This is a genomic window from Bacillus sp. ISL-78 (assembly GCF_018613455.1).
Taxonomy (GTDB): domain Bacteria; phylum Bacillota; class Bacilli; order Bacillales; family DSM-1321; genus Peribacillus; species Peribacillus frigoritolerans.
The window spans coordinates 115,344-173,014 of sequence record NZ_JAGGQC010000022.1 but is presented as its reverse complement, the minus strand read 5'-3'; the positions used below and the strand labels follow the sequence as shown (position 1 = coordinate 173,014).

Below are 57,671 nucleotides of genomic sequence, written 5' to 3'. Positions count from 1 at the left end.
AACGTCCGCTTACGTGGATATTCCGCGTATCGTTCGTGATACGATTAAAGGAATTGGTTACACACGTGCGAAATACGGTTTCGATGCTGAAACTTGTGCCGTTTTGAGTTCCATTGATGAGCAGTCTGCAGATATCGCAGCTGGTGTCGATAAAGCATTGGAAGCTCGTGAAGGAAACATGTCAGATGAAGAAATCGATGCAATCGGTGCAGGGGACCAAGGTCTTATGTTCGGATTCGCTTGTAATGAAACAGAAGAGCTTATGCCGCTTCCGATTTCATTGGCGCATAAACTTTCATTCCGCCTGGCTCAAGTTCGTAAAGACGAAACTCTTGCTTACTTACGCCCTGATGGTAAAACACAGGTAACCGTGGAATATGATGAGAATAACCGTCCTGTACGTGTAGATACAATCGTCATCTCTACACAGCATGATGCAGAAATTACGCTTGAACAAATTCAAGCCGATCTAAAAGAACATGTAATCAAAGCTGTCGTTCCAGCCGAGTTGATCGATGCAGATACTAAGTACTTCATCAACCCGACTGGCCGTTTCGTAATCGGCGGACCTCAAGGGGATGCTGGTCTTACTGGACGTAAAATCATCGTTGATACTTACGGCGGATACGCTCGTCACGGCGGCGGTGCATTCTCTGGTAAAGATGCTACTAAAGTTGACCGTTCTGCTGCATACGCGGCACGTTACGTTGCGAAAAACATCGTGGCAGCCGGCCTTGCCGACAAAGCGGAAGTTCAATTGGCATACGCAATTGGTGTGGCAGAGCCTGTATCGATCTCCATTGATACGTTCGGAACTGGTACAGTTAGCGAAGAAGTCCTTGTTGACCTAGTTCGCGCAAACTTCGACCTTCGTCCAGCTGGCATCATCAAAATGCTTGACCTTCGTCGCCCGATCTACAAACAAACAGCTGCATACGGACACTTCGGCCGTACAGATGTCGATCTTCCATGGGAACGCACGGACAAAGCAGAAACATTAAAAGCACAAGCGTAAATCATATAAAAAAGGTGTCCCGCAATTAGCGGGACACCTTTTTTTTGTGGATTAATTTTGCCGTCAGCGGGAATAATTCAAGAAATCGCAAAGGCAACTTTAAGGTCGATACTCGTGAATAATGAGCGTTTACTCGTGAGATAGGAGCAAATACTCGTGAATAATGAGCGTTTACTCGTGAGATAGGAGCAAATACTCGTGAGTTAGAGCGTTTTACTCGTAAGTTGGTGCGATACTCATGAATAATGAGCGTTTACTCGTGAGTTAGGAGCAAATACTCGTGAATTAGAGCGTTTTACTCGTAAGTTGGTGCGATACTCATGAATAATGAGCGTTTACTCGTGAGTTAGGAGTGAATACTCGTGAGTTTCAGCGATTTACTCGTGAAATTGGTGCAAATACTCGTGAATTAGAGCGTTTTACTCGTAAGTTGGTGCGATACTCTTGAATAATGAGCGTTTACTCGTGAGTTAGGAGTGAATACTCGTGAGTTTCAGCGATTTACTCGTGAATTTGAAGCAAATACTCGTGAATTAGAGTGTTTTACTCGTAAATTGGTGCGATACTCATGAATAATGAGCGTTTACTCGTGAGTTAGGAGCAAATACTCGTGAGTTTCAGCGATTTACTCGTGAATTTGATTCAAATACTCGTGAATTAGAGCGTTTTACTCGTAAATTGGTGCGATATTCATGAATAATGAGCGTTTACTCGTGAAATTGGTGCAAATACTCGTGAATTAGAGCGATTTACTCGTAAGTTGGTGCGATACTCATGAATAATGAGCGTTTACTCGTGAGTTAGGAGTGAATACTCGTAATTTTCAGTTAAGTGCTTGTGCATTACTTTATTCGTTCCGCCGTTTTATAGTATTGGCCTTTTTCGGCGTATTCGCGTACGATGCGTTCCATATCCTGACGATCTTCTTCGTTGATTTCGCGGATGACTTTAGCTGGCCGTCCGAATGCCAACATGTTCGGTGGAATGACTTTGCCTTGGGGAACGAGACTGCCGGCACCGATGAAAGCCCCTTCGCCGATTTCGGCTTCATCCAGTACAATCGATCCCATGCCGATTAAAGCTCCTTTGCGGATTTTACAGCTATGTAATATGACCTGATGGCCAATGGTTACTTCATCCTCGATGATCAATGGATTATTTGGGCTTTGGTGCAGGACGCTGTTATCCTGTATACTGACTTTTTTTCCGATGATGGTTGGGGATACATCACCGCGAATGACGGAATTGAACCAGATTGATGTTTCGTCGCCAATTTTGACATCACCTGTGACGACAGCATTTTCAGCAATATAAGCGCTTTCAGCAATTTCAGGTTCTTTGCCTTTATACGGATAAATAATCATTTTCAATCATTTCCTTTCCGAAGTGAATGTTTTTATGTATTATTTTAATATACCGTATGCAAATACACTTGGCTATTTATAATAGCAATGTACAACTTGTTAGATTTCTTTTTTGTCGAAAATCACGAATATGGTTATAATTTATATATATTATTTCAACTATCATGGATCGTACACAACAAGTGAAAAGTGAAAGGGGGATTTCGAATGTGGAAATGGGAGACAGAAGGAGACGCAAAGGGCGTCATTGTCATCATTCATGGGGCAATGGAACATCACGGACGTTATAAGTGGGTAACACAAATGTGGCTTTCAGCTGGATACCATGTCGTCATGGGCGACCTTCCTGGGCAGGGGATGACTACTCGCGCCTACCGGGGACATATCGATTCCTTTGATGAGTATTTGGACGAAGTGAAAAGCTGGATAGAAGAGGCTTATGAATATTCGTTGCCGGTCTTTTTACTTGGACACAGCATGGGCGGTTTGATTTCGATACGCCTTCTTCAGGAAGAGGAATGGGACATTGCAGGGGTGATTCTTTCTTCACCTTGCTTGGGCCTCGTGACGAAGCCGCGGAAGTTCCTTACAATGCTCTCGCATGGTTTGAACATCGTTATGCCTCAGTTCAGGGTGGATTCCGGATTGACACCTGAAATGGCGACGAGAAGTGCGGAAATTCGTGAATCCGATAGAAACGATACATTATATATCACAAAGGTTTCGGTTCGCTGGTATCGCGAGCTTGCACAGGCTATGAAGGATGCTTTTGAAGAGATTCCTGAATTTCAGGATGTGCCGCTTTTGGTGATGCAGGGCGGAGATGACCGAATCGTGAACAAGAAGGCGGTTCGTGAGTGGTTCAATTATAATTTGGCCAGTGAAAAGCAATATAAGGAATGGCCGAAGCTTTATCATGAAATCTTCAATGAACCAGAGCGTGATGATGTATTTCAATATGCGCTGAGTTTTGTTGTAAACCGTTTAAAGATATTAGGGTATGTCGTTTGATCCGTACATACGATAAATGAAAAACTGCCGAGGTTAGCCTTCGGCAGTTTTTTTGGATTAAGCAATTCGTTCGACTTGATGACCGGTGCCCAGAAAGTAACCGGGTACATAAATTGGTTCAAATGAGTAAGTTCCTTTTTGTTTGATAATGCAGTGGATGGAGATGAATGGATTTGAAGGTCAAGTCATTGGCGAATAGGTCCAAAAGCGTCGCTTTCATATTCATGATCGCTTCATGGTTTTGGGTGGAAATCGGTTTTTTGTTCTTCTGTCAACGAGTTGGCGAGCTGATAACATCCCCGTATTGATCACTTGAATCCCTTTTGACTTTTTCAGTCAATATATTCGTCAGTAATGAAGTAGGCAAATGTTCCATTATCTGCACCTCTTATCTATTTTCTATCATTGTAATCATTATAAAAATTCAAAAATTTTGGTAATTCTGCTGCCTGAGCTGGGATTGAAAAGTCAGACTGTAGACAAACTCGATGGAAATCAAGTTGGTCTACAGTTTTTATGAGGTTTTGTAAAATCTCGAACTTCGATTTCCACTCGAGGCACTCGCTTTTCGCGGGCGGTCCGGGAGACTCCTGCGGGTCTCCCCTGGACGTGCTTTCTCTGCTGGAGTTTTATACACCCGCCCTAATCAAAATTTAGATAAAACCCCTTTTGTCTACAAATGAACACCGTTCTTATCGAACGGTGTCAAAAGTGATCATCTCTTTTCAATCGCGATAATGAATGGCGGATTGTTTGCTTGGTTGATGAACCCGTATCTCAGGATATGGGCTTTCTGTTGAGGGAAGTTCTCTACATAATCCATCAATGCATCCCTTTCAGCCGATCCTCCTGGATGACCATGGTATATGACAAGGATGATGATGCCTTCCGGCGCCAGCAGTTCGAACAGCTGTTCAATGGCTGATATCGTTGTCTCGGCTTGGGTGATGATTGATTTGTCTCCTCCAGGAAGATAGCCGAGGTTGAAGATGGCACCTGTGACCTTTCCGGAATGTTCTTTGCCGATATATTTGCTTAAAAGTTCATGCCCGGAGTGAATGAGTGTACAGCGCTCTTGTAAATTCTCGGCGTTCAGTTTTGCCGTTGTGGCTTCGATCGCTTCTTTCTGAATATCAAAACTATAGACATGTCCGTCTGCACCTGTAAGCCCTGCAAGAAAGACGGTATCAAAGCCGTTGCCCATCGTGCCATCTATGGTTATATCCCCGGGGCGAACCGCTTTTTCCAGGAGAATCCTGGCGAATGGCAAAATTCGATCTAGCTTCATGATGATTGTACCTCCGTGTGATGATTTTTCCCCTGCCAGCTGTTGCGGCGTTTCAGTTCGGCGTCAATGGCATTCAGGACATCCCATTTATTGACGCTCCACATTGGACCGATCATCAAATCGATCGGACCGTCACCCGTAATGCGGTGAACGATCATTTCTGGAGGGATTATTTCCAGCTGGTCACATACAAGGCTGACATAATCGTCACGGTCAAGAAACTCGAGCAGGCCTTTTTCATATTGCTTGACCATCGGTGTCCCTTTTAATAGATGAAGTAAATGGATCTTTATCCCCTGCACATCGAGTTTGGCGACTTCACGGGCTGTTTCCATCATCATGCCGTAATCTTCCTGGGGCAGGCCATTGATGATATGGGAGCAGACGCGGATGCCATGTTTGCGCAGTTTATCGACGCCTTCTTTGTAGCAATCGAAGTCATGGGCGCGGTTGATCATCATTGCGGTCTTTTCATGGACCGTCTGGAGACCCAGCTCGACCCAAAGGTAAGTGCGTTCGTTCAATTCCGCTAAATACTCGACTACATCATCTGGAAGGCAATCCGGGCGTGTCGCGATGGAGAGTCCGACGACACCTTCCTGGGTCAATACACTTTCATATTTTTCGCGAAGCTCTGCCACGGGTGCATGCGTATTCGTGAATGCTTGGAAATAGGCCATATATTTCCCATCTTTCCATTTATGGTGCATCCGTTCGCTGATTTTCTTAAACTGGACGTCGAGGGGTTCAACCCTGCTGCCAGCGAAGTCACCAGAGCCTGAGGCGCTGCAAAAGGTACAGCCGCCATGTGCGACGGTGCCATCACGGTTCGGACAGTCAAAACCGCCATCCAGGGCAACTTTAAAGACCTTATGTCCAAAATGTTCTCTCAGGTGGTAATTCCATGTATGATATCGTTTGTTGTCCGTTGCATATATAAACGGGTTTGCTTGATTCAAATCAGCAACCTCCTAAATAAAATAAGCGCAACATATATTATACAACATTCTCGCAGCTAGGTCTTTTTTTGCAAAATAAGCGTATACTGTATACTTGAAGGCTAAATATTTTGCTGCTATTCCCAGTTTATCTTTGAATGACTATATCCAATCGGGAGCTGATGGACATGACCGGTCAAGTTGAAGAAGCGATCAAACAAATGAAAAAGAAATTAGCCGAAAATAATCAGGTGATCGAAGTAAATGAAGATGGGTTCACATACAAAGCCACTTGTACCTTCAATTCACCTGCTTCGGATGAACAAATTCATTCCTTTGAAAAGGAAACCGGACTGCTTCTGCCTGAGGATTATAAGGAGTTTTTAAAAATAACCAATGGATGCCGTCTGTTTGATAATGTGGAATCAGGCGGGGAAAACGATTTATACAGCCTGGATGATATTATTAATTACACATATGAAAATTCCTACGAGGGATGCTATAAAGTGGCTTGCATTTATCAAGATAATATTGTGATCGATGGGGAAGCCGTCGCCAAAGGCGATAAGGAGTATTTAATGGTAAAAGGCCATATCGATGATTTTGAAGAAGGCGAGAAGCTCCATATGGGCTTTGCCGAATGGATCGAGCAGTTCATTTCCCATCAAGGTGAGAAGTTTTGGGATAAAGGTTGATTGCCCAAAAAAAAATGATAATCCTCCCGTTATTTGCTCAAACTAGAAAAGATGATTCCGAATCATCCAAATGAGATGCGAAGGAGAGGGTTTGAAATGGCAACCAGACAATCCGTCGATCATTTTTTAGAGCAATGTGAAGGTGCTCTCCATTTTGCAGAGTTTGAATTTAACGAGGCCTCACGGCAGGAGCATTATGATGATGAACAATTTCAAAATTCGCAAAGGTATATCGAAGAGGCTTTGACGGATATGGAACGATTGTATGCCAGTTCGAATGACCAGCAACGGGAAATGCTTTCGCGGATGAAGCAGCAGTTGAACCAATTGAGGAATGAAATGGTTTTACTTCGACATTAAATGGAAACAGGGGAGCTATGAATGAATAGCTCCCTTTTTTGCACGAATTTTCCTGAATTCGCATATATAATGAAAAACCTGTCGATAATGTTTATGTACGGCTATTGCAATTATCGGTGAAATTGACTAGAATGAAATAAAATCAATATTCTCATAAAGACTATGATGAGGAATAGTAGCGGTTTAAACCAGTAAAGAGAGTTGACGGATGGTGCAAGTCAACCTGGGACGGTCGCGAACTCGCCTTGGAGTCCCGGGTGTGAATGAATAAGTAATGCCTGGCGTTTTAATCCATGTTACGGATGTTTTAAGCTGGGCGGATTTTAGCTATCGCCAATGTGGGTGGTACCGCGGGAAGATATACATAATCCTCTCGTCCCTATTTTGGGATGAGGGGTTTTTTATTGTTTTTTAAACGGAAATTAGGAGGAAATCATATGAGTTTTGACCATAGAAGCATAGAAACGAAATGGCAAAAGTATTGGGAAGGCAATAAGACATTCAAAACGGGTGAAGAAAGCGGCAAACGCAAATTCTACGCGCTGGATATGTTCCCATATCCTTCAGGGGCCGGTCTTCATGTGGGGCACCCGGAAGGTTATACGGCAAGCGACATCCTGGCACGGATGAAACGGGCACAGGGGTATAATGTATTGCATCCGATCGGCTGGGACGCCTTTGGACTTCCGGCAGAGCAATATGCGATCGATACGGGAAATGATCCAGCTGAATTCACGGAGCACAACATCAACACGTTCCGCCGCCAAATTAAAGCCCTTGGTTTTTCTTATGACTGGGATCGTGAAATAAACACGACAGATCCCGACTATTACAAATGGACGCAATGGATTTTCTTGAAGTTATATGAAAAGGGCCTTGCCTATATTGATGAAGTGGCCGTTAACTGGTGTCCGGCACTTGGCACGGTATTGGCGAATGAAGAAGTCATCGATGGGAAAAGTGAGCGCGGAGGCCATCCTGTTGAGCGCCGCCCAATGAAACAGTGGATGCTTCGCATCACGGCGTATGCAGATCGTTTAATCGACGATCTGAATGATGTGGATTGGCCGGAAAACATCAAGGATATGCAGCGTAACTGGATTGGCCGTTCCGAGGGAGCGGAGGTTACATTCAATATCGATGGCTTTGATGAAACATTCACGGTGTTCACGACTCGTCCGGATACGTTATTCGGTGCAACATATGCCGTATTGGCACCTGAACATCCGTTTGTCGATAAAATTACGACGGCTGATCAAAGGTCGGCAGTTGAAGCCTATTTGGATGAAGTGAAACATAAAAGCGACTTGGAAAGAACAGACTTGGCAAAGGATAAATCAGGCGTGTTCACGGGGGCTTATGCGATCAACCCGGTAAACGGCGAAAAAATGCCGATCTGGATTGCAGATTACGTGTTGATCAGCTACGGAACAGGAGCAATCATGGCCGTTCCTGCCCATGATGAGCGTGATTATGAATTTGCAGTCAAGTTCGAATTGCCGATCAAGGAAGTCGTAGCTGGCGGAGACGTGACAAGTGAAGCATATACAGGCGATGGGCTTCATGTGAATTCGGAATTCCTTGATGGGCTGAATAAGGAAGAAGCCATTTCGACAATGATCAAATGGCTGGAAGAAAAAGAAATCGGCACGAAGAAAATAACATACCGACTTCGTGACTGGTTATTCAGCCGTCAGCGTTACTGGGGTGAACCGATTCCAATCATCCATTGGGAAGACGGCACGATGTCTCCAGTGAAGGAAGAAGAACTTCCATTGATTTTACCGAAAACTACGGACATCAAGCCTTCGGGTACAGGCGAATCACCACTTGCGAACATTTCGGAATGGGTGAATGTAACGGATGAAAACGGACGAAAAGGACGCCGTGAGACGAACACGATGCCACAGTGGGCAGGAAGCAGCTGGTACTTCCTTCGTTATATCGATCCGGATAACAAAGAAGCACTTGCAGATCCTGAAAAATTAAAAGAATGGATGCCGGTCGACATTTATATTGGCGGCGCCGAGCATGCGGTGCTGCACTTGCTTTACGCTCGTTTCTGGCATAAATTCCTGTATGATATCGGTGTCGTGCCAACGAAGGAACCGTTCCAAAACCTATTTAACCAAGGAATGATCCTTGGTGAGAATAATGAAAAAATGAGTAAATCCAAAGGGAACGTCGTGAACCCGGATGATATCGTGGAAAGCCATGGTGCCGACACGCTTCGCATGTACGAAATGTTCATGGGGCCATTGGATGCTTCGATTGCCTGGTCCACAAACGGGTTGGACGGTTCTCGCAGATTCCTTGACCGTATCTGGCGTTTATTGGTCAACGATGACGGGACGATCACAGATAAGATGACAGAGACGGATGACACGGGCAAGCTCGAAAAAGTCTATCATCAAACGGTTAAAAAAGTGACCGAGAACTATGAGGAATTGAAATTCAATACGGCGATTTCACAATTGATGGTATTCATTAATGATGCTTATAAAGTGGATTCGCTTCCTAAGGTGTATATAGAAGGCTTCATAAAGCTGCTTGCACCAGTTGCACCGCACATCGCCGAGGAGCTTTGGTCTAAACTGGGCCATTCCGAGAGCATCACATACGGAACATGGCCGGCTTTCGACGAAGCGAAGTTAGTGGATAACGAAGTCGAAATCGTCATCCAAATCAACGGAAAAGTCAAAGCTAAATTAATGGTGCCGACTGACACAACGAGAGAAAAACTGGAAGAAATCGCGATGGGTGATGATTCCATCAAAGAACAAATCGATGGGAAAACCATACGTAAAGTGATTGCCGTACCAGGCAAATTAGTCAATATCGTCGCAAACTAAATAAAAATGATTGGAAGCTGTCCCGCATATTTTTACTGCTGGGACAGCTTTTTTTCGTGGCATTGGCTGACCATAGGAATTAGGTCATGTTAGGATTCTCACCGATTTAACTTTATTGGCGATCAATCTGCCAAATGGACATCTACTATCGTCATGAGAGGACATCGGAACGTAAATATCTTGCTTAATTGGTTCATGCGAATCATTTTTCAGCTCTATCGCCAAATAAATCAAGCATTTGACATAAAAAAGGGAAAAAACTAGTTGATAAAATTTTACAGTGTGATAGTTTGGTATAGTACTGAATTTTTTAACCAATTATTGGAGGGAAAACCGTGAAATTTAAGAATGTGAGTCGAATTACGGCATGTGCATTAATTTTTGCACTGATTTTCAGCTTGATGGTTCCACTGAATTCTCAAGCAGCAGCTGCAGCACCCATTGAAAATGTAAAAACGATTAAAAATGGGGACACCTTGGACGGAAAGTTTGAAAAACCGGATGTTCAATGGTACCAAATCAGTCCCACAACAGAAGAAGTACAAAAGTTCTCCCATATTGAGTTCGAAGTCAATTCGGACAAAATCTTGAATATCTCCGTATATCAAGATAAAGAAAAAGCAGAAAAAGATCAGAGCAATTATATGGTCTCTTCTTATCCTGATGAAAAAGCTGTAGTCGATTTCCCATATGCATGGGAAGGCACATATTATGTTAAAGTTGAATATTTCGGCGATACGGATGATGAAGGAAATCCCATCCCGGATGCGGAAAATGTAGCTGAATACTCCATCAATGCGCATTCAGTAACATTGCCGCCATCTGCGGGGGACGAAGGGGAGGAGCTTGAATCTTGCCCGGTTGAAGTGAGTGTAAACGATAAGAAAACGGGAGAATCCATGTTGAATACACTCCGCGTGTTTAGAGATGAAGTTCTCATGAAGTCGTCTGAGGGACGCAGCCTGTCTTCTTTATACTATAAGGCTTCGCCATTCCTTGCCTATCATCTGGCTAGCAATAAAAAAGCGAGGGATGCCGCGTATAAATATTTAGTCGAGATTAAACCGCTTTTTGATGACATTAATGAAAACGGAGCAAGCAGCACCGAAGACATTGACAAAGATCAGCAAAAAGCGATTAAAGAATTATTCACTATGGCTGCAGATGCAGCACCGGCTGGATTGAAAAAGGATATGGACAGCCTGGCAAAGAAAATCGATCTTGATAATCTTTTAGGTGAGGATATCGTCGATATCGCAAGCAAAGCGGGAATTGAACTTCCAGCATCGAAGAATATAAAGAACAAATATATCGTCAAACTTAAACCTGGGAAATCATTAAGCACTGTCCTAAAAGGAAAAGGATATGGAACATTATCGGCACCTAAGCAACAAGAGGTTCTGTATGATGATATGTATGTTGTCGAGTTAAAGAACCAAGCTAAAATGAGCACAGCAGCTCTATCCGGTATCGAAAAACTTCCGGAAGTGGAATATATCGAACCGGTAAAAACGTACAAAGCACTTTCTGCCGACATTCAGTCACCGTATCAATGGTCTTTAGCTAACGCCGGCGGGGAAGAAGGCATAAAGGGAGCGGACATCGATAACGAAAAACTGCAGAACCTTATTAAGAAACGTAATTTAAAAGATACATTGGTAGCGGTCATCGACACAGGAGTCGATGATTCACTGGCAGATCTACAGGGTGTCGTTAAAATGGAGTCAGGTAAGAACTTCATCGATAAGAAAGAAAAGGCAATCGATGACAATGGCCATGGCACACATGTATCCGGAATCATCGCTGCCAAAGCGGATAATGGATATTCCATGCAAGGAATCAATCCAGCAGCTAAAATCATGCCTGTGAAGGTCTTGGACTCTTCAGGATATGGAGACAATGAGAAAATTGCACTAGGCATTAAATATGCCGTGGATCATGGTGCAAAGGTCATAAACCTTAGCTTGGGCGGAGAATATAGCAGGACAATTGAATATGCCTTGAAACATGCCGCTGCCAAGAATGTAATGGTTATCGTAGCAAGCGGTAATGATGGGATGGAAGGTCTTTCTTATCCTGCATCATCAAAATACGCCATATCCGTCGGTGCAACCAATGCCCTGGATTTAGTATCCGATTATTCCAATTATGGATCGAAGTTGGACATGGTCGCTCCGGGGACAGCCATCCCGAGCCTTGTGCCTAATGGGAATGTTACCTACATGGATGGTACATCAATGGCAGCTCCTCATGTTGCGGCAGCTACAGCCTTATTATTATCCGGAAACCCTGGGTTGAAAGTGAATGAAGTAAGGGAAATCCTTCATGAGACATCGGAATATGTCGCTTTTGAAGAAGAAGATAATATAGACCCGTATGAGGACTATGAACCGGAGGATGGAGAAATCATCATACCGGAAGAAGAACTTCCTGTTGGAAAAGATTTAGTCTCTGGATACGGAAGGTTGAATGCGTACAGTGCACTTAGTGCAGTGGATTTACAAGCTAGAGTCAATCTTGTGATGGATACGCAAACAAAACTAACTGGTTCAGCTAAAAAGGGTTCAGTGATCGAAGTGAAAAGCGGAAGCAAAACGCTCGGTAAAGGAACGGCGGCAGCTAACGGAATGTTCACCGTTACGATTCCGGTCCAAAAAGCTGAGCAGCAGCTTACTGTGAATATCTCTGATTCTTCCAAACTAGCAGTATCTTCAATCAAAGTATTCGTGAATAAGGGTGCAACCCCTAACAAGCCAACTGTCAAAGCTTTAAGTGACAAAGATACGTATGTTACGGGTCAATCGCAAGCGGACATGAAAATCACGATCAAAAATAGCGCGAAAAAAGTGATTGGTTCAGGTAACACGGACAGCAAAGGGAATTTCAAAGTGAAAATCAGCAAGCAAAAGGCTGGCAATAAACTTTCAGTCACAGCTACAGACTTAGCAAAACGTGAAAGCAAGGCGGCAACCGTGACTGTTCTCGATAAAACAGCTCCGGATGCACCGAAAGTGAATGAAGTAAGCGACAGCGCCACCAAAGTAACAGGTAAAGCGGAAATCGGTTCAACCGTTACCGTGAAGCACAGCAATAAAAACATCGGAACGGCAAAAGCTGATAGTAAGGGGAACTTCTCCATTAAGATCAGCAAGAAAAAAGCAGGCTCCGCATTATATGTCTCAGCAAAAGACAAAGCGGGCAATACAGGAAAAGCAGCAAAAGTAATCGTTAAAGATAAAACCGCTCCAGGAGCACCAAAGGTGAACGAAGTAAACGATAAAGCAACAAAAGTAACAGGTAAAGCGGAAATCGGTTCAACCGTTACCGTGAAGCACAGCAATAAAAACATCGGAACGGCAAAAGCTGATAGTAAGGGGAACTTCTCCATCAAAATCAGCAAGAAAAAAGCAGGCTCGGCATTATATGTCTCAGCAAAAGACAAAGCGGGCAATACAGGAAAAGCAGCAAAAGTAACCGTAAAGAAAGCTAAATAGCAACAAGGGGAGGCCGTTTAACTTACATGTTAAACGGCCTTTTTTATGAGAAGCCCTTGCCGGTGGAAAGTACTTCAAGGGGAGTTTGATGAGAAAAGTTTCAAATGTATTCAGGATATCGGTATTCCTGGTAGTGATTACACTACTTTTAGGAACAATCGCACGAATAAGGGTGATTTGGTATTGGAGAGAAATAATGAGGATAGTGAGTAATTTAAGGGGATTTAATACTAGTTTAATTGAGTGATAAGTTTGCCCAAATTCAAATTCCATGATGTTTCTTAATAATGATAATATTTATTTACTAACGAAATGATAAGGAATCAAGCGCAAAAGCGGATTCCTTATTTCAAATGTATATACCTAGGGCGGGATTTACGAGGGTCCATATATCCGCCGGTTATTTGATGCCCTAGAGAGCTAGCGATGACTGCTGCTGCAAAGAGGAGGATGATTTTCTTCAAATTAATGATCTTCTTTCCGTTTTTTTATTTTTAAAGATTACACCCAAATACCTCTTCCTTCAACCCCTTTTTAAAATTAGAAAAATTTACTTCATTAAAATCTTCCACCCTATAATTTGGACTTGCTCATCTATCGAATGAGCAAAATCACCCATTAGATGACACCCCTTTTTTGATTCTTAAACTGCCTCATTTATTTTTCCCGAAGTCATAAAGTTGAACGATCCCCCCTCTGCATTTGTCAGCTCATTTAGTGAATTCACTTCTCAGGAGATAGACTACATCGTATTCCTTCAACTCGTCCATATGGCCTCCCATATCACCATAAAAATCAGTGGAAAGTGAACGTATGCCTTCATTTCCGCTTGAGTAACATATACTCGCCAATGCCAGCTTGTTTGTGCTGTTTATTTTGAGTTTGCCAGTACTTCCCCATACGCTGGAATCCATTTCATCAATGGCTTCAGGATAAGTTAACGTATCCGTACCATCATCGTTTTGAATGCTGACGTTGAACATCGATCGTTTTTGATCACCATCCGTTTTCGATGTCGTAAAGATGATTGTCCCATTCTTTTCAATCCCCGTTGTCATGCGTCCCATTTCAGGTTCGACGAGTTTGCCAAATTCATATTTTTCGACCCAGACGGACATCTCCTTGTATGTATCATCAACATTGAAATCGATAAGAAAGGAATGTTCACTTGAATTCTCCAGGATGGCCTTTTCCCTTGCGGTCAGCTCAGGAACTGAAAGGTTATTCTCGGATTTTGAATCATCGGCCTTACAGGCAACTAAAGAAAATGAGAGCAGGGATAGGATGATGGATAAATAGATCTTTTTCATGATTTTCACCTCTTGAATGCTATTAACCTAATTAAATCCAATTCTTATATATTATAACATTATAGTGAAATCGGAACGCGGCAAAAAAGGCAAACAATCGGTATGCTTGCCTTTTTTATTTAGAAAGGTTGGGAAAGAGCCTTATTGGCAACATCGACGTCATTTTGAAGCAATTGGTTCAAATCGTAAGCAGGATAGAGGTTTCTTTCATAAAGGTAGTTGAATATCTTGGCGTGGGTATCAATGGCTCCGTTTAAATGTTTCGTAAATACTTTTCTAAGGGAAGGGGTGGCTGTTTCCGTAATCGCCAGTGCGTAATTTTTGATCGATGATTTGGCAAAGCCCAGCAAATCCCCGGCAGCGGCGGCCGATGCGTCATCCCTTGATGTATCTGCATCCCTGCCCGTTTTAGGCGTCAATGGGTAAAATTGCAGCAGCTCCATGATATTTTGGGTAAGGGTGTCGATCGTTTGCTTATAAATCGTTTTTAGAATGGGGTCTTTTATTTTTGGATAAGCTTTTTTAAATTTCATAAGGGCATTGGACTGGGCGGCGACCAACTCATGAAGCTCGAGTGTTTCATGCCAAGCAAGATGAGAATGGGTGGGTTGCATGTAAATTCCTCCTGAACGAATAATCTTGATACATTATTCGTTCGGTGGGCTATAGGTAAGTTGTCTAGTGAAATATTTATGGAAGATCGTCACATCTTCAATTTCCATTAACAGTTTTGAAGGCCATGTTTTATTGATATTGTTCGAGAACAGAGAAGAACTTTTTGGCAAATTGGTAAAAAAGTTTTTCTGATGGAGCCAAGTCCCTGTTTTTAGGAGTGATGATGCCGACCGTCCGTTTGACTTCGGGTGTATCGATCGGGATCTTGACAGTGAGTCTTGGAATGACTTCATAAAAGGTACTGTCAGGGAGCAGACTGACTCCGATTCCGGCAGAAACGAGCCCTTTTATGGAATCCATGTCTTCACCTTCCGAGGCGATGTTCGGTGTGAAACCGGCTGCTTTGCACGCTTCGAGAGCGATAGTGTGAAAGATATATCCTTTTGGAAACAAGACGAAGGGATCATTTCTTAAATCACTTAGGCGCACACTCTTCCTGTCAGCCAGTGGGTGAGTAATTGGCAATAATGCGGATATGTTTTCCGTGAACAGGATATGACCTTCGATATCTGGATCGTTTGTCGGTATCGGTCCAAGGAAGGCTAATCCAATTTCGCGATTTTTGACAGCTTCCTTTAAAGAGGAATAAGATCCCTGTCTTAAGTGGAAGCCGATATTCGGCTGCTCATCTTTAAAAGCGGAAATGACGGTAGGCAGTAAATGGGTGGAAAGGCTGGTCGGGAACCCAATTTTAATGCTTCCGTGTTCAGGGTCTAAAAACTCCTCAATTTGATATTTGGCATATTCAATCGCCTGTATCGCCGTTTTGGCATGGATCAAGAAAATTTTACCGATTGGGGTTAACTGGATATTCCGGCCGATTTTTTCGAATAAAAGTACGCCAAGCTCATCTTCTAGTCTGGAGATTTGCCGGCTGATTGCTGATTGCGCGATATGCAGGTGTTCTGCGGCTTCTGAGACGTGTTCCCTCTCGGCGACTTCAACAAAATAACGTAATTGTCGTAGTTCCATTTATTCATCCTCCTGCCATTCATCTCAAATTGAGATGGATTCTACTAGAATTATATATTGTTTATATCGATTTGAAAACCTAGAATAAATGTAAGTGACATAACGGTGTAAGAATACGATGGGGGCGATTAATATGACATACAATCAAATACCAAAAGCACAAGGGCTCTACCATCCTGAATTTGAACATGATGCATGTGGGATCGGTTTATACGCTCATTTAAAAGGGCTTGCTACACATGACATCGTCAAACAAGGACTGAATATGCTGTGCCAATTAGATCATCGCGGCGGACAAGGCAGCGATCCCCTTACAGGAGATGGCGCAGGATTAATGGTACAGATTCCTGATGAATATTTCAGGCTGGCATGCCCGGAAATGAATTTGCCGGCAAAAGGAAGCTATGGTGTAGGCATGCTCTTTTTCTCTAACAATGATGATGAACGGAATGAAATCGAAGCTCGTTTGAATGCATTAATCGAACAAGAGGGCCAAACGTTATTAGGCTGGAGGACGGTTCCTGTTGATGCAACGAAAATCGGGGAGGTCGGCAAGGAGACATGTCCGACGATCCGCCAAGTATTCATCGGGGCAAGCATAGAGATGACCGATGATTTAGCTTTTGAGCGTAAATTGTTCGTTATCAGAAAACAAGCTGAAAACTGGGCTCGGGAACGCGGCAATCGTTTTTATTTTGCCAGCCTTTCAAGTGCTACGATCGTATACAAAGGATTATTGACGCCAGAGCAGGTGGATGCTTTTTATCTTGACCTTCAACAGGAGTCTTTCGTTTCCGCTTTCGCTTTAGTGCATTCCCGCTTCAGCACGAATACTTTTCCTAGCTGGGAACGGGCACATCCAAACCGTTACCTGATCCATAATGGAGAAATCAATACGCTTAGAGGCAATGTGAATTGGATGAAGGCGCGTGAGCAGCAGTTTGTTTCGGAAGCATTCGGGGATGACCTGCAAAAGGTCCTGCCTATTCTGGATATAGACGGCAGTGATTCCTCGATTCTTGATAATGCACTTGAATTCTTCGTGCTTGCCGGGCGTAAACCGGCACATGCGGCGATGATGCTCATTCCTGAACCGTGGACGGAAAATCCGCATATGACGAAGGAAAAGAAAGCATTTTACGAATATCATAGCATGCTCATGGAGCCATGGGATGGACCGACGGCCATATCCTTTACGAATGGTAAGCAAATCGGTGCCATCCTTGATCGAAATGGTTTAAGGCCGGCAAGGTATTATGTAACAAAAGATGATTACATCATTTTCTCCTCTGAAGTCGGTGTGATCGATGTGGAGCCGGAGAATGTATTATATAAAGATCGTTTAAGCCCAGGCAGAATGCTTTTAATAGATTTAGAGGAAGGCCGTATTGTTTCCGATGAAGAGATCAAGTCGGAAATGGCACAGGAAAATCCATACCAGCAATGGCTGGACGAACAGCTTGTTCAATTAAGTGACGAAGAACCTGTGCTCGAAGGGGAGCCTTTGAGTGATTTATTATTCAGGCAAAAAGCGTTCGGATACACGTATGAAGATGTCCAAAAGTATTTACTGCCGGTCATTAACGAAGGCAAAGATCCACTGGGCAGCATGGGCAATGACATTCCGTTAGCGGTCTTATCAGATCGCCCGCAATCGCTTTTCAACTATTTCAAGCAATCTTTTGCACAGGTAACCAATCCGCCGATCGATTCGCTGCGTGAACAGATCGTCACGTCAACGATGACATTTCTCGGTGCGGAAGGAGATTTGCTGAAGCCGGATGAAACGAACAGCCGCCGCATTCAATTGGATTCACCTGTTTTGACGCCGGGTCAAATGCAGCAGTTGAAAGAAAATGCCTATCCTGAATTCAGGAGCAAAGTCATTCACACTTTATTTTCAGAAGATTTAGAGAGTGAACTCGATCGCATCTGCCTTGAAGCGGAACAAGCGATCGCTGATGGTATCACCCTTTTGATATTATCCGACAAGGATATGGGCAAAGAAAAAGCTGCGATTCCTTCCCTGCTGGCAGCGAGTGCCCTTCATCAAGAGCTGATCCGCCATGGTAACCGTACGAAGGTGAGCATTATCGTTGAATCGGGGGAAGCAAGGGAAGTCCATCATTATGCATCCCTAATCGGGTATGGAGTGGATGCGATTTACCCGTACCTTGCCTATGAAACATATAAGCAGGCGGTATTGGAGGGCAGTTTGGCCACCAGCTACGAAGAAACGGTAAGGAAATATGTAAGTTCTGTGACAGAAGGCATCGTAAAAGTGATGTCGAAAATGGGGATTTCAACGATTCAAAGTTATCGCGGCGCACAAATTTTCGAAGCGGTCGGAATCGGTGCTGATGTGATCGAACGCTATTTCAGCGGTACGGCATCGCAGCTTAGTGGGATCGATTTGGAAACGATCGCAGATGAAGCGTTGATGCGCCATAGGAAAGCCGCAGCCGATTACATTGATGAAACGCTTGAAAGCGGAAGTGACTTTCAATGGAGAAAAACAGGGGAACATCATGCTTTCAATCCTAAAACGATCCATACACTGCAATGGGCGTGCCGGAAAGGCGATTATAATTTATTTAAGCAATATTCAAACTTGGCGAATGAAGAGAGACTCGGGTTTTTACGGAATTTATTCTCGTTCGATCAAAAACGCCAAAGCATTTCAATAGATGAAGTGGAATCCGTGGAATCCATTGTCAGCCGATTCAAAACGGGTGCGATGTCATTCGGTTCATTGAGTCAGGAAGCACATGAAACATTAGCGATCGCTATGAACCGTTTAGGCGGAAAAAGCAATAGCGGTGAAGGCGGGGAGCACCCTAGCCGTTACGAACTGGATGAAAACGGCGATGATCGCCGCAGCGGCATTAAACAAATTGCATCCGGCCGTTTTGGAGTGAAAAGCCATTACCTTGTTAATGCCGATGAACTTCAAATCAAAATGGCGCAAGGTGCTAAGCCGGGTGAAGGCGGCCAGCTGCCTGGAAACAAAGTATATCCTTGGGTTGCAGAGGTCCGCGGTTCCACACCGGGTGTCGGCCTGATTTCACCGCCTCCGCATCACGATATCTATTCGATTGAAGATTTGGCACAGCTGATCCATGATTTGAAAAATGCGAACCGTGATGCCAGGATCAGCGTCAAGCTTGTGTCAAAAGCAGGCGTAGGCACGATCGCAGCCGGCGTGGCCAAAGGTGCCGCAGATGTCATCGTTATCAGCGGGTATGATGGCGGTACGGGTGCATCACCAAAAACGAGTATCAAACATACTGGTCTTCCTTGGGAGCTGGGTCTTGCCGAAGCACACCAAACATTGATGCTGAATGGCCTGCGCAGCCGTGTTGTCCTTGAAACGGATGGAAAGTTAATGACGGGACGCGATGTGGTCATGGCAGCTATCCTTGGAGCGGAAGAATTCGGCTTTGCTACAGCACCGCTTGTGGTCCTGGGATGTGTCATGATGCGTGCTTGCCATTTGGATACATGTCCTGTCGGGGTAGCTACCCAAAACCCTGAGCTTCGCAGCAAATTCACTGGAGATGCGGATCATGTTGTGAATTTCATGCGCTTCATCGCTGAGGAAGTCCGGGAAACGATGGCTGAGCTTGGCTTTAGAACACTGGAAGAAATGGTCGGCCGCACTGATGTTTTACAAGTGAGTGAGCGGGCGCAAAACCATTGGAAAGCGAAGCATCTGGACTTGACGACACTTCTATTCCAACCGGAGGGGATTCGTACGTATCAACTTCCCCAAAGCCATAAAATAGAAGAATCTTTGGATATCCGTGAGATTTTACCTGTTGTGGAGCCTGCTTTAAATGACCAAACCCAGGTGGATGTCAGCTTCCCGATTACCAATGTGAACCGTGTGGTCGGAACGATTGTCGGAAGTGAAGTATCCAAACGCTACGGTGAGGAAGGGTTGCCTGAAGATACGATCACACTTCGTTTTACGGGATCGGCGGGCCAGAGCTTCGGTGCGTTCATTCCAAAAGGGATGTCGATGTATTTGACTGGTGATGTGAATGACTATGTTGGGAAAGGATTATCTGGCGGGAAGATCATAGTCACGGCACCTTCTGGCAATCAGATCGAGGCCGGGGACAATGTAATTGCCGGAAATATCGCCTTATATGGTGCAACAAGCGGCGAGGCCTACATTAATGGGCGTGCAGGAGAACGATTTGCCGTACGGAACAGTGGAGTCAATGTCGTCGTTGAAGGAATTGGAGACCATGGCTGTGAGTATATGACAGGCGGACGCGTGGTCATTCTGGGCGACGTCGGCAAAAACTTTGCGGCAGGCATGTCAGGCGGCATCGCTTATGTGCTTGCTGATGATGCAGAAGAATTCAAGGCATTATGCAATGGTGAAATGATAGAATTCGAGACGCTTGATGATATGGATGATGCCAACGAGGTAAAAGAAATGCTTTACAGCCACCTTCATTATACAGAAAGTGCCAAAGCATCGTATGTACTGGAGAACTGGGAGGATTTCGCCAAGAAATTCGTAAAAGTCATTCCGAAAGATTACAAACGGATGATCAAAAGCATCAATGAGCAGAAGCGTGCAGGGCTAACGGATGAAGAAGCGATCATGAGTGCATTCCAAGCAAATGCCGTTCAAGATAAAAAAATCACTAAACAAGCTGTGATGCAGTAAGGAAGGGGAGAGAAAGATGGGAAAAGCAACAGGATTTATGGATTATCCGCGAGAAAAACCAAAAGACCGGAATCCTCTCACTCGTTTAAACGACTGGAGAGAGTATACAGCTCCTTTCTCTGATGAAAAGTTAAGTACACAGGGAGCGCGGTGTATGGACTGCGCCACCCCTTTCTGCCATATGGGCATGGAATTGAACCGAGTCACTACGGGCTGTCCGATTCATAATCTGATTCCGGAGTGGAATGATTTGGTGTACCGCGGCAGATGGAAAGAAGCATTGGACCGTTTATCTAAAACGAATAATTTCCCTGAATTCACCGGGCGCGTCTGCCCGGCCCCTTGTGAAGGGTCTTGTACAGTAGCGATAAGCGATCCTGCCGTTACCATCAAGAACATAGAACGGACGATCATCGATAAAGGATTTGAAAATGGCTGGATAACGCCTCGCATCCCTGAAAGCAGGACCGGCAAGAAAATTGCCATCATCGGTTCAGGACCGGCAGGATTGGCGAGTGCCGACCAGTTGAATCAAGCAGGTCATTCGGTCACGGTTTATGAGCGCTCAGACCGTGCAGGCGGGCTGTTGACATACGGAATCCCGAACATGAAACTTGAAAAGGATATCGTTGCACGCCGAATCAAATTATTGACCCAGGAAGGCATCGATTTCATTACCAATACAGAAGTAGGCAAAGATATAACAGCCGAAGAACTGCAAGATCAGTATGATGCTGTCATCCTTTGCACAGGTGCCCAAAAGCAGCGTGACCTGGTAATTGAAGGGCGCGGGGCATCAGGCATTCACCTTGCGATGGATTACTTGACGACATCGACTAAAAGCCTGTTGGACTCCAATTTTGAAGACAGCAAGTTTATAGACACAAAGGGGAAGGATGTCATCGTCATCGGCGGCGGGGATACAGGAGCTGACTGTGTCGCAACTGCCCTTCGCCAGGGATGTAAGAGCGTCGTACAATTCGGGAAGCATCCAATCCTTCCGACGGCCCGTACATCCGATAATATGTGGCCAGCCTACCCGAATGTCTTTTCCCTTGATTATGCGTATGAAGAAGCGGAAGCGAAATTCGGTGCAGATCCGCGTCAATATTCAATCCAAACAAAAAAAATCGTCGCCGATGAAAATGGAAACGTTAAAGAACTGCACACAATCTCCATGGAAAAAATCAAAGGCGATGACGGAATGTACATTTTCAGAGAAGTTCCAGGAACTGAAAAAGTATGGCCTGCACAATTCGTTTTCATCGCAATCGGATTTGAAGGAACGGAAATGCCGCTATTAACTCAATTTGGCGTAGAAACAGTCAATCAAAAAATTGATGCCGTCCATGGCGAATACAGAACGAATGTCGAAGGGGTTTTCGCTGCCGGAGATGCAAGAAGAGGGCAAAGCCTCATCGTTTGGGCAATCAATGAAGGCCGAGAAGTGGCAAGAGAAGTGGACCGCTACTTGATGGGCGCAACCGTATTGCCTTAAATTTAAAAAAGAAGTGCCATTATGGCGCTTCTTTTTTTCTGTGGTGGGAATATGTATTCACGAGTAAAACGTCGAAACTCACGAGTAAATGCCCGAAACTCACGAGTAAAGCGCCGAAACTCACGAGTAAAAGCGCCGAATTCACGAGTAAAACGCCGAATCACGAGTAAGAGTGCCGAATTCACGAGTAAAACGTCGAATCACGAGTAAAAGCGCCGAATTCACGAGTAAAGCGCTGAAACTCACGAGTAAAACGCCGAAACTCACGAGTAAAACGCCGAATCACGAGTAAGAGCGCCGAATTCGCGAGTAAGACGCTGAAACACATGAGTAAAAGCGCCGAATTCACGAGTAAAGCGCCGAAACTCACGAGTAAAAGCGCCGAATTCACGAGTAAAACGTCGAAACTCACGAGTAAAACGCCGAAACTCACGAGTAAATGCCCGAAATTCACGAGTAAAGCGCCGAAACTTACGAGTGAAACGCCGAAACTCACCTCACGTATAAAGATACCGTATTGATGGTATACAAATTAGGCGAGCAGTATAAATACTGTTCGCCTAATTTACTTTCAGTCAGCTTCTATAGTCAGCTTCTTGAAGAACGCCAAGTGATGTGTGATTCAGTGCATGGACAGCTGCTATTATTTTCTCTGTCTCTACTTCATCTCCTATGGCTTTATGCAATTTTTCTATTAGCTGGGGTTTTGTTAATGGGTTCCCAGGACTTCCTTTAGGTGTATCGATTCGTTTCGATAGTACGTCCCCACTCGTTGTGGTCACGGTCACAATTGTGAATCTTCCCACTGGGAGTGCTGCTTTGGAAGGCTTGATCGTTGCATCCGTCTCCCTATTTACTTTTTGCAAGGATTTTCTACATGAATGGGGAAGCGGTTTCGATTCAAAAGAAGCAAAGGTCAGGGGCTTGCCTGTAAGCGCGAGCCATACAATATACTCAATAGAAAATCTTCCTTCTTCACCGGTTGAAGGGCTATGGTGAATCAAAGCGGAATCACCATTTGGAGGAAAGCAAACACTCACCGATTCAATATCTTCTTCCGACAAATCGTACGTCTTTTGTAAAAAGACAGCTGCATCAGCGCCATGTGCCGCAGCAGAACAAAAAGGGTACTGTTTAAACCATAATCCTGGTGTTACGATCCGCCATGTCTTTCCCCAATTTTTCGTCAAATCGGGAACTCCATTTTCTGCATATACCTCAAAGAATCCATTCTTATCATTCAAAAAGTCGGGGTTGCTATGTAATCCCATCCGAATCCAATCAGCGGAATCCACAGCGTTTTTAGCAGCAATCCCTACATGGAGCGGCTTTATTACAGTGCCAAATTGGAGTCGTAAACCCGCCGATTGGGTAGCTGCAAGACTCATGGTTTCAGCTATTAAGCGTGGTGAGTATTCCCGTAAATACGCAACCGCACCAGCTGCAGCTATTACGCCAAGTGTAGCTGTATTATGCCAGCCTTTTGTATAATGATATGGGTTCATAGCTTCCCCGAACCGAGCCATGATTTCCACACCAACCACATAGGCGGCTAAAAAACGTTTTCCTGTCATTTCAGGTTCTCCAACTGCTAACAAAGCAGATAAAATGACTGCGCTTGGATGACCTCGTACGTCTGAATGTACATCATCATAATCTAGTAAATGAGCTTGAAAGCCATTGAAGAGTGCGGCCTGGGATCTTGTTGCATGTATGTGGCTTCCAATCAAGTAACTCGTCCCATTTCCGCCTTCTTCCAAAATGATTTGCTTTAAAATCTTAATTTCCTTTTCGGATTTCGTTTGATAGGAAACAGCAAGATAATCAAGAAGTCCATCAATTGCAGCTTGTAATACTCCTTCATTTACCAACGGATTGGAATGATAAATCATTTCAGATAACCTTTCCGTGTTCATGCACTTCACTTCCTTTTTTGCCTGGCAGATCCTTCCGTTTCATCTCCCATCTGCCGTAAAAAACGCTGAGTTCGCGGATTAAGAGAATGCTCAATTACTTGTTCCGGGGTGCCTTGTTCGATAATATGTCCGTCCGCCATGAATATGACATGGTCAGCAACTTCCTTTGCAAATTGCATTTCGTGCGTCACGATCACCATTGTGGTATCCTCTTTCGCTAACTCCCGTATGACTTGTAAAACCTCATTAACCAATTCGGGATCTAGAGCGGAGGTAGGTTCATCAAATAAAATGGCATGTGGTTTCACAGCTAATGCTCTAGCGATGCTGACACGCTGCTGTTGCCCGCCGGATAAGGTAGCGGGGTATTGTTGGGCTTGCTTTTCCAAGCCAACCCGTTTCAATAAATCAACGCCGATTTGAATGGCTTCCTCTTTTTTCATCTTTTTGCTGACAAGCAATGCTTCAATCACGTTTTTTAAGGCCGTTTTATTTTTAAAAAGGTTATAGTGTTGGAATACCATCGCTGTTTGCTGTCTTAATTGATAGGCGTCTTTCTCTTTATATTTTTGGGTATCCAATTTTACATCCTTGATTTCGATGGTGCCGCTGTTGGGTTTTTCCAACAAGTTCAGACAGCGTAATAACGTTGATTTTCCAGAACCTGAAGGGCCAATAATGGCAACAACTTCCCCGGTTCTTATATCCAAGTTAATATCGTTCAATACTTGTTTATCATCAAAATGTTTAGATAAGTTTCTTACTTTTATCATATGATCACCTTCTAAGTGGTTTGCTGAGCCAAATCTCCAGGTATTTTTGTATCCAAGAATAAAGAATAACCAATAGCCAGTAAATCAGGCCAACCACCAAATACGTCTCGAAAAAGCGCATGTTAGCGGATGCAATAATTTTTCCCTCTGCAAATAATTCCGTAATTCCTAATGTAAAGGCAAGGGACGTTTCTTTAATCAAAGATATAAATGTATTCCCTGTTGCAGGCAATGCATTTAAAGCAGCTTGTGGTAATATGATTCGCGAGTAAATCTGCACTCTTTTCATGCCAGTTGCAAGGCCAGCTTCCATCTGCCCTTTGTCCACGGAATTCAATCCAGCTCGGAAAATTTCTGCTAAATAAGAGGATTCCTTCAAACTAAATCCAATGATTGCCGCCGTCATTGCTTCCATCGTTGATAACGACGGGAATAACTGTGGTAAACCGTAATAAATGATGAATAATTGTACCAATGTTGGCATTCCACGGAATAAAGAGATATATAAGCCTGCCAAATGGGTGATTCCAAAAAAATTGCTATTTCTTATCAAGGCTACTACAAGTCCGATAATAATGGCTAAAGCCATCGAAATGATGGCTAAAACCAGAGTGATTGGAATAAATTTTGCGATTTGCAGGGAAATTTCCAACATATATTGTAAATCAAAATTCATAATGCTTTAAAACCTCCGCTATGCTTATTCGCCGGAATTCGTGGTGATGTCTTCACCAAAATATTTATTGGACAGCTTCGCTAATGTACCATCTTCTTTAAGTTTTTTGATTTCTGTCGTGAATTCATCATTTAATTTTTTGCCTTTTTCTGTTTTGGTAAATGGATACCCTACATTTTCATAGGCCACTGGATCGCCAACCAGTTTTAGCGGAAGATCATTTTTCTTTATCTCGGCAACCAGGATTGGGCGGGAATTGATATATCCATCCACACGGTTGTTAATGGCATCTTGCATCGCACCATCCCGGGTTTCATAGGTTCGTATTTTGATATCGCCTTTTTTATCATATTTTTCTAGGTTTGTGACGTTATTAGACCCCAGCACACCGGAAACGGTTTTGCCTTTAAGATCAGCCAAACCTTTAATATCATCGTTTTTTGTGCTTGATACAATTTGTGCACCATAATAACTATACGGCTCTGTAAAATTAAATTGCTCTTCGCGTTCCGGTGTTATAGCAACGGCATTCGCAACGGTGTCCAGTTTACCTGATCCCAATTGCCCCATTATCCCGCTGAAATCAGAAGTGACCCACTCTACCTTGTATCCTAAATTCTTGGCGATGAGTTCCGTAAGTTCTACGTCAAAACCTATTAATTTACCATCCTCTTGATAACCATTTGGATAGCTTTGGCCAGTGGACCCCACTTTAATTGTTTTTTGTTCGGAATCATTGGCCGCATTCTCTTGTTTTGAATTGCCACATGCTGCAAGTACTAATATGAAAACTATAGCGAGTCCAAGGGAAAGAGTTTTTTTCATCGTTATTTACCTCCTGTTATTAAATGGTTTGATTATGTTTTTCAGTCCAAGCTTGATATTGTCCAGGCTGCAAGATTTTCCTCAAATAAATGGTGAGATGTCCTTTGCCTAAATCTTTTTGCCCGATCTCTTCAAATCCACTTTTTTCGTACATTTCCTTTAGCCATGGATGATTATCCGCGGTTCCGAGCGTAACCGCGGGCGCTCGCAGTTGCTTCTTCAAAATTTCTTCTTCAAGCCATGACAGCACTTTTTTTCCTATACCTTGACGCTTATATGCAGGGTTTGTAGCGAACCAGCCTATGTGTGGCAATACGAGCGGGCCAGGATTAGGGCCCCAAGGCAACCGAATCGAAACGGTCGAAATAAATGTCCCATTTTCCTCCAGAACATATACCTTATTTTCTGATATATGCTTAATCGCTTCCTCCCGCGTGGCGGTTGCCGCAGAGAAGTGAATATCCAACTCTCTTATACTCGCATAAGCATCCAATGTTAATTGGAGAAATTTATCCACATCTTCTACACGTACTTCACGAAATATTTGACTCATCTTGCGCCTCCTATACTCTATCTAGTTCTTCGGGTGGGTGATTCTGTCTTTGAGATCAGCCAGGTGTAAGGTGTTTAAAGCTTATGGGAATATTGGTTGGCCGGTTTATCCAGGCCAAGATTCCCTCGTAATGTGTTACTTTCATATTCAGTACGGAAAATTCCTTTCGATTGCAGTTCAGGGACAACAAGTTCTACAAAATCCGTTAAAGAATCAGGCAAGAGAGCTGGCATGATATTAAAGCCGTCAGCCGCATTTCCATTCACCCAATCTTCAATCTTATCCGCAATCTGCGTTGGTGTTCCAATTGCGATATGATGTCCACGTGATCCTGCAACCCACTGATATGTCTGACGTAACGTCAAATTTTCATTGATTGCCCGTTTAACGATCAAATCATATTTACTTTGGATGCCATCTACATGTTCTGGTAGCGAAATATCGGCAAACGGTGTATCCAAAGGGATGTTCGAAAAATCCACATTTCCAAAATATCTTCCCATAACAGCCAATCCTATTTCGGGAATGATTAGCTCCTGCAATGCCTCGTACTTTTCTTGGGCTTCCTTCTCGGTCTGTCCCACAATCGGGAACAAACCTGGCATGATGCTCAAGCTGCTTTTCACCCGGTTAAAAGCGGCCAATTGACCTTTTAACTCTTGGTAAAATGAAACCGCGTCCTCCTTGTTCTCCTGGGCCGTAAAGACAATCTCTGCGTGCTTTGCTGCAAGCAATTGCCCAGGGCCAGAAGAGCCTGCTTGTACAATGACCGGATGCCCCTGAGGGGAGCGGGAAATATTTAATGGTCCTTTTACATTGAAAAACTCACCTTGATGATTGATTTCATGAAACTTGCTTTCATCAATGAATTGGCCTGTTTCTTTATCGATTACCAATGTATCGTCTTCCCATGAGTCCCACAATTTCTTGGTAACTTCAACAAATTCAGTCGCCCTTTTATAACGGAGACCATGCTCTAAATGTTCTGATTTATTGAAGTTTACTGCAGTGGAGGCAAGGGAAGTCGTGACTACGTTCCAGCCAGCGCGGCCGGAGGTAATATGGTCTAAAGAAGCAAATTTCCTAGCAACATTAAAGGGTTCTTCATAAGTGGTGGAGGCCGTTGAAACCAAACCTATATTGGAAGTCGCCGAAGCTAGATAAGATAACAAGGTCAATGGCTCGAATCGAGTCAGAATATTAGGATGCGAGTCCTTTGCAACTGACAAACTATCTGCCAAAAATAATAAATCAAATAAACCTTTTTCGGCAGTCTGGGCCAACCCTTTATAATAATCGATGTTCATATTATCTTTCGGATTGGCGTTAGGATGTCTCCAGGATGCAACGTGATGTCCTGTTCCAGCCAAAAATACACCAAGCTTTACTGTTTTCTTTTTCATGTGTCAATTGCTCCTTTATGTCTTCACTTTTAAACGCAGGGGATTTATAATGTAAATATCCTTACTGGTTTACTGTGAATTAATGCTGAAATAAAACCCGCTTCCAGTTTAGAAGAGGGGTTCCTTCGGGCTATATATTAGAAATTGAATGCTTTTTTGGATTGATACGTTAATATAATATAGAAATTAAATCAAATGGTAGCATCTTATATAATAAATTGTCAATGTTAAATATTCGGAATATACGGACTTATCATCTCAGGAAAACATTGTTATGATGCTTACGACTCGACCTAAATTAGAACTCGTTCTTTACATGTTTATCAAATAGCCAATTTGATAGCTGCTTCACTTGATATTCCTTGGCTATTAGCTTCGTTCTTTACTATTCGGATTTTTAAGGAGATGGACAACCGTTGACCATGAGCAATGTAGAATTGGAAAATTATTTATTGGAATTCAGACGAGATCTTCATATGACACCTGAATTATCAAACCAAGAATTTGAAACGACTAAAAAAATTAAAGAAGCGCTTCAATCACAAGATATCAAGATACTTGATTTTCCATTGAAAACTGGTGTCGTAGCTGAGATAAAAGGGAGTAAGCCGGGACCTACGATAGCACTTCGCTCCGATATTGATGCTTTACCAATTTTAGAGCAATCTGAGGTGGATTTTCCTTCAAGGCACATCGGCGTGATGCATGCATGTGGTCATGATTTTCATACTTCCGTCATTTTGGGGACTGCTTTTTTATTAAAAAAAGAAGAAAGAGATCTTTCCGGAACGATTCGCTTGATTTTTCAACCTGCGGAGGAAACGGGGCATGGTGCAAGTGCTTTAATGGAAAGCGGTGTGCTGGATGATGTGGATGTGATTTTTGGCCTTCATAATGATCCGACATTGCAAGTTGGGGAGTTAGGGACAAAACATGGCGCTCTGACAGCGGGAGTCGATCGTTTTGAAGTGCATGTTAAAGCAACTGGCTCACACGCGGCCAAACCGGAAGAGGGTAATGATCCGATTATCATAACAGGACATATTATCTCAACGTTGCAAACCATCATCAGCCGCAATGTGGCGCCAAAAGAGTCCGCGGTTTTGAGCATCACCCAAATTCATAGCGGCTCAACGTGGAATGTTATCCCGGATAGTGCATATATGGAAGGAACCGTTCGCACCTTCAGTAAAACTCAACGAGAGTTCATTCAGAAACGTATGAAACGGGTCCTGCACGGTATTAGTGAAACATTCAATGCAAATGTTGAATTATCATGGCATCCTGGCCCGCCATCAGTTGATAATACGCCTGAATGGGCAGATTTGGCGCTTCAGGTTGGAGACACAGCAGGTTACACGACAAAAACCTTGGAAGCTAGTTCAATAGGAGAAGACTTCGCTTTTTACCAAGAAAAAATACCAGGTGCTTTCGTAATGATAGGGTCGGGCGGTCCTTATGACCTGCATCATCCTAAGTTTATAGTAGATGAAAAAGCACTTTTTCCAGCTGCTTCTTATTTCCGCTTATTGGCTTTAGAAGCTTTAAAAAAAATCCCTGAATGAAATATTAGAAGAGAAGGAGGTCCAGTCATCAAAACTTATCCATTGATTGAGTCGGACCGTGATTTAATAGAAGCTGCAAGTGCAAAAATTAGAGATCTTTACGAGGAAAATAGGCATCATGTTGGCGCTGCATTAAAAACGAGTTCAGGAAAAACCGTTGCTGCGGTACATATTGAAGCATATATTGGCCGGGTTACTGTATGTGCAGAAGCCATTGCGATAGGCAAGGCGATATGGACGGGGAAAAGGGATTCGATACCATCGTGGCGCATCCCTTTTCCGATGATGAAGAAAGAGCTTTAAAAGTGGTTAGCCCGTGTGGGATGTGTCGGGAATTAATCTCGGATTATGCAAAAGAGTGCTTTGTCATCCTGAATATTAATGGGGAAACGGTAAAGACGAAGATCGGTGAATTACTGCCGTATAAATACACGAGGGATTCATGATAAATGCAACGGAAAACAACACGCTTAGGGGAATCCTAAGCGTGTAAGTGTATTATTTCAAACAGATGGCAAGTATTGTTCACAGATGGTGATATCATCGTCTTCTAGAACATAAGGATGTGTTTCCAGCAAAATGGTTTTCAGGTATTCTGGCATCCTCTCACCTTTGTACGCACAAATTAATGGAAATGACAGCAGATTTACAGCTTTGTCCACTGTTCTCTCAAAATCCTCTATGATATGCAGGGGCTCTTCCAAGGTTGCCCATTCCACATGTGCCCATGATCGGAAAGAGATTTTATTTTCGGCATAGGGCTGAACCGTTTTATTAAAGTATTCTTCGATTGCAGGAGGATGATAACTGCCGCTTGAGCAATAGAAATCGAAGTTGTTCACAAAGTGAAGGAGCTCCATTTGATCTTTTGTTAACCGAGTGCTTAGTTCTTTATGGATAATGGGGTAAATACGGTCATTTTCAACAAGAATGACGTAATCCCCCGCAATGATGCCATCTTGGATATAACTTAAAACTTGTTTAATGTAATCTTCCATTTCATTATAGGAATATAGCACATGAACATTTTTTTGGTCTTCGAACAACTGATTCATTTTGCTTTTCAATATATCAATCCTTCTTTCATGTATCGTTTCCTTTATACTAGAATTCCATAGCAGGACAAAATGAGAGTTTTTTAACAAGGACAAAAAGCAATCCTTCGCCATTGAAGGATTGCTTTTCCGTTTTATTTCAGCCGCTCGATCAGGTCGGTCATTTTATCCAAAGTGGTTATGTTCTGGTTGCATTTCATGCTGTCCAGACAAATATAATTCCCTTTTTTAATGAATGTCCCTTGGACGGTTCCTTTTGTTTCAGACATGAACATCCCTACTTCTTCAAAGCGGCTGCATATGGCACAGATCCCTTTTTTGTTGGCAGGTTTAATGGTTCCATGCAATCCGGTGAGTTTATTATGATGGGGGGCAATGATGAATTTCTTTCCGGATCCGACATCATCCCATCCCAGGTATGAAATCTCTCTCATATCGATGTTTTCCAACAAAGGGGTTTTTAATTTCTTTGCTTTAGGAAATAGTTTTTTTATCGTTTTTTCGGTTACTTCTTTAAATGGGATCACAAATGGCTTCACCTGTAAGAGAAAGGCTTCGGCTTGTGCGGAATCTTTGATGGTATCCACTGGGTCGAGCAGTTGTTTTTGCTCTTCGTTCAAATCACTGAATAAACTTAGTACTCTTTCCTTGGCGACTGTTTTCAGGGTGTTGATCACATCCTTATCGTTGGCAGTCGCGTGTCCATTTATGAGAATTTGTGTTTGGGATTTTATGAAGTTATACTGCTCGCTCCTGATAAAAGGTTCCATTTTCTTCACTCCTGTTTCTGACGTGTTACCGTTTCTCTTTACTTTACATAAATTACATCTGCTTTAAAAGGGGGAAAACGACTAAGAAACATTCTCGGCATACAAATAGCACTGATATCATTATCAGTGCTACCCGTGTAATCTTTACTTAGAATAAACGATTTTCTTGATGGTTTCCGCGGAGAGAAAATGTTCCTCGGCTAATTGATGGATGGAATGCCCGTCTTTGAATGCATATTTTATAGAGGCATTTCGGTCATCGATCAATTCCCGTGATCCCGAACGGGTTCCCCATTTGTGATGGGCTTTTTCGGGTTTAGGGATATATATGGTTTCACCTTGCACATACTTTTGAATTTCGACGATCAGCTTTTCAGGTAAAACGGCCGTCGCTTTTACATACTTCATTTCTGCCAGCCCCTTATTCTTTATTAAGAATGAAATAAGGTGCAAAGCCGAATATTAGAAATGATAAGGCGGGCGATTAGATTTAGCTTAATTCAACCCCATGCAAAGTATCGCCTCCAATACTAGGCTTTGCATGAGACGCTGCAGAAGGTGGCATTAACATTCGTATTGCCATCTTTACACCTCCCCTTTGTGTTTCTGAAGAACACGAGTTGTTCTTATTATAAAATAGATTAGGGTGGTTGCCAAACTTTTTCCAATATTAAAGCTGAATCGGCGGGCTGATTGTTTGATAATGTTCTGAGTCCATGAAATAATTTGGAGGGAAACCAAACTAACCATTATGGGAGCTGACTTTATGAAAGTATTCGTAGTTGGGGCAAATGGGCAGATCGGTAAACATCTTGTAGATTTATTAAAAGACAGCCCGGATCATAGTGTACGGGCAATGGTTCGCAAAGAAGAACAAAGTGAGCATTTAAAGAAAAATGGAATTGAATCTGCAGTCGTCAGTTTAACTGGATCAGTGGATGAGATTGCGAATGCGGCAAAAGGCTGTGATGCCATCGTGTTCACAGCAGGGTCCGGAGGTAGCACCGGTGCTGATCAAACGCTTTTGATTGATTTGGATGGTGCAGTTAAAACGATTGAAGCGGCAGAAAACCTGGGAATCGACCGATTCATTATGGTGAGTGCTTTTCAGGCCAATAATCGCGAAAACTGGAATGAAGCCATCAAACCGTATTATGTGGCCAAGCACTATGCGGATAGGGCATTGTTACAAAGCGATTTAAATTATACGATCATTCGGCCTGGCGGTCTGGTTAATGAACCGGGAACGGGCAAAGTGACCGCCGCCGAGGAATTGGAAAGAGGCTCGATTGCCCGTGAAGATGTGGCCCGAACGATCCTTGCTTCATTGACCGATGAAAATACCTATAAGCGTTCATTTGATTTAATCTCTGGCGATACTGCAATCGCGGAAGCCTTGAGGAAAATTTAACGTAAAACAGGGGCAGAGCCACTCAGGGGGGAGTGGATTCTGCTTATTTAATTCCTTCGATATGCTTGATGACCTTCGCTGGGTTTCCACCGACAACAACGCCTTCAGGAACATCCTTTATTACGACTGCCCCTGAGGCGACGACGGAATGACTCCCTATTGTAACGCCAGGATTGATGATGGCCCTTCCGCCAATCCATACATGATCCCCTATCATAACCGGTTTTCCGTATTCCACTCCAGAACTGCGTTCAAAGGGATCCAGCGGATGTGTGGCTGTATAGATATGCACTCCGGGAGCCAACATGCAGTCCCTGCCAATTTTCACTTCGCAAACATCCAAAATGACACAATCAAAATTAGCATAAAAGTTTTCCCCGACAGAAATATTGTATCCATAGTCACAACGGAAAGTGGGTTCAATATATACATTTAGCCCAGTGGAACCTAAAAGCCGTTTCAGCAGTGCAGTCCGTTCATCTCCTTCGCTTTCCGTTGTCTGATTGTATAACCGGGTCAACTTTCTGGCATTTTCCCTATCTCTGATCAATTCCGGATCAGCGGCGATGTAAGGTTTCCCGCTCACCATCTTTTCTTTTTCAGTATTCATGTGTGCGCCTCCTGTTTCTCTTAGTTTTAAAAAATATCTGAATATTAAAACGTTTTTCCTGCAAAATAAATTGCAGTACTTTTTACTCAACTTTTCTGTTGAACCTAAATGCCTCTCTCGTTTTTTAAAAAGAAGTAAGAAAAGAAAGATTTTTCCGAATAATGAATGAAATAGCTTTGACAAACGTTCCGCCGGATTTTATAGTAAGAAGAGTTATGGATGATTCATAGTTTCATGAAGGTCCATTTTAACAGATAAGTAGAGTGGTTCGAAGTCATGTCATTTTTTTCGGAAATTGTGGACAACTCTTTTCTTGGTTAAGATAATCACAAAACAATGGAGGGCTCTATATGTCACAGAAAGCACCGCTGTCTTTTGTCATTGTAACAGGGTTAATGCTTTTTGCTTTATTTTTTGGTGCAGGAAACTTAATTTTCCCTGCCATGCTCGGTCAATCCGCGGGGACCAATTTATGGTCGGCCAGTTTAGGATTCATCATTACTGGTGTTGGGCTGCCATTCATTACAATATTGGCCTTTGGTTTTTCAGGCAAAAATGATGTTCAATCCCTTGCAAGCAGGGCACACCCGTTATTCGGCATCATTTTCACCGTCGTTCTTTATTTATCTTTGGGACCGCTTTTCGCACTTCCCAGAACGGGGAGCGTATCCTACGAAATAGGGATTAAACCTTTCCTATCTAATGATGTCGGTTTTTTACCATTGCTGATATTCACGATCATATACTTTGGGATTGCCTGTATATTATCCATCAATCCATCAAAAATGCTCGATATCGTCGGAAAAATATTAACACCTTTATTATTGATTTTCATCGGGATTCTTATTGTGGTCGCAATTATTAACCCAATGGGTGAAATCCAGTCACCAGCGGCTAATTATTCAGATAATTCTTTCTTTAAGGGATTTAAAGAAGGATATTTGACCATGGATACGCTCGCCGGATTTGCATTTGGGATCATTGTCATCAACGCGATCAAAGATAGAGGGATAACATCAAGAAAAGAAGTGTTGGGCTTCTGTCTGAAAGCCGGCTTAATAGCTGCCACCTTGTTGGTTATCGTTTATGCGTCTATAACTTATGTCGGGGCAACAAGTGTGGAAAAACTCGGTCAACTGGGTAATGGCGGAGACGTTTTGGCTCAAGCCTCGAACCATTTTTTCGGACCGGCTGGTGCCGTGTTGTTAGGGTTGATTGTGATCGCTGCTTGCCTGACTACAAGCATCGGTTTGATAACCGCTTGTGCTACGTATTTCAATAAAATACTGCCTGCCGTATCGTATAAATCATATGTCGTCATCTTCTCCGTTTTCAGTGCGGCTGTTGCCAATGTAGGTTTGACCAAGCTGATTTCCATTACAGTGCCTGTGTTAACTGCGCTTTATCCCGTGGCGATCGTTTTGATTGTTCTTACGTTCTTCCATTCCTTATTCAAAGGGAAATCGGAGGTATATTTAGGAAGCTTATTATTAACGGCCATCATCAGCATAATGGATGGAATAGTGGCATCAGGCATTAAACTGGATACCGTTTCTGACCTTTTCACTCAATACCTTCCACTATATAGTGTTGGGGTGGGATGGGTGATTCCTGCCATCATCGGCGGTGTATTGGGCTATATGGTATACCTGTTGAAAGGTGATCCTAAGGAAGCCTATTAAGGGATATCGGAATGAACCTCGAATAACGTTGATTTCCACTCCAGGCACTCGCTTTCCGCGGGAGGTCCGGGAGCCTCCTCGGCACTCTTTGCGCCTGTGGGGTCTCCCTTGGCCGCGCTTTTCCGCAGGAGTCTCGTACCTTCCGTTCCAATCAACTGGATTGTCTTTAAAGAAAAACTGTAGTCGGTTTCATCTTTAAGCTTGATTAAGACAGGGTTACACTTTCGGTTTTTATTGTTTTATGAACCCTTGTTAGATTGAAGAAAATCGCCACACTCCTGCCGAATTTCTGGCTAGCCAAAACCCCACAGCCGCATGCGGTGAGGAGGCTTGGCAGACAGTCGGAGGATTTCAGAATTCAAGCTGGAACGTCTTTTTTAAAAAAACGGAGGTAAACTAGTTCTATATGGTTTTTTATTGTTTTATGAAACTGTGACACGCAATTTGCTTTGATGAGTCTTGGCTTCGGAGTAAGGGAGCGTATTTCAGAATGAAAAACTGAAGGGGAAAATCGCTTTATTCCGAGTTTATCTATTGTCGGGGAGCTGTCTTGATGACAGCTCCTTTTCTTAGTGTTTGTTTTTAATGGGAAAGAGCCTTAAAATGTTCAGAAAGGGGTGTAGGAACATAATGATCAATCGATTACCAACAGAAATAGCAAATATATTACAAACAAGCAAAAAGAATCCTGCTCAATTTGAGGAATTGATCAGGAGCGGCGGATATCTCCCTCCCGAGATGGAGTTGATGGTGGATGCCATCACGGCCTTGAGTATGGGGAAGAATATCCTTTTGAAGGGTCCGACAGGGGCTGGAAAGACAAAGTTTGCCGAGACTTTATCGAACTTATTCAATCAGCCGATGTTCAGCGTCAACTGCTCAGTCGACTTGGATGCAGAAAGTTTATTGGGCTTCAAGACGCTGGCTTACAAAGAGGAAAAACAAGTGATAGAATTCGTACCTGGACCAGTGACCAATTCGATGAATCACGGTCACTTCTTATATATAGATGAAATCAACATGGCAAAGCCGGAGACTCTGCCGCTTATCAATGGTGTGCTTGATTATAGAAGGACGATAACGAATCCGTTCACGAATGAAGTGATAACGGCAAAAGAAGGCTTTAATGTGATTGCTGCAATCAACGAAGGGTATGTCGGGACAGTGCCGCTGAACGAAGCGCTAAAAAATAGGTTTGTCATCATTGAAGTTCCTTATATCGAAGGGGAGCAGTTAAAGCAATTGATAGAAACCAATACAAAGCTGAAGGACCCAAGAAGTATTGATTTGTTCGTTAAACTGTCGAGTGATTTGATAAATGCCGTGAATCAAGGGAAGGTGGCTGAAGATGCGGCGTCGATCAGGGCTTTGCTTGATGCTTGCGATCTGAGTGTGTTGATCCCGCCGAAACGGGCGATTCTTCGTTCCATTGTGGATAAGTTGGACGAGGAACGGGAGCGTGAGTTCGTGAAGAACTTGGCTGACACATTATTCTAACTAGGAGAATGCCTCATGAAGTATATCCGGTTCAATGATTCAATAATAGATACGGCACTTTTTTTACAGCTTCAGGATCTTTCGACTGTTTTATCCGGCATTCCTGAGCTGGAATTCGAATACAATTATGGCTCCTTCATTGATCTGATCGAGAATAAGGTCACTGCCAGCCACTTTTGGGAAAATGGCAATAAGGAAGTGAAGGAAGCGGGTCTGAAAACGGACGTGCTTCTTAGAACGATAGGCACTCTGCATCATACAACAATCCGGAGCATGAAGGAGTACCAGGACAGCATCGGGGAAAGTTCACTTCCGAAGTTTGCTGCCCAATTATTCGCTTTGCTGGAAGATTTGCGATTGGAAGAATTGGTGAAGAAAGAAAGACCAGGCACGAAAAAATGGTTTTCGGTAAGGGGGGCTTACCTTAAACAATATTTCGAAAGCCAATTGGCGACGAATGTCACAAGAAGTTTTGCACTGGATGAATTATATTGCCTCATATATTTACTGCTTCAATCTGACAGGCCGGATCCGATTTTTCCTAGAGCCAATGAAAGGCAGCTGGAAGAACTGGAGAAACTCAAACCGTTCATCCATGCGGTCTTTGATGCCACTAAAACAAGTGATATCACGAGGATTTGCGAGCAAATCGTTTTCCGAGTGAACGATGGGTACGAAGATACGATGAATGAATATTTCATTTTCCCCATTGCAAGTGTGGAAAAGTATAAAGCAAATACCTTATTTGATGAACTGACTAGAAATGATGAACTGTTGAACGATGATACAGATGATGCAGACGAAGAAAAAAGTGAGTTCATTGATGAAAAATTCTCGACTTGGCATCGGGAGAACAAGAACAGCGAAAGTAATTCGACGTTTCTCCAATTTGAATTGGAGCAGGGAACGAAAACAAGCCTGATGGGCGGAGGTGCCCGGGAAGCGGAAGACGCCGACCAAGCACTGGCTTCGATCCAGGGTTCATCAGGGGAAAGTCAACAAAGGGAATACAATCAGCAAGAAACGCTGGAGAAGAAACAAACCAATATGGGCAAAAGCGGTGAACATCCATTTGGTGAAGAAAATAAAGACGTCGTTCAGGTAATCAAAGAAGCGAAGGTTCCAACACTTACGGAAGAGAAACGCTACCGGGAGTTTGTTGCGGATATCGAACCGTTCAAGAGAAAACTCTCCAGTACCATTGAAAAGACGCTCGAAAATAAAAAGAACGCACCAAGAAAAGATTTGGTTTTTGGCCGTTTATCAAAGAAATTACTGCCGCTTGTATTTGAAGAAAATCCTAGGGTCTTTTATAAAAAGAACCAGGATTCTAATGAAATGGATGCGGTATTCACATTGCTTATCGATTGCTCGGCTTCCATGCATAACAAAATGGATGAAACGAAACGAGGGGTCGTCCTATTTCATGAAGTGCTGAAGAAATTAAGGATCCCCCACTCGATCGTGGGATTTTGGGAAGATGCCAATGAAGTGAGGGAAGGATATCAGCCGAACTACTTCCATGTGATCCAATCCCATTCCGATTCTCTTTATCTAAACTCAGGAGCTAAAATCATGCAGCTTGAGCCAGAGGAAGATAACCGGGACGGATACAGTATCAGGGTTGCCGCAATGGAATTGGAAAAAAGACGCGAAAAAAACCGTTTCTTGCTCGTATTTTCCGATGGTGAGCCGGCAGCAAGCGATTATGATCAAAATGGCATTGTCGATACACACCTTGCCGTTTCTGAAGCCAGGAAGAAAGGTATCGAAGTCATCGGCCTGTTTTTAGCGGATGGAGGCATCGATGAGAGTGAAGAGAAGACGATGAAAAACATCTATGGCAAAGAACGCCTGATGATTCCGAGTGTAGCTGAATTGCCAGAGCAATTTACACCGCTGTTAAAAAAATTGCTGCTGAAGACCATTTAAGAAATATATAGATAAAAACGCAGTAGGATTCAATTTTGGATCTTACTGTTTTTTTTTGCTTTGTCAGCTATTGATGGAAATTTAAAATGAACGTCGAATGAGATTTCTTTTGTCTTGATTGGGGTAAACCATAGATGAGGAAGTGATCATTTTGATGAATTTACTTTTTATGGTGCTTTATTTTATAATCATCGCTCTTGTTATTGAAATATCGGTCACCTTGATGAAATTGACTGGATTAAAAAGCACAGTGGCAAGATTTCAGGTTATCTCCATGCTGACGGGTACTGGTTTTACAACTGACGAGTCAAAATCCATTATCGATCACCCCGTTCGAAGGAAAATAAGCATGTTCTTAATTTTATTTGGTGCATTCTCGCTTGCTGTCATCATTTCATCGATCAGTACATTGCTTACAGATGATCTGCGTTTGATGGAGTTAAGCATCATTATTGGAATCCTGCTGGTTTTAACCGTTATAGTGAAGGTTCCAATCCTGAATAATAGATTATCGAATAAGATGAAAAGTGAAATGTACAATCATTATGAATTATGGGAACACCCGATAGAAGAGGTCTTATTTTTAGAAGATGAAGACGTGGTCATGGAAATCGATATTTATGAGGACTCGGAGTTCATTGATGTCAAAGCCTTTGATGTCATCTCACATGGAGCCGACATCAATATTTTATTTATAGAAAGCGGAGAAGTGAAAATCAGAAAAGAGCTATATGAGTATAAAATCAAATTAGGGGATAATATCTTTTTATATGGCAATAAAAAAGAGATAGAAGAAACATTCTCAAAAGAAATCGAAGAGATGAAGAAAAAAAATGCATCGGAGTGAAAGGGATCCCAGCCTTAAATTTAGGGCTGGGATCTTTTGAGGAATGTCTTAATTAATGTTTTTTATTCGGTAATTTCTGAGCGGGATTCCCATTACCTTGACGGCGCATGTTGCCTTCTTCCTTTTTTTGCTGCTCTTGAATGCTTTCAACAAACTCTTTTGAACTTTTCATGGAATGTACCTCCTCCGTTATTTTCTTTTTTACTATAACCAGAAGAGGTGGAATTCATGAGTATGCAAAAAGGACGTAAAGTGGTAACTTTGTTCCACAAGTGAGTTGAAAAGAATATGGGTCGATCGTTTTAAATATCGCTATCTAATGTTAGAATACGTTACATTAGAATATTTTGAATATTGACAAAAATAGGGTCGATATCTATAATAATCAATAATAATATCCATGAATAAACGTTTATTGGGGTTTTGCCTATGGAACGGACAATGACCGTCCGGGATTTATGTGCGTTGCATACTCATTTATTGGACAGTGATATTCAAATTCTTGAAAACCTATCAACGAATTTATCGTTGATAGCCGATTTGAATAAAGCGAATGTGTTTATTGATTGTCCGGTGCGTGAAGGGAAGCATGCCATTGTCGTTGCAGAGGCATGCGGACATTCCGTGAAATCGGTTTACGATCATCCGGTTGTCGGGAAATTTGCTTATGAGGCATTTGAACCGGCCGTATTTTATGTATTGCGCACCGGAAAGGACATGTTCGTGAATCGGGCTTTGACTCAAGAGGGAGCGATGGTCCAGCAAAGTGTCGTTCCAATCAAGGGGGAATGCAATCGGGTCATCGCCGTTTTGATCATGGAAAAGGTGATTCATGAAGAACCTGAATCTTTCAATCAGTTTGATGGGAAAGATCAACAAAATTCCTTAGTTCCTGAATTTATCGAGGAGTCCATTTTCCTGATTAATAACCAAAACCGACTTGTTTATACGAATCCTGCTGCCATTAATTTCATATCGGAAATATGTTTGACGGACTGTGTTTTAGGTGAATCGATTTTCGATTATTTTCCTGGCTTTGCCGATGTTCTTGCTTCAAAAGAGGACATTTTGATGAAGGAAATGAACATTGGTAAAAAGATCATCCAACTAAAGAAGTTCCATTTGGGCAACAAGAATTCCAATGAAACGTTCATCATCATCCGGGACCTGACTGAACTGCGGGATAAAGAAAGGGAACTGATCAGCAAGTCAGTAGCGATTCGTGAAATTCATCATAGGGTGAAGAATAATTTGCAGACAGTGGCCAGTTTACTTCGGCTGCAAATGAGGTTAGGAGCCCCTGAAGAAAGCAAGCCCCATTTATTGGTCAGTTTGAACCGGGTGTTAAGCATATCGTCGGTTTATGAAATCATTTTGGCAAGCAGTCAGGTCGATCATGTGGATCTGCTGGAGCTTATTAGAAAAATAGGCGATATGATCGTTCATACGGAGGGTCAAGCTCGCCAATGCCTAAGCATTGAATATAGGGGTGAGCTTCATTCGATTGATTCCGACATTGGCATTTCGGTCGCGCTGGTGGTGAATGAGCTCATTCATAATTGTGTGAAACATGCTTTCAAGGAAGGGACGGAAGGGAACATTACCGTATCCTTGCTAAAGGATGGTCCTGAATTGGAACTTCAGGTAAGAGATGATGGGATCGGATATTCACCTGCAGTGAAACCTTCTTTGGGGCTGGATATCATCCGCATGACGGTGGAAAATGATTTGGATGGGGAGTTTTCGATTCAGCGGATTAAAGAAGGTACCCTGGCTTCTGTAAGATTTCCATACAAGAGGTAGGTGGGAGAAGTGGACAAGAGGATTTTGGTCGTGGAGGATGAATCGATTGTTCTGCTTGATATAACGATCATGCTCAAGGATGCAGGCTTCGATGTGGTTGGACATGCCCGTAATGGCGAGAAGGCGATTGAATTGGCACATGCACTGCAGCCGGATCTCGTTTTGATGGATATCAAAATGCCGAAAATGAATGGGCTTAAGGCTAGCGATGTGATATCCAATACCTTTCGGATTCCGGTCCTGCTTTTAACCGCATTCAGCCAGCGTGAATATATCGACGAGGCGAAGCGGGCGAATATCGTCGGATATCTTGTAAAGCCCATTACGGAGGCGAATTTGATTCCGGCAGTGGAGATAGCTTTGCTGCAAGCAGCCAATACAAAAAAGCATCAGGAACGAAATGCTCAATTGGATGAAACGCTCACAAGTCGAAAAGTCATTGAAAAGGCAAAAGGAATCATCATGAAAAGGAAGAATGTCACCGAAGAAATCGCTTACAATAAACTGAGAAGGCTTAGTATGGATAAGCAGCTTTCCATGGAGACGGTGGCACGTCGAATCATTGCAAATGATCAAAAACAAGTAAATAGATGAAGCAATGGCGCTTTGATGGACCAAATTGGTTGTAGGCAGGATTTCTGCCGAAAAACCTAAGTTTGGGCTATAAGAGGCGTCTTTTTTATACCCTTTTTTTAAGTTGATAGGCCAAATCAAATCGGAATTCAGGGGGAATATGTATGGAGATGGTAGGTAAATTCGTTATTTATATCATTATGGTGTGTGCCGTTGTCGGTGCTATTGCATCGATTAAAGACAGTGAGCGGGGCTTGGGGAAACAGTTCATGGAAGGTTTGCATACCGTTGGCCATATATTTATCCCGGCAGCTGGAATCATGGCCTCGATCCCTTATTTATCCTGGTTCATCAATACAGTATGCGGCCCGGTTTTCGCTGCGATCGGTGCAGATCCAGCCCTCGCCGCAACAACGATTTTGGCGACGGATATGGGGGGTTACCAATTAGCGGCCGAGCTGAAGGAATCATATGAAGGCTGGATCATGGCGATGGTTGTCGGCTTTATGTCCGGGGCAACAATTGTATTCTCGATTCCAATGGGGCTTGCGATGCTGGAAAAGCGTGATCATAAATACATGGCACTTGGTGTCATGTCAGGAATCCTGACGATTCCGATTGGCGCTTTTATCTCAAGCGTGCTGGTGGTGGCGACTAATTCGAAAATCCGCGAAGTGATTTCCACGAATGCGGATTCTACATACGAATTCGCGTTGAGCTATTTGAAAATTGCCCTGAACCTTTCTCCGCTTCTTATTTTTGTGGTCTTGCTCGCGTTAGGCCTTTATTTCCTCCCGGATTTGATGATTAAAGGTTTCATGTGGTTTGGAAAAATATTGGACGCCGCGATTAAACTAGTGCTCGTGTTTTCGATCGTGGAAATTTTCACCGGATTGTTTTCCAAAGTATTTGGTGCTTGGGGCTTCCATCCGATCATGGCCGATAAGGCAGACCAGTTCCGTGCCCTTGAAACGGCGGGGTATATCGGGATAATGCTGGCAGGTGCATTTCCAATGATTTACCTGATTCAAAAATATGCAGGCAAGCCATTGGAAGCGATGGGCGGGAAAATCGGGTTGAGCAAAGCCGGGAGTGCAGGGATATTAGCCACGATAGCCAATATATTAGCCATGTTCAAGCTTGTTAAAGAAATGCCGCCGAAGGATAAGGTCATAAACATTTCCTTCGCTGTGTGTGCGGCCTTCCTATTGGGAGATCATTTATCATTCACAGCCAACTTTCAGCCTTCCTTAATATTACCGGTCATTGTCGGGAAGCTATCTGCCGGAGCGATTGGAATCGGACTTGCTTACTGGCTGTCCGTTCCGAAAGCTTTGGAATTAGAAGAAAAGGATCGAGCGGCAGGGGTTATCGGCAGAAATGAATATAAAACGAAAAACGAGGAAGAAAAAAGCAATGAAATCCAAGTGGTGTGAAACTGGGGTGTGATTTTAATGAATGAACAGGTGGAACGAATCATCAGTGCAGGAATTGATATTGGCACCAGTACGACGAAACTTGTTATCAGCGAGCTTTCGCTTAGGAATGTGGCGGGTGGCGGACAGGTGCCAAAAATTGAAATTACCGATAAGGAAATTTTGTATCGAAGTCCCATTTTCAGGACCCCGCTTGTATCAGAGACGGTAATTGACATACCTGCTGTTCAAAGAATGGTGGAAAGTGAATACCAAAAAGCAGGAATCACGATCGAAAACATACAAACAGGGGCTGTCATCATCACTGGGGAAACGGCAACCAAACAAAATGCAGAAGAAATGGTGTACCGGTTATCTAAAGCGGCGGGGGAATTCCTTGTAGCGGCAGCCGGTCCGGATTTGGAGGGGATCATTGCCGCCAAGGGATCCGGCGCCTATCAACATTCCATCAAGACAAGAAAGACTGTAGCGAACATAGACATTGGCGGGGGGACAGCGAATATTGCCGTATACCGTTCAGGCATGCTTTGCGGAACCTGCACACTGCATATAGGAGGCCGTTTGGTGGAGTGGGAAGGAGCGAAGGTGAAGGTTGCTCCTTCAATAGGAAAATGGCTGAAATCAAAAGGGCACTCTCCTTTGAATGGTGAAGGGGCAATCATCGCAAATGAAATGGCGAAGGTGCTTTCGAGGTTTTTGGCTGGCTCCTTCACAAAAGAAGATGAACTTCTATTAGTTGGGAAGGAGCCATCTTGGACAGAACGAATAGACGTGTTGATGTTCTCGGGCGGTGTCAGTGATTGCATCTATCATGAAGAACGGGAGGACGAAAGCTTCCGGGATATCGGCATGATGCTTGCCGCCTCCATCAAGGAAAGTGAAGAATTGGCTAAATGGGAGTGGGAACTGCCCGTTGAAACGGTTCGGGCGACTGTACTTGGAGCAGGCGCACATACAACTGAAATCAGCGGAGCAACCATCGAGGTGAATGATTCTCATCTGCCAGTTCGTAATATTCCAGTCTATCGGGTCGATTTTTATGGCGGGCTTGATGATGTAACCGCGAAAATGGCACAAGCTGTTCAGGATGCGATCACCATATACGACGCTTTGCAGGAGGGGCTGAATTTTGCCTTTTATTTAACGAATTTACCTTATCAATCATTTCGGGACATTCACCGGCTTGCAGTCGCTTTTACCGAGGCACTGAAGCAAAAACCGAATCGGCAGCAGCCTCTGATCATTGTCATGGATAGTGATTATGGAAAGGCACTTGGTCAAACCATTCTAGCGAACCAACCGGATCTGCCGGTCATCTGCATTGATCAGACAGAAGTGGAACATGGTGACTATTTAGATATAGGAAGGCTGCTGCGGACAGGGGTCGTTCCGGTTGTAGTAAAAACGCTAACCTTCCACAGTTAGGAAAAGGAGGATCATACGATGAAATTATCCACTCAATACTTTGGGGAAACCCATCAATTCAAATCGTTGAAAGAAGTCCTGGCCAAAGCGAATGAAGAGAAATCAGGAGATAGGCTTGCGGGAATTGCAGCAGATTCCGTTCAAGAACGGATTGCGGCGAAAGCGGTGCTTAGCGAATTGACTTTGGCGGACATCAGGAATTATCCCCTGCTCTCCCCGGAAGAGGATGAGGTGTCGCGGATCATAGATGGTCTCATCAATGGAACCATTTATCAATCTGTGAAGAATTGGAGCGTGGCCGAACTGCGTGAATATATTTTGAGTGACGAAACGACAGGCGAGGACTTGAAACGATTAAGCAGGGGATTGAATAGTGAAATGATTGCAGCGGCAGCCAAGTTGATGTCGAACCTCGACCTTATCCATGCAGCCAATAAAATCGAAGTGCTCACTAAGAATAATAGCACAATCGGATACAGAGGAACGCTGGCTTCGCGCCTTCAGCCTAACCACCCGACAGACAATGTGGATGGCATGCTGGCTTCTTTAAAGGAAGGCCTCTCCTATGGAATCGGGGATGCACTCATTGGAATCAACCCTGTCGATGATTCGGTCGAAAGCGTAAAGCGGCTGCTTCATGCGACACAGGATGTCATCCAGAAATGGAACATCCCGACCCAAAATTGTGTGCTTGCGCATGTGACCACGCAAATGAAAGCCGTTCAGCAGGGGGCGCCTGCTGATATGATCTTTCAAAGCATAGCCGGGACGGAAACGGCCAATCGCTCTTTTGGAATTAACGTACAATTGCTCGAAGAAGCTAATGAGATCGCGAAGGCCTATGGCACCGGCACAGGCCCGCAGCATCTTTATTTTGAAACGGGGCAAGGCTCCGAGTTATCGGCCGAAGCGCATTTCGGAATCGATCAGGTGACGCTTGAAGCCAGGAACTATGGATTTGCCCGTTATTTTGACCCGTACATTGTCAATACGGTCGTCGGATTCATCGGCCCTGAATATCTATATAACAGCAAGCAGGTCATCCGGGCAGGGTTAGAAGATCATTTCATGGGAAAAATGCATGGACTGCCGATGGGGGTCGATATTTGCTATACGAATCATATGAAGGCGGATCAAAATGATATCGAGGACTTGGGTGTACTTTTAACCGCGGCAGGTGTTAATTTCATCATCGCAACTCCGATGGGGGATGACTGCATGTTAAACTATCAGTCTTTGAGCTATCACGATATAGCGACTTTGAGGCAAACGATGGATAAGCGGCCTGCCCCATTATATGAAGCTTGGCTGGAGAAGATGGGGATCATGGAGAACGGAAAATTAACGAAGCTTGCCGGTGATCCAACTATATTTAACCATTAGGAGTGGATGATATGGGAATGAATAATAAGGAAGATTTGGCTGCCATGATAGCGAAAACCCCTGCGCGGATAGGGGTAGGCAGGTCAGGGACCCGGCCGAAAACGGATTCTTGGCTGAAATTCCGTTTTGACCATGCAGCGGCCGTCGATGCTGTATATGGTGAAGTCAGTGATATTCTCTTGAAGCGCTTGGATTTATTCAAGGTGAAAACGAAGGCCGATGATAAGGAAGTCTATTTACGGCGTCCGGATTATGGCAGGAAGCTTTCGAATGAAGCCAAGAGGGTCATAGAAGCCAAATGCATAAAGGCCCCAACGGTTCAAATCATCATTTCCGATGGCTTAAGTGCCAAGGCGATCGAAGAAAATGTCGAGGACGTCTATTTATCTTTCAAACAATCTTTGGCAGTGGCAGGTCTGGATACGGGTACACCTTTTTATATTGAAAAGGGCCGGGTTGCCGTGATGGATGATATCGGTGAAATCCTTAGACCTGAGGTCATTGTCCTGTTGATCGGTGAACGGCCCGGTCTTGTCAGTGCTGAATCATTGAGCGCTTACATTTGCTATAAACCGCGTTTGGGCACCATTGAAGCGGAGAGGATGGTCATTTCCAACATCCATAAAGGAGGGATCCCCCCTGTTGAAGCTGGAGCGCATCTAGGCACGGTCATTCAAAAGATCCTCAAATACCAAGCGAGCGGCATGTCCCTCGTGAAGAAGGAACATGAAGAAGAAAAGCGTGAAAAACTCGGTTGACAAAATAAAGTGGAGAAGCTCTCAGTTTGTAGGGTTCGGAATGTTTTCATCCCGAACCTTGATTTTATGTTATTTTTGCGACACTCCTGCCGACAAACTGGCTAGTCAAGACCCCACAGGCGCTTGAGCCGAGGAGGCTTGGCAGACAGTCGGCGGAAAGGGAGCGAATTTCTGAAATCGGTTGGAATGCTTTTAAAATAAAAAAACTGCAGGCACTCGCTTTATTTGCCTGCAGTCTGGGGGAGCGGATCGCTCCCTATTTACTTGTCCCTAAATTCCATAAACCAAACGGGTTGTAGAAGGGATGTTCTTCTTCAGATCTAAAGTCTTGAAGGCCCGTCAATATAAAGTCGGGTGCATCTTGCTGAATGCTAAAGGTTTCGCCATTCTTAAAGAGAGGCCGTTCACCTACATGGTAATAATTGAATGTGTTAAGCAGGGCAGCCGCCTCTTTCGGACTCATTGTGTTAAGTGTCACGGCATCCGGAAGACCAAAGGCTTTCATTCCGAAAGAACAATAATAGTCTTCCTCTCCGATGATCGTGACAAAATGGGCATATACCGAGAGAATATCCGGGCTATGATGAAGATGCTGCCAATCTTCCTTTGAATGGGCAATTCCCGCCGTTTCTATTTTCACTGCCATACCGCCTGCCTTGAGGATCGCTGCCCCGGCATCGATCAAATCGATAACAGTTCCGGTATCGGATACATCGGCTATTATATAAACGGTAAAGGTATGGCCATTGATTTCCTCTAATGCATTCTCTGAAAAGGCGTCTTTACTGGCGTAAGAAAAGCTCTCTTTTAAAGTGGGTTCATAATCATGGATCTCCGACTGAAACGTAATGTTCTTATCACTGTTATGAAAAACATTCCCGGCTAACAGATACCCTTCGCTTTGGGAAGCGACCGTTTGAATCAATTCTTTCCGGTCCTTCCATTTACCGGGTATCCCGATGATGATTCGGTTGTCCTTCATGGATCATCTCTCCTTTCCAATCACTTCATACTATACCACTACTGATGTTTTCCATAGCATTTCATGAAAAATGGCGCAATGCACCGATAAATGCCAGTGAGGGATGTGCAGGACTTTTTCAAAATTATACAATTGATGTATAATATAATCTAGTAAACGTATAGCCTATCTTCAAAGGAATTCCCTTTGTGGGTTTTCTCATAGGGCCGTATCTTAATAATCTATTCGTGATGAAAGAGAGTGGAATATAATGGGTCGTAAGTGGAATAACATTAAAGAAAAAAAAGCGTCAAAAGATGCTAATACTAGTCGGATTTATGCTAAGTTCGGACGGGAAATATATGTAGTGGCAAAACAAGGCGAACCAGATCCAGAATCCAATCAGGCATTAAGGGTCGTACTTGAGCGTGCGAAAACGTACAATGTTCCAAGAGCGATCATTGACCGTGCGATTGAAAAAGCCAAAGGCGGTTCGGAAGAAAACTATGACGAACTTCGTTACGAAGGATTCGGTCCAAATGGTTCAATGGTCATCGTGGATGCCTTGACAAACAACGTGAACCGGACGGCATCTGATGTACGTGCCGCATTTGGGAAAAATGGCGGGAATATGGGTGTCAGCGGATCTGTTGCTTATATGTTCGATGCAACGGCTGTCATCGGGATTGAAGGTAAAACGGCTGATGATGTTCTTGAGCTGTTAATGGAAGCGGATGTTGATGTACGTGACATCATTGAAGAAGAAGAAAGTGTCATCGTTTATGCCGAGCCTGAACAATTCCATGCTGTACAACAAGCATTCAAGGATGCAGGAATCAGCGATTTTACAGTGGCAGAGCTGACGATGCTTGCACAAAATGACCTAACCCTTCCGGAAGATGCACAAGCACAATTCGAAAAAATGATCGATGCATTGGAAGATCTGGAAGATGTTCAACAAGTTTATCATAATGTAGATCTTGGTGAATGATAAAATGAGCAGGCCTTTGCAATGATCAAAGGTCTGCTTATTTCATTTGAAAGGAAAGAGCCTGTTCCGAAACACGAAACAGGCTCTTTCCTTTTGATTATTCACTTATGGTGATTCCGGAAAGTTCACGGTCTTTCTTGACCTTTTCCAATTCCGAAATGGTGACAAGTTGATACCCTTGGTCATGCAGTTGTTTAATGATTTTTCCTGCAGCCTGGGCGCTAGTTTGATAGATATCATGCATTAATATGACTCTGCCATCTTTGGCTTTGCTCATCACTTTGTTTACGATTTTCTTTTCATTGCGTTCTTTCCAATCTTCTGGATCGACATCCCAAAGTGAGACTTTCATATCCTCCATGTATTCCCGCACATTATGGTTAATCGCTCCATATGGGGGACGGACGAGATTTGGCTCAGTACCTGTCGCTTTTTTTACAGCGTCTTGGGTCTTTTCGATTTGATCTGCGATTTTGTTCTTGCTTAAGCGCGTCAGCTGGGGATGATCCCATGAATGGTTGCCGATCTCATTTCCTTCCTGCAGCATTTTTTGCAGGACTTCCGGGTAGTGCTGTACGCGGCTTCCAAGTACGAAAAACGTCGCGTGACCATCATGTTTTTTCAGGTCTTCCAGAATGGACATGGTATGACTTGGATGCGGTCCGTCATCGAACGTCAAGGCAATGACCTTTTTTGAAGGGTCGATCCATTCATTTTGCACGGGCAGTTTGGCGACGATATTTTTCGGCTGCCATTCCTTTACACGATCCTCATTCAAATCTTGACTTTGATATGAATCTAGCAAACTATCTTTAAAAAGATCCTTCTTGATGGCTATTGTATGGGTCTTAGTTGAATCATCAGTCTTAACGTAGAAAACGAGCGTATTTTTAAAGACTGAAAAAGAATTGAAGTTGGCTGCCTTCAGCTTGTTTTCCTTTTTAATGAGACTGTTTGAAATGCCTTCTTCTTCCTTCTGCGTTAACTCTTCAAAAACAATATCGGATAAAACGGATAAATAATCAGTATCCGTGGCAAAGATGTCTTCTATAGAGAGCTTTTGCTGAGATGGAATATCATAAGTGAAGATTTGGGTTCCAGACTGCTTCTTTCCTTCCACTTGCTCATATTTATCGAAGGAAATCGTAATGGTCTGTTTGCTGAAATGGAGGATCGTATAGGTGAGGTTAAGCTCGGAAGCTTTTCCGTCGGATGCTTTCCATTTCTTTTCATAATCCTTAATTTCTTTCTTTATGTAGGCTTCTAGCTGCTTGTCGATATTTTCTAAATGCAGAACGGGCCTGCTGGCTGAATACCCGCCTTTCGTATTATCTTTCACATACGTTTGAATATCGGCTTCTGGGTAATTTTTATCAGTTGTATAGGCCGAAACGGTTCTCTTCTTATCAAAAGCAAGGCTTTTAATGGCTAACCCCATCGTTCCTACAGCAGCTGTTAGACAAAATAGAAAAATAAAGACTTTTTTATAATTTAATTTCCTCATGATGCACTCCACCTCGATAATCATTCTACTATATAGACGCGCCAAAAGCCTTAAAAGTTTGTAAAAAATTTCATTTTTTTATATTTATATATTTCCTTGCACATTTTCAAACTTTTATGGCTGCACCAACGTCTATTCTTTGTACCTAGGATACGTAATTTAAATGTAAGGAGCTCTAACATGTAATGAAAAACCCAGATATGAATCAATTAATCGCGGCCCGGATAACCGAAAGGCAAGAGAATTTGTACAGACTTGCTTTTTACTATGTCAAAAACCAAGAGGATGCCCTGGATATCGTGCAGGAATCAATCAGGAAAGCGCTAGTCTCCAGCAGCAAAATCAAAGACGCCGCTTCTATAGATAGTTGGTTATATAAGATCATCGTCCGAACGGCACTGGATGTTTTGCGGAAGAAGAAGAAACTGACCGTCGCCGATGATGAAACAATAGAATACTTGCGCCGCGGTGAGGAGGATCACTATCCTGACCTGGATTTGCAAAAGGCCCTGGAAGGACTTTCAGTCAAGTACAAAACGGTAGTCGTCCTCCGTTTCTTTGAGGACCTGAAGCTGGACGAGATAGCGGAAGTGCTGGAAGAAAACGTAAGCACGATTAAAACGAGATTATATAAAGCGCTGCAACTATTGCGGATCAACATGACTGAACGGGAGGAAACGAAAAGATGGAAAAAAAATTAAAAGATCTGCGGGAAGAATATCTTAAAATACCGATACCAAAGGAATTGAATGATGTCGTTCAAGCAGCCTTGAATGAAAAGCCAAGGAAGAAGCCGAGGGTTGGCAGGAATATTCTCGTGTCAGCGGCTGCAGCGCTCCTGATCGTGACAGCTTCCGTAAACATCAGTCCGGCAGCGGCGAAAGCCATGAGTGATATACCGATAGTCGAGAAGGTCATCAAAGTGATTACCTTCGTCGAATGGAAAGAAGAAGCGAATAATTCTTCGGCAGTAATCAAAACGCCTGCAATATCCGGTCTCGAGAATAAACAGCTCGAAGATAGCTTGAATGATAAATACTTATCGGAAAGCAAGCAGCTTTATAAGGAATTCACGGATTCCATGTCAAAACTGAAGGAAGGGGAAAAGGGCAATATCTCGGTGGAAAGCGGATATGTGATATTGACGGATAATGAAACGATATTATCCGTACAGCGTTTTACGGATACGATTTCTGCTTCCAGTTCGACAGAAAGTCAATTCGATACAGTCGACAAGAAAAACGAAGTGCTGTTAACGCTAAATAGCTTATTTAAAGATGATCGCTATCTTCAGGTGATCAGCGAGAACATCAAGGAACAGATGAAGCGGCAGATGGCTGAAGATCCGGAAAAGATATATTGGGTGGAAGATGATGATCTTACTGCTTTTAAAGGCATCGATGAAAACCAAAGCTTTTATATAAACGAAGATGGCAAGCTAGTCATCGCGTTTAACAGCTATGAAGCTGCACCGGGATATATGGGTGCCGTCGAGTTCATCATCCCGACACAGGTGCTGTCAGACCTTCTTGTTGGCGATCAATATATCCATTAAAATGGCCCTATTGTCATTCTTAGGCTGTTTTCACATACTTTGTTGCTATTTACCAAGTAGTGAGGTGTGGTTGATTTCCCCTCCAGATGCTCGCTTTCCGCGGGGCGGGCGGCGAGCCTCCTCGGCGTTAACGCCTGTGGGCTCTCCCCTGTCCCGCTGCTCCCGCAGGAGTCTCGCACTTCCGCTCCAATCAACCTTAAATCGTTTCGTTTAAAACAACAATCTTTACGAAAAGAGCCAATTCCTATGACGGGCGGAAGGTTTTTAAAACGGCATAATACCATTAAAAAAGACGAACAACGTTACTGACTTACAGTAACCTTGGTTCGTCTCTTTTTTGTTCGAATTTCATCTGATCCAGTTCCAGCCTCATTTTTTCCGTCTCCATAAGGAAGTTTTCATGTTTAAGTTTTTCAAGCTCCAATTCAACTTGCAGCATCTTGTGTTTGGTTTTTGACTGTTTTTCGAAATGGCTTGTCAGTATGGCGATTATAGGGATGGAAAAAATCATCACGACGGTTATGATCCCGAACATTATGGTGCCTCCTCGTTTTTATATCTATTATACGGTGAATAAAACGGTTGTAGTGGGGTTATTTCAAATTTCACCATTTTCTACTCTCATTAATAAGTGCAAAGCAACCAAAGTTTATCAAACGTAATACCATGGGTGAAGTTAGGGTAATATATCATTGATTATCGCTTTCTATTAGATTAGATGGACTGTATTTTAGTGCGAAATCCGGACTTTTGCTTACATGGCGGAAAGCCACTTCTATTTATTTTGAAATTAATTATTTAAATATACTAAATATTTGTTTACAATAGTGAAAATTAAAGTTATTATACAATAATAAAAGGAGGGCTAGGTATGGCAACGATAAATAAACAGAAAATTGTGGATAGTGTACCTCAAAAAGGTTTTTTTGGAAACCCTAAAGGATTATTCACCCTTTTCTTTACTGAGTTCTGGGAGCGTTTCTCCTATTATGGTATGAAGGCCATTCTTGTTTACTATATGTATTACGAAGTTTCTAAAGGGGGGCTAGGCCTTGATGAACCCACAGCCCTTGCCCTTGTATCCATCTATGGATCTTTAGTATATATGTCAGGCATAATTGGCGGATGGCTCGCCGATAGGATTTTCGGGACGTCAAAAGCCGTATTTTACGGTGGTATCTTGATCATGCTCGGGCATATTGTCCTTGCTGTACCAGGCAGTCTCTCCATGTTCTTTGTTTCCATGGTACTCATTGTTCTGGGTACTGGATTATTAAAACCGAATGTTTCCAGCATTGTCGGGGAAATTTACGCAGAAAATGATGAACGCCGGGATTCCGGTTTCAGTATATTCTATATGGGTATCAACATGGGTGCATTCCTTTCGCCGTTTGTTGTCGGTACAGTCGGAATGGACTACAGCTTCCATCTTGGATTTGGACTTGCAGCAATTGGTATGTTGATTGGACTCATCGTCTTTGTTGCAACAAAGAAAAAGAACCTGGGCTTGGCTGGGACTCTTCCTGCTAACCCATTATCACAGAATGAAAAGAAAAAAGTATTCACTAAATTGGGGATAGCCGCACTTATCATAGCTGCCATCATCGGCATCACTGCTTCTGCAGGCATCTTAACGATTGAAACCTTCATTAATCTTGTAGGTATCCTGGGAATCGTTATTCCGACCCTTTATTTCATTTTCATGTATCGCAGCCCGAAAACGACTTCCGTTGAACGTTCACGCTTGATTGCCTATATTCCTTTGTTTATAGCAGCCGTCATGTTCTGGGCGATTCAAGAACAAGGTGCAACAATATTGGCAAGCTATGCAGACAAACGGACACAGTTGAACTTTGCAGGATTGGAAATAAACCCGGCATGGTTCCAATCTTTGAACCCTTTGTTCATCATTACCCTTGCACCAGTATTCGCATGGTTATGGATTAAATTAGGAAAGCGCCAGCCGACCATTCCTCAAAAATTCTCGATAGGTCTACTGTTCGCCGGTTTATCATTCCTGGTGATCCTGCTTCCTGTTTATTTCGGTGGATCAGACGCATTAGTCAATCCGCTATGGCTTGTACTTAGCTATTTCCTTGTAGTGCTTGGAGAACTTTGTTTATCTCCTGTCGGACTTTCAGCAACTACAAAATTGGCTCCGGCCGCATTCTCGGCACAAACGATGAGCCTGTGGTTCCTGGCAAGTGCAGCAGCACAAGCGCTGAACGCACAAATCGTCAGATTCTACACACCTCAGACCGAAATGGCTTATTTTGGAGTGATTGGTGTTGCTTCAATGGTCCTTGGACTGATCCTGATGGTCTTATCACCAAAGATTCAAGGCTACATGAAAGGCATTCGCTAACACATAAAAAAGATGACCTCCGAATTAACGGGGTCATCTTTTTTGTTTTTGTATCCTCGCAATTTTACTGAATGAGTAGCATAGATCACCGGAATGGTTGTCAGCTAGCAATAAGCGAATGTGTAAAAAAGTGCTTCCTTTATAGGATTGCTCTTTTTTCCGGTTGTAAGAACCTTTTCATTTTTTGTTTTTGATAATACGGGTGGAGGGGTCAAACGCCCAACGCATTCGGCTATTTGCCAATTCACAATGGATTTCGGATTGGTTTTATTCAGTCATTGAATATATTCCTGCTTTCATAGTAATTGAACTGAATTTTAGCTTTGTACACCTTTGTTTTTGCTCGCAATAATTGAAGCCGCAATTGCAAACGGAAGTAAAAAGAAAGCCAATATTCCATATCCCGCTCCTTCAAACCCTCTGATGTTCACAAAACCGATGTAAAACAAAATAATTGAAGTTATGACGGTTAATATTCCTGGTAAAAGCCTAACAAATAAAGATAAATGTAATTTCCTAAACCACCATGCTAAAAGTATTACTAACATCCCAGGGACGCAAGCAACCAGGAGGGAAACTGCCAACATCATTTTGTAACCTCCTCAAATTCATTAAGTAAATAATACCATAATAAGTAAATTCCTCTTGTATATTAGAATGAAAAAGACAGCCGGTAGTGGTCATTTTCTTGGATGCGTGCGTGAGGAAAACAAAAGTTGAACGTGAAGGATGAGGTAAATTAAATGGATAGGGATTCTATTAAGCTTTAACACAAATTTGATTGGAATAGGTGTGTGAGACTACTACGGGAAAGCGTGTCTAGGGGAGACCCCGCAGGCGCAAGCAGAGGGCCGACCGTCCGCGGAAAGCGAGTGCCTGAAGCGAAAATCAACATGCAATAAAGCCCTCAAAAAAACTGGAGGTAAAATCGATTAGTTGCCGGTTTTGTACAGACAAAGTTCACTTACACGAGTGATCGGCCCTTTTTTTATCAAAATCTCCAAATAGCCAACTGAAAAGTACAATACCTGCTACAAAATAGAATGCATATCCTAAATTCCCTGACCACCTTATCGGTTCGCCACTGAAGTATTGCAGACAAGAATGAGCAAGAAACACGAATATGATACCCACTATACATCTTATGAAAAATATTTTCTTTGTTATCGACATACTGCAAATCTTCTCCTTTGCTTATCCAGTTTACAATAAATATCCAATCATTTATATATATGATTATTAAAATTAGTCAATTAATGGTGCGTAATGGGATGAATGTTATATTTATATCGCACTTGATTTTTCAAAAAGAAAGGAGGTAAAAATGAAACGTTTACTTGGAATATGCATATCCATGCAAATGACTTTCGTGTTGCTTTTCTTTACCGGGATTACTCCAAAGTTGAATTCCTATGTTGGGGCTGTATTCATCTTTTCCTTGCTTATCATTTGTTTCACCATTTTCATTTATTTCTTGCCTGAAGCCGGGATGCCGCCGGAAATCCCTTTGTTTGAATAGGTGAGTTCATCCAAAATTCAAGCGGAAAAAGGGCATCTCATTGAGGTGCCCTTTTTATTTCCACATCTTTTTGAATCAGTTTGCTGCTGGAATCAATCCTTTATGAATGGAGACTTCCTGAATGGCGCGGTAGACGGTTTCGACCATGAAATCGAGTTCCTTTTCTGACATGGAAAGGATCGGCATCATCGTGATGACTGGGCCGAGTTCCCGGATGATCAGGCCATTTTCCCGGGCTGTCTGGATGATTCCGGAAACGACATTCTCTTGGAGGGTGAACGTTTCCTTTGTTTGGCGGTCTTTAACGATTTCCACTCCAATCATGAAGCCGCGCTGGCGGATATCGCCGACTATCGGAAGTTCGTATAGCGCTTGCAGTCTTTGTGATAGGTATTTTGATTTTATCTGGATGTCTTTAATGAGATTGCGGCTTTCCATCAGCTCGATATTCTTCAGGGCCAGGGCACAGGCAAGCTGATTTCCTGTATAGGTGTGACCATGATAGAAGGTTTTATGTTCTTCCCGTTCCCCCAAGAAGGATTGAAAGATCTGCTCGTTCATGATGGTGGCGGCGAGTGGCATATATCCCCCAGTGATCCCTTTACCCATACACATGATATCGGGGACGACGTCTTCCTGTTCGCAGGCAAACATCGTACCGGTGCGACCGAATCCTACAGCCACCTCGTCACAAATTAAGAGGATATTGTACTTTTTGCATAATTGCCCGACCTCTTTCAAAAAGCCATGGGGATGGGTTATGATGCCTGCTGCTCCCTGCACGAGCGGCTCGATGATCAATCCTGCAATTTCCTCGGATTGCTTCTGCAGTAACTTCTCCAGTTCCTTCAAGCAATGGTTTTTCACTGCTTCTGGATCTCCATACTCAGTCATGTGATAGGCATATGGTGAAGGGGCTGAAATCCGTTGAAATAAGAGGGGCTTAAAGATTCTATGGAATAGATCCATTCCGCCCACACTCACGGCACCGACAGTATCTCCATGGTATGCTTCGTCAAGTGAGACGAATTTGTTTTTATTCTGATGCTTGACGGGATCGATATTCTGCCAATATTGATAAGCGACTTTAAGGGCGATTTCCACAGCGGCTGATCCCGTGTCCGAGTAAAAGACTTTCGATAAAGAACCAGGAGTGATCTCTGCCAGTTTTTTCGCCAGTAAGATCGATGGTACATTCGCAGATCCGAGCAGCGTCGAGTGCGCGACTTTATTCACTTGTTCAATTAGGGCGCCGTTTAATTCCGGCTCGTTATGCCCGTGCACATTCACCCATAATGAAGCATAGCCATCGAGGTAGCGTTTGCCATCCACATCAATCAGGTAGCTGCCTTCGCCGCGCTCGATGATCAGCGGTTTACTTTCCCGATACGTTTTCATTTGTGTGAACGGATGCCATACATATTCCTTATCCCATTGTTCTAAATCCTGACTGTTCATGCTTCGAACACCTCTTTCAGTTGTTGGGTATATTCTTGATCACCAAGCAAATCAAGGATGCAGATCCTTAAGTCTTTTCTAACATCGGCCAGTGTCGGGATGCAGGCGAGGCCATTCAGCCCAGTCAGTTTTTCAATGGTTTCGATATTGTCTTGATGAATCCGATTTTCTGCCCGGTAATGATTATACAAAATGGTTTTCACGTTGATATCATGGACTTGGGCATAAGAATGGGTCGTCACGACATCATGAATCGCCCCTAAACCGCT

Annotated in this window: 48 protein-coding genes, 1 pseudogene and 1 other annotated feature (2 of these 50 cut by a window edge); of the genes and pseudogenes, 26 read left to right on the top strand and 23 right to left on the bottom strand. The window is 43.3% G+C overall.

All coding sequences use genetic code 11. From position 1 onward, the window contains the following. A protein-coding gene (gene metK, locus J7I96_RS20120; protein ID WP_034310567.1) for a methionine adenosyltransferase crosses the window boundary here: on the top strand, window positions 1-1,015 show its 3' portion. Its footprint begins 179 nt before the window's first position; the window shows 1,015 of its 1,194 coding nt (coding positions 180-1,194); its start codon lies off the left edge, out of view; its stop codon occupies window positions 1,013-1,015. 842 nt (window positions 1,016-1,857) lie between these two features. Here the strand turns inward: metK and J7I96_RS20115 are convergent. Continuing rightward, on the bottom strand, window positions 1,858-2,376 hold the full coding sequence (locus J7I96_RS20115) for a gamma carbonic anhydrase (RefSeq protein WP_063234974.1): 519 nt from the start codon (window positions 2,374-2,376) through the stop codon (window positions 1,858-1,860). Window positions 2,377-2,586: 210 nt separating this feature from the next. Here J7I96_RS20115 and J7I96_RS20110 point away from each other — a divergent pair, with 210 nt between their 5' ends. After that, window positions 2,587-3,390 carry an alpha/beta hydrolase gene (locus tag J7I96_RS20110; protein ID WP_214774063.1) on the top strand — a complete coding sequence of 268 codons (804 nt, stop codon included), beginning with the start codon at window positions 2,587-2,589 and terminating at the stop codon, window positions 3,388-3,390. Between the two features lie 715 nt (window positions 3,391-4,105). On the opposite strand, the gene mnmM is transcribed toward J7I96_RS20110, so the two are convergent. Then, window positions 4,106-4,678: a tRNA 5-(aminomethyl)-2-thiouridylate-methyltransferase MnmM gene (gene mnmM / locus J7I96_RS20105; RefSeq protein ID WP_214774061.1), complete on the bottom strand. Its 573-nt coding sequence runs from the start codon at window positions 4,676-4,678 to the stop codon at window positions 4,106-4,108. After that, on the bottom strand, window positions 4,675-5,637 hold the full coding sequence (mnmL, locus tag J7I96_RS20100; protein WP_214774059.1) for a tRNA modification radical SAM protein MnmL/YtqA: 963 nt from the start codon (window positions 5,635-5,637) through the stop codon (window positions 4,675-4,677). Before mnmL ends, mnmM begins: the two co-directional genes overlap by 4 nt. A gap of 167 nt (window positions 5,638-5,804) precedes the next feature. Between mnmL and J7I96_RS20095 the strand changes: the two genes are divergently transcribed. The 4 genes from J7I96_RS20095 (at window position 5,805) to J7I96_RS20080 (ending at window position 13,017) form a co-directional block, all read left to right on the top strand. Then, window positions 5,805-6,311, top strand: coding sequence for an SMI1/KNR4 family protein (locus J7I96_RS20095; RefSeq protein WP_214925241.1), 507 nt, complete (start codon window positions 5,805-5,807; stop codon window positions 6,309-6,311). A gap of 96 nt (window positions 6,312-6,407) precedes the next feature. Next, the gene (locus tag J7I96_RS20090; protein WP_214774055.1) at window positions 6,408-6,671 is read left to right on the top strand and encodes a DUF2524 family protein; all 264 of its coding nucleotides are present in this window, start codon (window positions 6,408-6,410) and stop codon (window positions 6,669-6,671) included. A gap of 153 nt (window positions 6,672-6,824) precedes the next feature. Further along, window positions 6,825-7,055, top strand: a binding site (T-box leader). 53 nt (window positions 7,056-7,108) lie between these two features. Continuing rightward, a complete protein-coding gene (gene leuS / locus J7I96_RS20085; protein ID WP_214774053.1) occupies window positions 7,109-9,523 on the top strand; it encodes a leucine--tRNA ligase in 2,415 nt (804 codons plus the stop codon). A 335-nt stretch (window positions 9,524-9,858) separates the two neighbouring features. Further along, window positions 9,859-13,017: an Ig-like domain-containing protein gene (locus tag J7I96_RS20080; RefSeq protein ID WP_215048107.1), complete on the top strand. Its 3,159-nt coding sequence runs from the start codon at window positions 9,859-9,861 to the stop codon at window positions 13,015-13,017. 710 nt (window positions 13,018-13,727) lie between these two features. Here J7I96_RS20080 and J7I96_RS20075 read toward each other — a convergent pair. The 3 genes from J7I96_RS20075 to gltC all read right to left on the bottom strand — a co-directional run bounded on the left by J7I96_RS20075 (window position 13,728) and on the right by gltC (window position 15,974). Further along, window positions 13,728-14,327 carry a hypothetical protein gene (locus J7I96_RS20075; RefSeq protein WP_214925234.1) on the bottom strand — a complete coding sequence of 200 codons (600 nt, stop codon included), beginning with the start codon at window positions 14,325-14,327 and terminating at the stop codon, window positions 13,728-13,730. A 119-nt stretch (window positions 14,328-14,446) separates the two neighbouring features. Further along, window positions 14,447-14,941: a spore coat protein gene (locus J7I96_RS20070; protein ID WP_214925232.1), complete on the bottom strand. Its 495-nt coding sequence runs from the start codon at window positions 14,939-14,941 to the stop codon at window positions 14,447-14,449. A 130-nt stretch (window positions 14,942-15,071) separates the two neighbouring features. Beyond that, window positions 15,072-15,974 carry a glutamate biosynthesis transcriptional regulator GltC gene (gene gltC, locus J7I96_RS20065; RefSeq protein ID WP_063589861.1) on the bottom strand — a complete coding sequence of 301 codons (903 nt, stop codon included), beginning with the start codon at window positions 15,972-15,974 and terminating at the stop codon, window positions 15,072-15,074. A 133-nt stretch (window positions 15,975-16,107) separates the two neighbouring features. On the opposite strand from gltC, the gene gltB reads away from it, so the two are divergent. Further along, window positions 16,108-20,658 (top strand): glutamate synthase large subunit, encoded by a 4,551-nt coding sequence (gltB, locus tag J7I96_RS20060; RefSeq protein ID WP_214925229.1) that lies wholly within the window; start codon window positions 16,108-16,110, stop codon window positions 20,656-20,658. 16 nt (window positions 20,659-20,674) lie between these two features. Next, complete coding sequence (locus tag J7I96_RS20055) at window positions 20,675-22,156, top strand: glutamate synthase subunit beta (protein ID WP_214925227.1); 1,482 nt, start codon at window positions 20,675-20,677, stop codon at window positions 22,154-22,156. A gap of 575 nt (window positions 22,157-22,731) precedes the next feature. Here J7I96_RS20055 and J7I96_RS20050 read toward each other — a convergent pair. From J7I96_RS20050 to J7I96_RS20025, 6 genes are all read right to left on the bottom strand, one after another. Further along, window positions 22,732-24,072: an MmgE/PrpD family protein gene (locus J7I96_RS20050; RefSeq protein WP_214925225.1), complete on the bottom strand. Its 1,341-nt coding sequence runs from the start codon at window positions 24,070-24,072 to the stop codon at window positions 22,732-22,734. 5 nt (window positions 24,073-24,077) lie between these two features. After that, complete coding sequence (locus tag J7I96_RS20045; RefSeq protein WP_214925222.1) at window positions 24,078-24,845, bottom strand: amino acid ABC transporter ATP-binding protein; 768 nt, start codon at window positions 24,843-24,845, stop codon at window positions 24,078-24,080. A 4-nt stretch (window positions 24,846-24,849) separates the two neighbouring features. Then, window positions 24,850-25,521, bottom strand: a complete 672-nt coding sequence (locus tag J7I96_RS20040; protein WP_214925219.1) for an amino acid ABC transporter permease — start codon at window positions 25,519-25,521, stop codon at window positions 24,850-24,852. A 24-nt stretch (window positions 25,522-25,545) separates the two neighbouring features. Then, window positions 25,546-26,346 carry an amino acid ABC transporter substrate-binding protein gene (locus J7I96_RS20035; RefSeq protein WP_214925217.1) on the bottom strand — a complete coding sequence of 267 codons (801 nt, stop codon included), beginning with the start codon at window positions 26,344-26,346 and terminating at the stop codon, window positions 25,546-25,548. Between the two features lie 19 nt (window positions 26,347-26,365). After that, window positions 26,366-26,899 (bottom strand): GNAT family N-acetyltransferase, encoded by a 534-nt coding sequence (locus tag J7I96_RS20030; RefSeq protein WP_141994566.1) that lies wholly within the window; start codon window positions 26,897-26,899, stop codon window positions 26,366-26,368. 74 nt (window positions 26,900-26,973) lie between these two features. Then, window positions 26,974-28,302, bottom strand: a complete 1,329-nt coding sequence (locus tag J7I96_RS20025) for an LLM class flavin-dependent oxidoreductase (protein ID WP_214807239.1) — start codon at window positions 28,300-28,302, stop codon at window positions 26,974-26,976. 422 nt (window positions 28,303-28,724) lie between these two features. Between J7I96_RS20025 and J7I96_RS20020 the strand changes: the two genes are divergently transcribed. Then, on the top strand, window positions 28,725-29,867 hold the full coding sequence (locus J7I96_RS20020) for an amidohydrolase (protein WP_214925312.1): 1,143 nt from the start codon (window positions 28,725-28,727) through the stop codon (window positions 29,865-29,867). Window positions 29,868-29,894: 27 nt separating this feature from the next. After that, window positions 29,895-30,313: pseudogene (locus J7I96_RS20015) on the top strand (cytidine deaminase). 57 nt (window positions 30,314-30,370) lie between these two features. Here J7I96_RS20015 and J7I96_RS20010 read toward each other — a convergent pair. The 3 genes from J7I96_RS20010 to J7I96_RS20000 all read right to left on the bottom strand — a co-directional run bounded on the left by J7I96_RS20010 (window position 30,371) and on the right by J7I96_RS20000 (window position 32,100). Continuing rightward, window positions 30,371-30,934 carry an MEDS domain-containing protein gene (locus J7I96_RS20010; protein WP_214925215.1) on the bottom strand — a complete coding sequence of 188 codons (564 nt, stop codon included), beginning with the start codon at window positions 30,932-30,934 and terminating at the stop codon, window positions 30,371-30,373. A gap of 122 nt (window positions 30,935-31,056) precedes the next feature. Continuing rightward, the gene (locus J7I96_RS20005) at window positions 31,057-31,692 is read right to left on the bottom strand and encodes a FusB/FusC family EF-G-binding protein (protein ID WP_214925212.1); all 636 of its coding nucleotides are present in this window, start codon (window positions 31,690-31,692) and stop codon (window positions 31,057-31,059) included. Between the two features lie 144 nt (window positions 31,693-31,836). Further along, window positions 31,837-32,100 (bottom strand): CD3324 family protein, encoded by a 264-nt coding sequence (locus J7I96_RS20000; protein WP_034310602.1) that lies wholly within the window; start codon window positions 32,098-32,100, stop codon window positions 31,837-31,839. A 358-nt stretch (window positions 32,101-32,458) separates the two neighbouring features. Between J7I96_RS20000 and J7I96_RS19995 the strand changes: the two genes are divergently transcribed. Then, window positions 32,459-33,103 carry an SDR family oxidoreductase gene (locus J7I96_RS19995; RefSeq protein WP_096340928.1) on the top strand — a complete coding sequence of 215 codons (645 nt, stop codon included), beginning with the start codon at window positions 32,459-32,461 and terminating at the stop codon, window positions 33,101-33,103. A 43-nt stretch (window positions 33,104-33,146) separates the two neighbouring features. Here J7I96_RS19995 and J7I96_RS19990 read toward each other — a convergent pair whose 3' ends face one another. Further along, window positions 33,147-33,713: a maltose acetyltransferase domain-containing protein gene (locus J7I96_RS19990; RefSeq protein ID WP_214925211.1), complete on the bottom strand. Its 567-nt coding sequence runs from the start codon at window positions 33,711-33,713 to the stop codon at window positions 33,147-33,149. A 350-nt stretch (window positions 33,714-34,063) separates the two neighbouring features. On the opposite strand from J7I96_RS19990, the gene brnQ reads away from it, so the two are divergent. The 4 genes from brnQ (at window position 34,064) to J7I96_RS19970 (ending at window position 39,671) form a co-directional block, all read left to right on the top strand. Next, window positions 34,064-35,395: a branched-chain amino acid transport system II carrier protein gene (gene brnQ, locus J7I96_RS19985; RefSeq protein ID WP_214925210.1), complete on the top strand. Its 1,332-nt coding sequence runs from the start codon at window positions 34,064-34,066 to the stop codon at window positions 35,393-35,395. Window positions 35,396-36,025: 630 nt separating this feature from the next. Beyond that, complete coding sequence (locus tag J7I96_RS19980) at window positions 36,026-36,892, top strand: ATP-binding protein (RefSeq protein ID WP_214774030.1); 867 nt, start codon at window positions 36,026-36,028, stop codon at window positions 36,890-36,892. A 15-nt stretch (window positions 36,893-36,907) separates the two neighbouring features. Next, window positions 36,908-38,824, top strand: a complete 1,917-nt coding sequence (locus J7I96_RS19975; protein ID WP_214925209.1) for a vWA domain-containing protein — start codon at window positions 36,908-36,910, stop codon at window positions 38,822-38,824. A gap of 154 nt (window positions 38,825-38,978) precedes the next feature. Continuing rightward, window positions 38,979-39,671: a hypothetical protein gene (locus tag J7I96_RS19970; protein ID WP_214925309.1), complete on the top strand. Its 693-nt coding sequence runs from the start codon at window positions 38,979-38,981 to the stop codon at window positions 39,669-39,671. Window positions 39,672-39,723: 52 nt separating this feature from the next. Here J7I96_RS19970 and J7I96_RS19965 read toward each other — a convergent pair whose 3' ends face one another. Continuing rightward, window positions 39,724-39,843 (bottom strand): DUF4023 family protein, encoded by a 120-nt coding sequence (locus J7I96_RS19965; RefSeq protein ID WP_048686276.1) that lies wholly within the window; start codon window positions 39,841-39,843, stop codon window positions 39,724-39,726. A gap of 257 nt (window positions 39,844-40,100) precedes the next feature. Here J7I96_RS19965 and J7I96_RS19960 point away from each other — a divergent pair, with 257 nt between their 5' ends. From J7I96_RS19960 to eutC, 6 genes are all read left to right on the top strand, one after another. After that, on the top strand, window positions 40,101-41,474 hold the full coding sequence (locus J7I96_RS19960) for a sensor histidine kinase (RefSeq protein ID WP_214925208.1): 1,374 nt from the start codon (window positions 40,101-40,103) through the stop codon (window positions 41,472-41,474). A gap of 9 nt (window positions 41,475-41,483) precedes the next feature. Next, window positions 41,484-42,068, top strand: coding sequence for an ANTAR domain-containing response regulator (locus J7I96_RS19955; protein WP_214925205.1), 585 nt, complete (start codon window positions 41,484-41,486; stop codon window positions 42,066-42,068). Between the two features lie 143 nt (window positions 42,069-42,211). Beyond that, the gene (eutH, locus tag J7I96_RS19950; protein ID WP_214925202.1) at window positions 42,212-43,483 is read left to right on the top strand and encodes an ethanolamine utilization protein EutH; all 1,272 of its coding nucleotides are present in this window, start codon (window positions 42,212-42,214) and stop codon (window positions 43,481-43,483) included. 18 nt (window positions 43,484-43,501) lie between these two features. Further along, the gene (locus J7I96_RS19945) at window positions 43,502-44,908 is read left to right on the top strand and encodes an ethanolamine ammonia-lyase reactivating factor EutA (RefSeq protein ID WP_214925200.1); all 1,407 of its coding nucleotides are present in this window, start codon (window positions 43,502-43,504) and stop codon (window positions 44,906-44,908) included. Window positions 44,909-44,926: 18 nt separating this feature from the next. Continuing rightward, window positions 44,927-46,291, top strand: coding sequence for an ethanolamine ammonia-lyase subunit EutB (locus J7I96_RS19940; protein WP_214925194.1), 1,365 nt, complete (start codon window positions 44,927-44,929; stop codon window positions 46,289-46,291). An 11-nt stretch (window positions 46,292-46,302) separates the two neighbouring features. Further along, window positions 46,303-47,049, top strand: coding sequence for an ethanolamine ammonia-lyase subunit EutC (eutC, locus tag J7I96_RS19935; protein WP_214925193.1), 747 nt, complete (start codon window positions 46,303-46,305; stop codon window positions 47,047-47,049). 256 nt (window positions 47,050-47,305) lie between these two features. Here the strand turns inward: eutC and J7I96_RS19930 are convergent, their stop codons facing one another. After that, a complete protein-coding gene (locus J7I96_RS19930) occupies window positions 47,306-48,031 on the bottom strand; it encodes a DUF4261 domain-containing protein (protein WP_214925192.1) in 726 nt (241 codons plus the stop codon). A 250-nt stretch (window positions 48,032-48,281) separates the two neighbouring features. Between J7I96_RS19930 and J7I96_RS19925 the strand changes: the two genes are divergently transcribed. Beyond that, complete coding sequence (locus J7I96_RS19925) at window positions 48,282-49,001, top strand: YebC/PmpR family DNA-binding transcriptional regulator (protein WP_053536610.1); 720 nt, start codon at window positions 48,282-48,284, stop codon at window positions 48,999-49,001. A 97-nt stretch (window positions 49,002-49,098) separates the two neighbouring features. Here the strand turns inward: J7I96_RS19925 and J7I96_RS19920 are convergent, their stop codons facing one another. After that, entirely contained in the window at window positions 49,099-50,505 is a 1,407-nt protein-coding gene (locus J7I96_RS19920) for a polysaccharide deacetylase family protein (protein WP_214774010.1), read from the bottom strand. A 185-nt stretch (window positions 50,506-50,690) separates the two neighbouring features. Between J7I96_RS19920 and J7I96_RS19915 the strand changes: the two genes are divergently transcribed. Together J7I96_RS19915 and rsiV are read left to right on the top strand one after the other, a co-directional pair. Then, window positions 50,691-51,206, top strand: a complete 516-nt coding sequence (locus J7I96_RS19915) for an RNA polymerase sigma factor SigV (RefSeq protein WP_096340710.1) — start codon at window positions 50,691-50,693, stop codon at window positions 51,204-51,206. Then, complete coding sequence (gene rsiV / locus J7I96_RS19910; RefSeq protein WP_214925190.1) at window positions 51,191-52,060, top strand: anti-sigma-V factor RsiV; 870 nt, start codon at window positions 51,191-51,193, stop codon at window positions 52,058-52,060. The genes J7I96_RS19915 and rsiV overlap by 16 nt, the downstream gene beginning before the upstream one ends. 310 nt (window positions 52,061-52,370) lie before the next feature. On the opposite strand, the gene J7I96_RS19905 is transcribed toward rsiV, so the two are convergent. After that, window positions 52,371-52,595: a hypothetical protein gene (locus J7I96_RS19905; protein ID WP_034310640.1), complete on the bottom strand. Its 225-nt coding sequence runs from the start codon at window positions 52,593-52,595 to the stop codon at window positions 52,371-52,373. Between the two features lie 336 nt (window positions 52,596-52,931). Here J7I96_RS19905 and J7I96_RS19900 point away from each other — a divergent pair, with 336 nt between their 5' ends. Further along, window positions 52,932-54,425, top strand: coding sequence for a peptide MFS transporter (locus J7I96_RS19900; protein ID WP_214770464.1), 1,494 nt, complete (start codon window positions 52,932-52,934; stop codon window positions 54,423-54,425). Window positions 54,426-54,742: 317 nt separating this feature from the next. Here the strand turns inward: J7I96_RS19900 and J7I96_RS19895 are convergent, their stop codons facing one another. Continuing rightward, window positions 54,743-55,015, bottom strand: coding sequence for a YesK family protein (locus J7I96_RS19895; protein ID WP_214925187.1), 273 nt, complete (start codon window positions 55,013-55,015; stop codon window positions 54,743-54,745). A 734-nt stretch (window positions 55,016-55,749) separates the two neighbouring features. Between J7I96_RS19895 and J7I96_RS19890 the strand changes: the two genes are divergently transcribed. After that, window positions 55,750-55,944, top strand: coding sequence for a hypothetical protein (locus tag J7I96_RS19890; protein ID WP_214925184.1), 195 nt, complete (start codon window positions 55,750-55,752; stop codon window positions 55,942-55,944). A 75-nt stretch (window positions 55,945-56,019) separates the two neighbouring features. On the opposite strand, the gene bioA is transcribed toward J7I96_RS19890, so the two are convergent. Together bioA and bioD are read right to left on the bottom strand one after the other, a co-directional pair. Then, window positions 56,020-57,402, bottom strand: a complete 1,383-nt coding sequence (bioA, locus tag J7I96_RS19885; protein WP_214925183.1) for an adenosylmethionine--8-amino-7-oxononanoate transaminase — start codon at window positions 57,400-57,402, stop codon at window positions 56,020-56,022. Then, window positions 57,399-57,671, bottom strand: partial view of a dethiobiotin synthase gene (bioD, locus tag J7I96_RS19880; protein WP_214925182.1) — the 3' end only. 435 nt of this gene lie beyond the right edge of the window; the window shows 273 of its 708 coding nt (coding positions 436-708); the start codon falls outside the window, past its right edge — the gene reads right to left on this strand; the stop codon is at window positions 57,399-57,401. The genes bioA and bioD overlap by 4 nt, the downstream gene beginning before the upstream one ends.

Coding starts and splice junctions, on each gene's coding strand:
- J7I96_RS20040 (WP_214925219.1), bottom strand. CDS start 25,521: ATGAATTTTGATTTACAATATATGTTGGAAATTTCCCTGCAAATCGCA.
- bioA (WP_214925183.1), bottom strand. CDS start 57,402: ATGAACAGTCAGGATTTAGAACAATGGGATAAGGAATATGTATGGCAT.
- J7I96_RS19995 (WP_096340928.1), top strand. CDS start 32,459: ATGAAAGTATTCGTAGTTGGGGCAAATGGGCAGATCGGTAAACATCTT.
- J7I96_RS19945 (WP_214925200.1), top strand. CDS start 43,502: ATGAATGAACAGGTGGAACGAATCATCAGTGCAGGAATTGATATTGGC.
- J7I96_RS20000 (WP_034310602.1), bottom strand. CDS start 32,100: ATGAAGTATGTAAAAGCGACGGCCGTTTTACCTGAAAAGCTGATCGTC.
- gltC (WP_063589861.1), bottom strand. CDS start 15,974: ATGGAACTACGACAATTACGTTATTTTGTTGAAGTCGCCGAGAGGGAA.
- eutC (WP_214925193.1), top strand. CDS start 46,303: ATGGGAATGAATAATAAGGAAGATTTGGCTGCCATGATAGCGAAAACC.
- J7I96_RS20035 (WP_214925217.1), bottom strand. CDS start 26,346: ATGAAAAAAACTCTTTCCCTTGGACTCGCTATAGTTTTCATATTAGTA.
- J7I96_RS20090 (WP_214774055.1), top strand. CDS start 6,408: ATGGCAACCAGACAATCCGTCGATCATTTTTTAGAGCAATGTGAAGGT.
- J7I96_RS19930 (WP_214925192.1), bottom strand. CDS start 48,031: ATGAAGGACAACCGAATCATCATCGGGATACCCGGTAAATGGAAGGAC.
- J7I96_RS19900 (WP_214770464.1), top strand. CDS start 52,932: ATGGCAACGATAAATAAACAGAAAATTGTGGATAGTGTACCTCAAAAA.
- J7I96_RS19925 (WP_053536610.1), top strand. CDS start 48,282: ATGGGTCGTAAGTGGAATAACATTAAAGAAAAAAAAGCGTCAAAAGAT.
- J7I96_RS19905 (WP_034310640.1), bottom strand. CDS start 52,595: ATGTTCGGGATCATAACCGTCGTGATGATTTTTTCCATCCCTATAATC.
- eutH (WP_214925202.1), top strand. CDS start 42,212: ATGGAGATGGTAGGTAAATTCGTTATTTATATCATTATGGTGTGTGCC.
- J7I96_RS19915 (WP_096340710.1), top strand. CDS start 50,691: ATGAAAAACCCAGATATGAATCAATTAATCGCGGCCCGGATAACCGAA.
- J7I96_RS20025 (WP_214807239.1), bottom strand. CDS start 28,302: ATGAAAAAGAAAACAGTAAAGCTTGGTGTATTTTTGGCTGGAACAGGA.
- gltB (WP_214925229.1), top strand. CDS start 16,108: ATGACATACAATCAAATACCAAAAGCACAAGGGCTCTACCATCCTGAA.
- J7I96_RS20075 (WP_214925234.1), bottom strand. CDS start 14,327: ATGAAAAAGATCTATTTATCCATCATCCTATCCCTGCTCTCATTTTCT.
- J7I96_RS20050 (WP_214925225.1), bottom strand. CDS start 24,072: ATGAACACGGAAAGGTTATCTGAAATGATTTATCATTCCAATCCGTTG.
- rsiV (WP_214925190.1), top strand. CDS start 51,191: ATGGAAAAAAAATTAAAAGATCTGCGGGAAGAATATCTTAAAATACCG.
- J7I96_RS19940 (WP_214925194.1), top strand. CDS start 44,927: ATGAAATTATCCACTCAATACTTTGGGGAAACCCATCAATTCAAATCG.
- J7I96_RS20045 (WP_214925222.1), bottom strand. CDS start 24,845: ATGATAAAAGTAAGAAACTTATCTAAACATTTTGATGATAAACAAGTA.
- J7I96_RS19975 (WP_214925209.1), top strand. CDS start 36,908: ATGAAGTATATCCGGTTCAATGATTCAATAATAGATACGGCACTTTTT.
- J7I96_RS19895 (WP_214925187.1), bottom strand. CDS start 55,015: ATGATGTTGGCAGTTTCCCTCCTGGTTGCTTGCGTCCCTGGGATGTTA.
- J7I96_RS19960 (WP_214925208.1), top strand. CDS start 40,101: ATGGAACGGACAATGACCGTCCGGGATTTATGTGCGTTGCATACTCAT.
- mnmM (WP_214774061.1), bottom strand. CDS start 4,678: ATGAAGCTAGATCGAATTTTGCCATTCGCCAGGATTCTCCTGGAAAAA.
- J7I96_RS19965 (WP_048686276.1), bottom strand. CDS start 39,843: ATGAAAAGTTCAAAAGAGTTTGTTGAAAGCATTCAAGAGCAGCAAAAA.
- brnQ (WP_214925210.1), top strand. CDS start 34,064: ATGTCACAGAAAGCACCGCTGTCTTTTGTCATTGTAACAGGGTTAATG.
- J7I96_RS20095 (WP_214925241.1), top strand. CDS start 5,805: ATGACCGGTCAAGTTGAAGAAGCGATCAAACAAATGAAAAAGAAATTA.
- J7I96_RS19970 (WP_214925309.1), top strand. CDS start 38,979: ATGAATTTACTTTTTATGGTGCTTTATTTTATAATCATCGCTCTTGTT.
- J7I96_RS20055 (WP_214925227.1), top strand. CDS start 20,675: ATGGGAAAAGCAACAGGATTTATGGATTATCCGCGAGAAAAACCAAAA.
- J7I96_RS20030 (WP_141994566.1), bottom strand. CDS start 26,899: ATGAGTCAAATATTTCGTGAAGTACGTGTAGAAGATGTGGATAAATTT.
- J7I96_RS19890 (WP_214925184.1), top strand. CDS start 55,750: ATGAAACGTTTACTTGGAATATGCATATCCATGCAAATGACTTTCGTG.
- J7I96_RS19990 (WP_214925211.1), bottom strand. CDS start 33,713: ATGAATACTGAAAAAGAAAAGATGGTGAGCGGGAAACCTTACATCGCC.
- J7I96_RS20020 (WP_214925312.1), top strand. CDS start 28,725: ATGAGCAATGTAGAATTGGAAAATTATTTATTGGAATTCAGACGAGAT.
- J7I96_RS19920 (WP_214774010.1), bottom strand. CDS start 50,505: ATGAGGAAATTAAATTATAAAAAAGTCTTTATTTTTCTATTTTGTCTA.
- J7I96_RS20070 (WP_214925232.1), bottom strand. CDS start 14,941: ATGCAACCCACCCATTCTCATCTTGCTTGGCATGAAACACTCGAGCTT.
- J7I96_RS20110 (WP_214774063.1), top strand. CDS start 2,587: ATGTGGAAATGGGAGACAGAAGGAGACGCAAAGGGCGTCATTGTCATC.
- J7I96_RS19980 (WP_214774030.1), top strand. CDS start 36,026: ATGATCAATCGATTACCAACAGAAATAGCAAATATATTACAAACAAGC.
- J7I96_RS20005 (WP_214925212.1), bottom strand. CDS start 31,692: ATGGAACCTTTTATCAGGAGCGAGCAGTATAACTTCATAAAATCCCAA.
- leuS (WP_214774053.1), top strand. CDS start 7,109: ATGAGTTTTGACCATAGAAGCATAGAAACGAAATGGCAAAAGTATTGG.